The organism is Pelagicoccus sp. SDUM812003 (assembly GCF_031127815.1).
Taxonomy (GTDB): domain Bacteria; phylum Verrucomicrobiota; class Verrucomicrobiia; order Opitutales; family Opitutaceae; genus Pelagicoccus.
In genome coordinates, this window is the sequence record NZ_JARXHY010000011.1 from 56762 (window position 1) to 113038 (window position 56277).

52 protein-coding genes (2 of these 52 only partly in view) are annotated in these 56277 nt (G+C 59.3%); 28 read left to right on the forward strand and 24 right to left on the reverse strand.

Annotation, left to right across the window (positions count from 1 at the left end):
• The 7 genes from QEH54_RS15060 to QEH54_RS15090 form a co-directional block, all read left to right on the forward strand.
• On the forward strand, positions 1–650 hold the 3' portion of the coding sequence (locus QEH54_RS15060) for a response regulator transcription factor (protein ID WP_309019528.1). Its footprint begins 40 nt before the window's first position; the window shows 650 of its 690 coding nt (coding positions 41–690); its start codon lies off the left edge, out of view; its stop codon occupies positions 648–650.
• 90 nt (positions 651–740) lie between these two features.
• Positions 741–1907, forward strand: coding sequence for a response regulator (locus tag QEH54_RS15065; RefSeq protein WP_309019529.1), 1167 nt, complete (start codon positions 741–743; stop codon positions 1905–1907).
• Positions 1888–2157 carry a hypothetical protein gene (locus QEH54_RS15070; protein WP_309019530.1) on the forward strand — a complete coding sequence of 90 codons (270 nt, stop codon included), beginning with the start codon at positions 1888–1890 and terminating at the stop codon, positions 2155–2157. Before QEH54_RS15065 ends, QEH54_RS15070 begins: the two co-directional genes overlap by 20 nt.
• Positions 2154–2696: a GAF domain-containing protein gene (locus QEH54_RS15075; protein WP_309019531.1), complete on the forward strand. Its 543-nt coding sequence runs from the start codon at positions 2154–2156 to the stop codon at positions 2694–2696. Before QEH54_RS15070 ends, QEH54_RS15075 begins: the two co-directional genes overlap by 4 nt.
• Before the next feature lie 179 nt (positions 2697–2875).
• Entirely contained in the window at positions 2876–7147 is a 4272-nt protein-coding gene (locus QEH54_RS15080) for a PAS domain S-box protein (protein WP_309019532.1), read from the forward strand.
• 206 nt (positions 7148–7353) lie between these two features.
• On the forward strand, positions 7354–9225 hold the full coding sequence (locus QEH54_RS15085; protein WP_309019533.1) for a glycoside hydrolase family 15 protein: 1872 nt from the start codon (positions 7354–7356) through the stop codon (positions 9223–9225).
• A 225-nt stretch (positions 9226–9450) separates the two neighbouring features.
• On the forward strand, positions 9451–11292 hold the full coding sequence (locus QEH54_RS15090; RefSeq protein WP_309019534.1) for a transketolase: 1842 nt from the start codon (positions 9451–9453) through the stop codon (positions 11290–11292).
• A gap of 197 nt (positions 11293–11489) precedes the next feature.
• Here QEH54_RS15090 and QEH54_RS15095 read toward each other — a convergent pair whose 3' ends face one another.
• Positions 11490–12266: a hypothetical protein gene (locus QEH54_RS15095; protein ID WP_309019535.1), complete on the reverse strand. Its 777-nt coding sequence runs from the start codon at positions 12264–12266 to the stop codon at positions 11490–11492.
• 330 nt (positions 12267–12596) lie between these two features.
• Here QEH54_RS15095 and QEH54_RS15100 point away from each other — a divergent pair, with 330 nt between their 5' ends.
• From QEH54_RS15100 to QEH54_RS15135, 8 genes are all read left to right on the forward strand, one after another.
• Positions 12597–12842, forward strand: coding sequence for a hypothetical protein (locus QEH54_RS15100; protein ID WP_309019536.1), 246 nt, complete (start codon positions 12597–12599; stop codon positions 12840–12842).
• Positions 12843–12868: 26 nt separating this feature from the next.
• The gene (locus tag QEH54_RS15105; RefSeq protein WP_309019537.1) at positions 12869–13471 is read left to right on the forward strand and encodes a superoxide dismutase family protein; all 603 of its coding nucleotides are present in this window, start codon (positions 12869–12871) and stop codon (positions 13469–13471) included.
• A gap of 481 nt (positions 13472–13952) precedes the next feature.
• Positions 13953–15128 carry a hypothetical protein gene (locus QEH54_RS15110; protein WP_309019538.1) on the forward strand — a complete coding sequence of 392 codons (1176 nt, stop codon included), beginning with the start codon at positions 13953–13955 and terminating at the stop codon, positions 15126–15128.
• A gap of 44 nt (positions 15129–15172) precedes the next feature.
• Positions 15173–15901, forward strand: a complete 729-nt coding sequence (locus QEH54_RS15115) for a class I SAM-dependent methyltransferase (RefSeq protein WP_309019539.1) — start codon at positions 15173–15175, stop codon at positions 15899–15901.
• A complete protein-coding gene (locus QEH54_RS15120; RefSeq protein WP_309019540.1) occupies positions 15898–16932 on the forward strand; it encodes an FAD-dependent monooxygenase in 1035 nt (344 codons plus the stop codon). Before QEH54_RS15115 ends, QEH54_RS15120 begins: the two co-directional genes overlap by 4 nt.
• 30 nt (positions 16933–16962) lie before the next feature.
• Positions 16963–18015, forward strand: coding sequence for a stilbene synthase (locus tag QEH54_RS15125; protein ID WP_309019541.1), 1053 nt, complete (start codon positions 16963–16965; stop codon positions 18013–18015).
• Between the two features lie 149 nt (positions 18016–18164).
• On the forward strand, positions 18165–18590 hold the full coding sequence (locus QEH54_RS15130) for a DUF302 domain-containing protein (protein ID WP_309019542.1): 426 nt from the start codon (positions 18165–18167) through the stop codon (positions 18588–18590).
• A gap of 57 nt (positions 18591–18647) precedes the next feature.
• Entirely contained in the window at positions 18648–19565 is a 918-nt protein-coding gene (locus QEH54_RS15135) for a CHAD domain-containing protein (protein ID WP_309019543.1), read from the forward strand.
• A 50-nt stretch (positions 19566–19615) separates the two neighbouring features.
• Here the strand turns inward: QEH54_RS15135 and QEH54_RS15140 are convergent, their stop codons facing one another.
• Positions 19616–20116 (reverse strand): hypothetical protein, encoded by a 501-nt coding sequence (locus QEH54_RS15140; RefSeq protein WP_309019544.1) that lies wholly within the window; start codon positions 20114–20116, stop codon positions 19616–19618.
• Positions 20117–20189: 73 nt separating this feature from the next.
• On the opposite strand from QEH54_RS15140, the gene QEH54_RS15145 reads away from it, so the two are divergent.
• Genes QEH54_RS15145 through QEH54_RS15155 form a run of 3 tightly spaced genes read left to right on the forward strand, consistent with a single transcriptional unit; the run spans position 20190 to position 21439 of the window.
• A complete protein-coding gene (locus tag QEH54_RS15145; protein ID WP_309019545.1) occupies positions 20190–20819 on the forward strand; it encodes a TetR/AcrR family transcriptional regulator in 630 nt (209 codons plus the stop codon).
• 8 nt (positions 20820–20827) lie between these two features.
• Entirely contained in the window at positions 20828–21082 is a 255-nt protein-coding gene (locus QEH54_RS15150; protein WP_309019546.1) for a zinc ribbon domain-containing protein, read from the forward strand.
• A 24-nt stretch (positions 21083–21106) separates the two neighbouring features.
• Positions 21107–21439 (forward strand): hypothetical protein, encoded by a 333-nt coding sequence (locus tag QEH54_RS15155; protein WP_309019547.1) that lies wholly within the window; start codon positions 21107–21109, stop codon positions 21437–21439.
• 140 nt (positions 21440–21579) lie between these two features.
• On the opposite strand, the gene QEH54_RS15160 is transcribed toward QEH54_RS15155, so the two are convergent.
• Both QEH54_RS15160 and QEH54_RS15165 read right to left on the reverse strand, forming a co-directional pair.
• Positions 21580–21807, reverse strand: a complete 228-nt coding sequence (locus QEH54_RS15160; protein ID WP_309019548.1) for a hypothetical protein — start codon at positions 21805–21807, stop codon at positions 21580–21582.
• Between the two features lie 106 nt (positions 21808–21913).
• A complete protein-coding gene (locus QEH54_RS15165; RefSeq protein WP_309019549.1) occupies positions 21914–22768 on the reverse strand; it encodes a transglutaminase family protein in 855 nt (284 codons plus the stop codon).
• Positions 22769–23508: 740 nt separating this feature from the next.
• Here QEH54_RS15165 and QEH54_RS15170 point away from each other — a divergent pair.
• On the forward strand, positions 23509–23910 hold the full coding sequence (locus QEH54_RS15170) for a hypothetical protein (protein ID WP_309019550.1): 402 nt from the start codon (positions 23509–23511) through the stop codon (positions 23908–23910).
• 138 nt (positions 23911–24048) lie between these two features.
• Positions 24049–26004, forward strand: coding sequence for a rhamnogalacturonan lyase (locus tag QEH54_RS15175; RefSeq protein ID WP_309019551.1), 1956 nt, complete (start codon positions 24049–24051; stop codon positions 26002–26004).
• A 110-nt stretch (positions 26005–26114) separates the two neighbouring features.
• Here QEH54_RS15175 and QEH54_RS15180 read toward each other — a convergent pair whose 3' ends face one another.
• From QEH54_RS15180 to QEH54_RS15210, 7 genes are all read right to left on the reverse strand, one after another.
• On the reverse strand, positions 26115–28316 hold the full coding sequence (locus QEH54_RS15180; protein ID WP_309019552.1) for a molybdopterin cofactor-binding domain-containing protein: 2202 nt from the start codon (positions 28314–28316) through the stop codon (positions 26115–26117).
• A 59-nt stretch (positions 28317–28375) separates the two neighbouring features.
• Positions 28376–28834 (reverse strand): 2Fe-2S iron-sulfur cluster-binding protein, encoded by a 459-nt coding sequence (locus tag QEH54_RS15185; protein WP_309019553.1) that lies wholly within the window; start codon positions 28832–28834, stop codon positions 28376–28378.
• 243 nt (positions 28835–29077) lie between these two features.
• Positions 29078–29725 (reverse strand): energy transducer TonB, encoded by a 648-nt coding sequence (locus QEH54_RS15190; RefSeq protein WP_309019554.1) that lies wholly within the window; start codon positions 29723–29725, stop codon positions 29078–29080.
• Positions 29726–29885: 160 nt separating this feature from the next.
• Positions 29886–30539: an energy transducer TonB gene (locus QEH54_RS15195; protein WP_309019555.1), complete on the reverse strand. Its 654-nt coding sequence runs from the start codon at positions 30537–30539 to the stop codon at positions 29886–29888.
• 43 nt (positions 30540–30582) lie between these two features.
• Complete coding sequence (locus QEH54_RS15200) at positions 30583–31179, reverse strand: MotA/TolQ/ExbB proton channel family protein (protein WP_309019556.1); 597 nt, start codon at positions 31177–31179, stop codon at positions 30583–30585.
• A gap of 362 nt (positions 31180–31541) precedes the next feature.
• Positions 31542–32255, reverse strand: coding sequence for a lipid-binding SYLF domain-containing protein (locus QEH54_RS15205; protein ID WP_309019557.1), 714 nt, complete (start codon positions 32253–32255; stop codon positions 31542–31544).
• 187 nt (positions 32256–32442) lie between these two features.
• Entirely contained in the window at positions 32443–33141 is a 699-nt protein-coding gene (locus QEH54_RS15210; protein ID WP_309019558.1) for a response regulator transcription factor, read from the reverse strand.
• A 605-nt stretch (positions 33142–33746) separates the two neighbouring features.
• Between QEH54_RS15210 and QEH54_RS15215 the strand changes: the two genes are divergently transcribed.
• Together QEH54_RS15215 and QEH54_RS15220 are read left to right on the forward strand one after the other, a co-directional pair.
• Positions 33747–34628, forward strand: a complete 882-nt coding sequence (locus tag QEH54_RS15215; RefSeq protein ID WP_309019559.1) for a response regulator — start codon at positions 33747–33749, stop codon at positions 34626–34628.
• 119 nt (positions 34629–34747) lie between these two features.
• Positions 34748–34981, forward strand: coding sequence for an SWIB/MDM2 domain-containing protein (locus QEH54_RS15220; RefSeq protein ID WP_309019560.1), 234 nt, complete (start codon positions 34748–34750; stop codon positions 34979–34981).
• A gap of 179 nt (positions 34982–35160) precedes the next feature.
• Here QEH54_RS15220 and QEH54_RS15225 read toward each other — a convergent pair whose 3' ends face one another.
• Entirely contained in the window at positions 35161–36015 is an 855-nt protein-coding gene (locus QEH54_RS15225) for an endonuclease/exonuclease/phosphatase family protein (protein ID WP_309019561.1), read from the reverse strand.
• A gap of 170 nt (positions 36016–36185) precedes the next feature.
• Here QEH54_RS15225 and QEH54_RS15230 point away from each other — a divergent pair, with 170 nt between their 5' ends.
• Positions 36186–38648, forward strand: coding sequence for a DEAD/DEAH box helicase (locus tag QEH54_RS15230; RefSeq protein ID WP_309019562.1), 2463 nt, complete (start codon positions 36186–36188; stop codon positions 38646–38648).
• Between the two features lie 28 nt (positions 38649–38676).
• Here QEH54_RS15230 and QEH54_RS15235 read toward each other — a convergent pair whose 3' ends face one another.
• The 7 genes from QEH54_RS15235 to argS all read right to left on the reverse strand — a co-directional run bounded on the left by QEH54_RS15235 (position 38677) and on the right by argS (position 46418).
• A complete protein-coding gene (locus tag QEH54_RS15235) occupies positions 38677–39123 on the reverse strand; it encodes a metallophosphoesterase family protein (RefSeq protein ID WP_309019563.1) in 447 nt (148 codons plus the stop codon).
• On the reverse strand, positions 39110–40069 hold the full coding sequence (locus QEH54_RS15240; RefSeq protein WP_309019564.1) for a CPBP family intramembrane glutamic endopeptidase: 960 nt from the start codon (positions 40067–40069) through the stop codon (positions 39110–39112). The genes QEH54_RS15235 and QEH54_RS15240 overlap by 14 nt, the downstream gene beginning before the upstream one ends.
• An 18-nt stretch (positions 40070–40087) precedes the next feature.
• On the reverse strand, positions 40088–40336 hold the full coding sequence (locus tag QEH54_RS15245; RefSeq protein ID WP_309019565.1) for a hypothetical protein: 249 nt from the start codon (positions 40334–40336) through the stop codon (positions 40088–40090).
• An 8-nt stretch (positions 40337–40344) separates the two neighbouring features.
• On the reverse strand, positions 40345–42003 hold the full coding sequence (locus QEH54_RS15250; RefSeq protein ID WP_309019566.1) for a SurA N-terminal domain-containing protein: 1659 nt from the start codon (positions 42001–42003) through the stop codon (positions 40345–40347).
• 135 nt (positions 42004–42138) lie between these two features.
• On the reverse strand, positions 42139–43602 hold the full coding sequence (locus QEH54_RS15255; protein ID WP_309019567.1) for a YhjD/YihY/BrkB family envelope integrity protein: 1464 nt from the start codon (positions 43600–43602) through the stop codon (positions 42139–42141).
• Between the two features lie 31 nt (positions 43603–43633).
• A complete protein-coding gene (locus QEH54_RS15260) occupies positions 43634–44560 on the reverse strand; it encodes a hypothetical protein (protein ID WP_309019568.1) in 927 nt (308 codons plus the stop codon).
• A gap of 76 nt (positions 44561–44636) precedes the next feature.
• Complete coding sequence (argS, locus tag QEH54_RS15265) at positions 44637–46418, reverse strand: arginine--tRNA ligase (RefSeq protein ID WP_309019569.1); 1782 nt, start codon at positions 46416–46418, stop codon at positions 44637–44639.
• A gap of 332 nt (positions 46419–46750) precedes the next feature.
• Here argS and QEH54_RS15270 point away from each other — a divergent pair, with 332 nt between their 5' ends.
• The gene (locus tag QEH54_RS15270) at positions 46751–48091 is read left to right on the forward strand and encodes a thymidine phosphorylase (RefSeq protein ID WP_309019570.1); all 1341 of its coding nucleotides are present in this window, start codon (positions 46751–46753) and stop codon (positions 48089–48091) included.
• An 11-nt stretch (positions 48092–48102) separates the two neighbouring features.
• On the opposite strand, the gene QEH54_RS15275 is transcribed toward QEH54_RS15270, so the two are convergent.
• Positions 48103–48372 (reverse strand): hypothetical protein, encoded by a 270-nt coding sequence (locus QEH54_RS15275; RefSeq protein ID WP_309019571.1) that lies wholly within the window; start codon positions 48370–48372, stop codon positions 48103–48105.
• On the opposite strand from QEH54_RS15275, the gene QEH54_RS15280 reads away from it, so the two are divergent.
• The 3 genes from QEH54_RS15280 (at position 48371) to lpxA (ending at position 51577) form a co-directional block, all read left to right on the forward strand.
• A complete protein-coding gene (locus QEH54_RS15280; protein WP_309019572.1) occupies positions 48371–49258 on the forward strand; it encodes an alpha/beta hydrolase-fold protein in 888 nt (295 codons plus the stop codon). The genes QEH54_RS15275 and QEH54_RS15280 overlap by 2 nt on opposite strands.
• Positions 49259–49423: 165 nt before the next feature.
• Complete coding sequence (locus QEH54_RS15285; RefSeq protein WP_309019573.1) at positions 49424–50758, forward strand: bifunctional UDP-3-O-[3-hydroxymyristoyl] N-acetylglucosamine deacetylase/3-hydroxyacyl-ACP dehydratase; 1335 nt, start codon at positions 49424–49426, stop codon at positions 50756–50758.
• Between the two features lie 27 nt (positions 50759–50785).
• Positions 50786–51577, forward strand: a complete 792-nt coding sequence (gene lpxA / locus QEH54_RS15290) for an acyl-ACP--UDP-N-acetylglucosamine O-acyltransferase (protein WP_309019574.1) — start codon at positions 50786–50788, stop codon at positions 51575–51577.
• A 19-nt stretch (positions 51578–51596) separates the two neighbouring features.
• Here the strand turns inward: lpxA and QEH54_RS15295 are convergent, their stop codons facing one another.
• The 3 genes from QEH54_RS15295 to hisI form a co-directional block, all read right to left on the reverse strand.
• Complete coding sequence (locus QEH54_RS15295) at positions 51597–52310, reverse strand: energy transducer TonB (RefSeq protein WP_309019575.1); 714 nt, start codon at positions 52308–52310, stop codon at positions 51597–51599.
• A 91-nt stretch (positions 52311–52401) separates the two neighbouring features.
• Positions 52402–53295, reverse strand: a complete 894-nt coding sequence (locus tag QEH54_RS15300) for a DUF72 domain-containing protein (RefSeq protein WP_309019576.1) — start codon at positions 53293–53295, stop codon at positions 52402–52404.
• Between the two features lie 75 nt (positions 53296–53370).
• Positions 53371–53808 carry a phosphoribosyl-AMP cyclohydrolase gene (gene hisI / locus QEH54_RS15305; RefSeq protein ID WP_309019577.1) on the reverse strand — a complete coding sequence of 146 codons (438 nt, stop codon included), beginning with the start codon at positions 53806–53808 and terminating at the stop codon, positions 53371–53373.
• A 355-nt stretch (positions 53809–54163) separates the two neighbouring features.
• Here hisI and QEH54_RS15310 point away from each other — a divergent pair, with 355 nt between their 5' ends.
• Positions 54164–55780, forward strand: a complete 1617-nt coding sequence (locus QEH54_RS15310; RefSeq protein WP_309019578.1) for a methyl-accepting chemotaxis protein — start codon at positions 54164–54166, stop codon at positions 55778–55780.
• A 33-nt stretch (positions 55781–55813) separates the two neighbouring features.
• On the opposite strand, the gene QEH54_RS15315 is transcribed toward QEH54_RS15310, so the two are convergent.
• Positions 55814–56277 carry the 3' portion of an HAD-IA family hydrolase gene (locus QEH54_RS15315; RefSeq protein WP_309019579.1) on the reverse strand. The gene runs 238 nt beyond the window's last position, so 464 of the gene's 702 nt are visible here — the last part of the coding sequence; its start codon lies beyond the right edge, outside the window — the gene reads right to left on this strand; it ends in the stop codon at positions 55814–55816.

The window sequence follows — 56277 nt, forward strand, 5'->3', positions numbered from 1 at the left end:
CACGTCGCGGCATTCAGTCGCTGCTCGAGCAGCAGGGGGGCGTCGAACTATTGGGAGCCTCGGGCAGTGTGCGTAAGGCGAATCAGGAGATATTGCGGCTGCGGCCGGACTTGCTGATTTCTGAGATGACCCTGCCCGACGGCAGCGCCATTGATCTGATTCGTTCCTTAGTCGCCCGCGTGTCGCAGGTACGGATTTTAGTTTGCTCGGCCAACGACGAGACCATTTTCGCGGAGCGGGCCATCAAGGCGGGGGCCCACGGCTACGTGATGAAGACGGAGGCGGAGTCGGTTATCCTGAAGCGCGTGCAGCAGGTGCTGGATGGGGGCTTGGGCCTAAACGACAAGCTCGCCAGCCGCATGCTGCGTCGCATGAGCGGAGCGAGCCGCTACGATTTGCCCGTTTTCGGGGCCAGCTTGACTATGGAAAATTTGAGCGGCCGGGAGATGGAAGTATTCGAGATGCTGGGGCGTGGCTTGGCGTCGAAGGAAATTGCGGGGCTGCTGGGAATCAGTCCTCGCACGGTGGACACGCACCGGGCCCGGATCCGCGAAAAGCTCGGTTTCGCTTCCACGCCTGACCTGTTGCGGGCGGCGTATTCCTGGAACGAGAGTGGACGCTTGGCAGGCGCGGAAGGAAGCGGCTGGTAGCGCGGTAGTCAGCGCGTTTCGACGACTTGTGAACGGCTCCGGGGAGGGGTCGCGTGGGCGCGCCATCGAAAGAAAGAAGAGAGACGTTTTATGCGAGAGGAATCCATTTTGATTGTCGAGGACGACCCGGATCTGAGGTCCAGCTTGGTGCAGGCCCTAGAGGATCGCGGTTATCGTACCGCTGCGGCGAGCTCGTTGAGCGAAGCGTTGCAATTCGCCAGCCAGCGCCAGCCTTCGCTCATAGTGAGCGATGTGCATCTGAAGGAAGGCGATGGCCGAGACTTGCTTCAGCTGCTTAGTCGGGAGAATTGCCTGGGCGGGTGTCAGTTCGTTTTCATGACCGGGGATATTGATGGACTGCCGCAGCGCTCGGGCATGAATCTGGGCGCGGACGACTACTTGGCGAAGCCCTTCGCCATCGAGGAGTTCTTCGATTGTGTCGAGGCCCGCTTGCACAAGCGCGGCACCAAGCGCGAGTCGGACGATCGGCTGTTGGCGATGATGCGCGATTCCGTTTCGCTGACCGTGCCGCACGAGTTCCTCACTCCGCTCAACGGGGTGATCGGGCTGTCGGAATTTCTAATGCAGTCCGACGAGGATTTGTCTCTGGAGAGCGTTCGCGAACTCGCCGGCGACATCAACCAGTGCGGCACCGAGCTTCTAAGAACGCTGCGAAACTACTTGGCCATCTTGGACGTGATTCACCACCCGTCATCGGTTTCGCAGGAACTGCCCTTGACGACCTCGGAGGACATCAACCAGTCCCTGATGAAAGTCGGCCAAGCGGTCGCGGGCTCCAAACGGCGATCGGAGGACATCAGCTGGAAGCAGCTCATGCCGCCGGCGAAGTGCGCTCGATTGAATCTGGAGCGGTTCGAAGCGGTCGCCCACGAGCTGCTGGACAACGCTTTCAAGTTCTCTCGCCCCGGAGCCAAAGTTCGCTTGAGCGCGGGGCTATCCGGCGAGCGTCTTCTGCTGACAGTGGAGGACCGCGGTTGTGGAATGTCAGCCGAGCAGGTGCGCTCCGTCGGGGCTTTTCGTCAATTCGATCGGCGTCGCTACATGCAGCAGGGTCTGGGGCTGGGGCTTACGTTGGCTCAAAAGCTCCTGCACCAGGATGGGGGCGACTTGCGACTGGAGAGTCAGGTCGGACAGGGAACCCTCGCCATTGCCCATTGGCCCCAGTCGGTCTCGGTCCACGAGCAGGAATCTCAAGCGTGGATGGAGGCGCCGGCGCATGGCCACGGAAAAGACTGAAAACCTGTTCTGCATCCAGGCGCCAACAGGGGTGGAGACGCTCGGCATGCTCCGGAAGTTTCTCGGGTATCGGGCGGAGGCGCTTTGGCTGGAGGCCTGCGAAGCGTGCGGCGTGAAAGCCGAAGCCTCGAGCGTGACCGAACTCGAACAAATAGCTCACTTTCTATCTAAGCAAGGATCGTTGGCGGCGGTCGTCGGCAACGGCGCGCTGATTCGTATCCGCGTCTATCGCAGCACTTTAGCTCAATGAATTTCGATAAGCAAAACACCTTGTCAGAACGCAGCAAAGCGATTCTTCACAACCCGAGCCGTCTGGAGTTAATCGCCCGCTTAGGGCTATTCTCCGACGAAGCTCGAAGCGCGCTGAAACGCTACACGAGGTCGGCGGCCCGGCGCATGAACCTGCCGGTGAGCCTGATCTCGCTGGTGCTACACGATTCGCAGTACTTTGCCGCGAGCTACGGGCTCGATCCGGACTTGTTCGATGGGGCCAGCGGCACGCCGATCGAGTGGTCGTTTTGCCGTTTCGCGGTGGAAGAACGCCGCGCATTCGTGGTGTGCGATGCCATGAACGACTCGCGAGTAAAGGGAAATCCGCTGGTGCTCAGCGGCATGATTGGCTGCTACGCCGGCGCTCCTCTGATCAGCTCGTTCGGTCTCGTATTGGGAACGCTTTGCGTCATCGGAACCGAGCCGCGGCTCTTCCAGGAAGGGGAGATCGATCGTCTGCGGGGCCTTGCGGATGTGGCCATGCAGGAGATCGAGTTGTCGAACTTCGGCGAAAACTAGCGAAAGCGCAGCCTAGGTATTCTGGGATTTTTAGCGCCCGGCCCTTGGGCCCGCGGCAATCTTGCGCTTAGTTGCAAGCGTTCCGGCGACCAAGGCGCTGTCGGGAGGTCGGGATTGAAAACGCCACCGCGGTCGTCGACGCCTCCTCCGCTGCGGGGGCGAAGCGGACACGATTGACTATGGACGGTATCGGGGCGGATAACATGTTGCAGGAGCGGATGAGCGAAGAGCTGTCGGACTTGCTCGCCCTTTGTCGAAGCGCTACCGGCGCCGATGCGGTTTGGCTGGCGGAGATCGATGAAAGCGGCAGCGCCTTTCGAGTGGTCGCCTCCACCGGTGTCAAAGAGCTGCCAGGGGAGTGGGTGGACTGGGCGAGGCCGCTTCTGGAAGGCCTCGGTTCCTCGATCGAGTCGGTTTGCCAATGTCCGGTGAGCGAGGTGCTCAGCGCCGAATCCGGTATGACCGCGCCCCAGCCTCTCTGGCGGCGCTTGGCGGCCGTGCGGCTAGTCGAAGCGACGACCTCCGCAAGAGCGGCGCTCTTGCTGGGCTTCTCCGCGGCGGACCCTCTCAGTCCAGGACAACGCGAGGAAGCGAAACGCTCGGGGCGCTTGCTCGCTCGTCTTGGCCGACTAGAGTCCGTGAAGAGCGAGCGGGACGACATCGCTCGTCAGCGCGACTTGTTGAAGGAGCGATTCGCCGACGCGGAACGCATCGCGAACTTTGGCCACTGGGTGTTGGGCTTGGACGATGGTCGGCTGAGCTGGTCCGACGAAGTGTACCGGATTTTCGGCGTGGAGCCGCAGTCCTTCGGCCAGACCTTCGAATCGTTTTTATCCTTTGTTCATCCAGAAGACCGGCCTGCATTGCTCGAGGCTCAAGACCGCGCGTTGCGGGAAGAAAGCCTGATGGTGCATGAGCACCGAGTGGTGAGGCCCGATGGCTCGATTCGACATGTGCTGGAGCGTGGCGAGCTCATACCCGCGAACGACATGCAAGGAAGGCGCTTCGCAGGCGTCGTTCTGGACATCACCCGTCGCAAGAAAGCGGAATTGGCGGCAAATCGAGAAGAAGCGCGCCACCGAGCCCTTTTCGAGCATCTGCCGGACCTGGCCTTCGTGGTGACGGATGGATGTATCGAAAAAATAAACACAGCGGGGCTCGGTCTACTCGGAGTCGATCAGGCGGAGCAGATCGTGGGGCGATCTCCGCTGGTGTTCGTGCATCCGGAAGAGGTGGAAGCCGTATCGGAGCGTTTTGCGAAACTGGTGGAGGAGGCGCCTACCATCGCCCCGCATCGGACCGTTCGGGTGGTTTTGCCGAAGGGGGATGTGTGTTGTTTCGAGATTTGCTCGTCCTCTTTTCATACGCCTGAAGGCAGCGTTTCCATCCAGGTCGTTTGTCGAGATGTGACGCGCCGCATCGAGCTGGAGCGAAAGGAAGAGGAACGCTCGCGCATGATGGCGATCGCGAGCCGCCTCGCTCGAATGGGAGCTTGGCGAGTCGACCTGGAGGAACGGCGGGTTGTCTGGTCTGATGAAGTGGCCAAGATCCATGGGCGCGAACCTGGATACGTTCCCAGCTTGGTCGAGGCGTTCAGCTACTATGCTCCAGAGGATCGGCAGCGTATCGCGGACGCGTTCGATCGTTGCGCCCAGGAAGGGCAGTCGTTTGACGAGGAATCGAGCATCTTCGACGCCAGCGGAAATCAAGTGAGGGTTCGAGCCATAGGCCTGCCGCAAAGAGATGAGACGGGACGAGTGGTGGGCGTTCAAGGGGCGTTTCAAGACATCACTCAACAGAAGCGAATCGAAGCTGAACTCCGGGAACGCGATCGCGAGCTGAAGCGCGTCGTGGAGCGCTTGACCACCACGCTGGAGAGCATAACTGATGCGTTTTTCACGGTGGATACGGAATGGAAGTTCACCTATCTCAACGGTGAAGCGGAACGGCTCTTGCAAAGCCAGCGTTCGAGCCTCTTGGGACAAAGCATCTGGGAGGCGTTCGCTGCAGCCCGAGGGACCGCGTTCGAGGAAGAATATCGTCATGCTGTGAGGGAACGCGCAAGCGTGAGTTTCGAAGCCTACTATCCACCGTTGCGATCGTGGTTTGAGGTCAATGCCTATCCCTCTGCGGAGGGACTGGCGGTATACTTCCGCGACGTAACCCAACGCCGAAAGGCTGAAGAGCATATGCGGTTCTTGGAGACCTGCGTCGAGCGGATGAACGACATCGTCCTGGTGACCGAGGCCCGGCCGATCGACGAGCCGGGGCCGCGCATCACCTTCGCCAACCCTGCCTTCGAAAGGCTGACTGGCTACTCTCGGGAGGAAGTGATCGGAAAGACGCCTCGCATCCTGCAGGGGCCCTTGACGGATCGCGAGGAGTTGGACCGAATCCGCGACGCCATGCGGCGCGACCAGCACGTGCGCTCCACGGTGGTGAACTACGACAGGAAAGGAAAGGCCTACTGGCTGGAAATGGACATCGTTCCCTTGAAAGACGCCACGGGTGAGGTGACGCGCTTTCTGGCGGTCGAGCGCGACGTGACGGAGAGCAGAGAACGGCAAAATGCTCTGCAGGAGCGCGAGCAGGCTCTGAGCGCGTTGATGAATGGGCTGCCTGGTCTGGTCTTCCTTTGCGCCCCGGATGGTTCTTTGGTCCGGTGGAATCGCGAGCTGGAGCGCGCTCTGGGATACGCAGCGGAGGAATTGCAGGGCGCCAAGGCGCTGGACCTGTCTGCTCCGGAGGATCGGGAACGGATGCAGGAACGCATGCAACAGGTCTTCCGAGACGGGTTTGCGGAAGCAACCCTCCGCCTGCGAGCTAAGGACGGGACGCAGATCACGTTTTTCTTCCGAGCGACGCGCGTCTCGGTGGAGGGCCAGGCGCGCTTGCTTGGCGTGGCCATGGACGTCACCGAGCATCGTCGGGCCGAAGAACGCATTCGCTGGCAGGCAGCCTTGCTGGACCAGACCCAGGACGCGATTTTCGCTCTGTCGGGCGAGGGGGAGGTGTTTTATTGGAATCGATCGGCGGAGCGCCTCTATGGCTGGAGCGAAGCGGAAGCGGTAGGGAAGCTGAGGGTCGAGGACCTGTTCGCCGAAGCAGGTCGAGCGAAGCAGCTGATGGGCCTAGTCAAGAGCGACGGCTCCTGGTACGGCGAGGCGATCCAGCTGGATCGCAACAAGCGCAGCTTGACCGTGGCCACCAGCTGGACCTTGCTCTCTCAAGGTGTCGATCGATGCGAGGCGACGGATGTCCTTGTCGTGAATACGGACATATCCGAACGGAAGCGATTGGAAGAGCAGTATTTGCGAGTTCAGCGAATGGAGGCGATCGGCACGCTGGCCGGAGGGATCGCCCATGATTTGAATAACATCCTTTCTCCTATCCTGCTTTCGATCGACATGTTGAAAGCCCGCTCCACCGATGAGCGCGACCTGCGCACGCTCTCTACCATCGAATCCGCTGGCAAGCGCGGCGCGGCAATCGTTAAGCAGGTGCTATCCTACGCCCGAGGCTTCGGCGGCGAGCAGGTCGCGCTGGTGCCGAAGCACATGGTCAACGAGCTCTTCAGCCTGCTCAAGGAAACCTTTCCACGCTCCATCGAATTCTCGCTTCAGCTCGGCGCCGACATAGGGTTGATAAAAGGGGATCCGACGCAGGTGCAGCAGGCCTTGATGAACCTTTGCGTCAATGCTCGCGATGCCATGCCCGAGGGTGGATCGCTGTCGATCTCACTAGAGAAAAGGACGCTTGATCGAGACTGTGAAATCGGGGGCTTGAGAGCGGGCGCGGGCGCGTACGTGGCCTTTATCGTTTCCGACACGGGACAAGGCATGACGCCGGAGGTGCTGGAGCGGATCTTCGATCCGTTTTATTCGACCAAGGGCGAGGGCAAGGGGACCGGCTTAGGCTTGTCTACGGTTCAACAAATCATGAAGGCGCATAGCGGCTACGTGCAGGTCGAGTCGACCCCCAGCGGAGGGAGTTCCTTCATACTAGGGTTTCCAGCGTTGGAGGAGAAAGAAGCGCCGATCGTCCCCGGCGAGGATTCGGAACTCCCGCGGGGCAAGGGCGAGACGCTTCTAGTGGTCGATGACGAGGAATCGGTGCGCTTGATCGCGCAAGAGATGTTGGAGGATTTCGGATACAAGGTCCTTTTGGCGGAAAACGGCGCCAAGGCCCTGACGCTCTTCCATCGAAATCGAGGGCGTATCGATGCTCTGGTGACAGACATGATGATGCCTGTGATGGATGGCGCCGCTTTGATCCGCGGAGCCCGACTTGTCGAACCGAGGTTGCCCATCATCGTGACCACTGGCTTCACGGACCAAGCGAGCAAAGTGAAAGACGCCGAGGCCAAGGGAGCGCTTGTTTTGGCTAAGCCTTACACTGCGAAAACGATTTTGCGGGGGCTGCGGGATGTGTTGGATCGAGTTCCTAGCTAGGACAGGGGAGGCGGTGCAGTTCTCAATCGTTGTCGTGCAAACTGCATTAGCAAGAGCGTGAGGGTTTTCATTTAGCGTCCTCTCCACGCTCATGTCGGCCCATGCGGCCGGTTGGCATAGGAAATGTAACGTAGCGATCGAGCAGGGGTCGCCGCATGCGGTCGGTCCTGAGCCAAATCGATACACGCAAGCACCCCTTACGATTTATGAGGAGCAAAGGAGAAGAACCCTCGTCGAGCAGATGCGAGCAGGAGGAAAACCGGAAATACCCGCCGCTGGGCGACTATGGCGTGATCGGGGACTTGAAAACGGTCGCCTTGGTGGGACCTGGAGCCCGCATCGACATGCTTTGCTTCCCTGAGTTCGACTCGCCATCCGTTTTCGCCGCTCACGTCGATGATGCAAAGGGAGGCCATTTCGATCTAACGCCGGAACTGGAGGACGCGAACGAGATCCAGCAGTATTTTCCGGATACGAACATTCTTCTGTCGCGATTCCTGTCTGAAGAGGGCATTGCCGAGGTGTCTGACTTCATGAACCTTCAGGTGGGCCGGTCTCGCCAGGCCTTGGTTCGCAGGGCGAAGGCGGTGAATCGAAAAACCCGTTTCCGGCTCCGCTGCGCGCCCCGTTTCAACTACGCTCGTAGTGGCCACGAAACTACGAAGGTCGAGGGAGGCGTACTGCTGAAGTCCGACGACGACCTGAGCTTGAGGTTGCGATCGAACGTACCCTTGGAGATCGAAGGCTGCGACTGCGTGGCGGAGTTCACGCTCGAAGCTGGTGAATCGGCCCTCTTCATTCTCGAGGACGTCGCTCAGGACGATGACTTCGAGCCATTGGACTTCTCCTCCAAGGCCTTCAAGGCTACCTCCGACTATTGGCGAGCCTGGTGTTCTCAGTGCACCTACACCGGCCATTGGCGCGACGCGGTCCTGCGCTCGGCTCTGGCCTTGAAGCTCTTGGTTTCCGAAAAGCACGGCTCCATCGTGGCGGCCCCGACGTTTGGGTTCCCGAGCGAAGTCGGTGGCGAGCGGAACTGGGATTACCGATATGTTTGGCTGCGCGACGCATCCTTCACCGTCTACGCTTTCTTGCGGGTCGGGTTTACCGAGGAGGCTCACCGTTTCATGCAATGGCTGCAGCGACGAATCGAGGAGCTGGCGGACGGAAGAGATCTGCAGACCATCTATCGATTGGATGGGTCCCGCGTCGAAGGCGAATTTCAATTGGAGCACTTGGAAGGCTACCGGAAGTCCAAGCCCATACGGGTGGGTTCGACCAATCACGATCAGCTGCAGCTGGATATCTACGGCGAGATCATGGACGCGGTCTACCTTTTCGAAAAGCATGGCAAATCCATCTCCAACGCCTTTTGGAAAAGCGTGGTGTCCATGATCGATCATGTATCCGAAAATTGGAGAGAGCCTGACGCGAGCATTTGGGAGGTCAGAGGGGGAGAAAGGGAGTTTCTCTATTCGCGCGTGATGTGCTGGGTGGCGGTCGACCGTGCCATACGGCTCTCCAATCGCAGAAGCTTGCCGGCTCCGATCGAGCGATGGAGGGCCCTGCGCGACGAGATCTACAACAGCGTTTTCGAGGAGTTTTGGAACGAGGAGCTTGAGGCGTTCGTGCAGTTCAAGGGGGCCGAGGTGGTCGACGCCGCGGTCCTGATCATGCCACTGGTGCGCTTCATCAGTCCGACCGATCCTCAGTGGCTGAAGACCTTGGAGGCCATAGAGAGGGAGCTGGCGGAGGACTCGCTGGTGTATCGCTATCGGGTGAACGAGGCGTTTCCCGAAAAGCTAGAGGGTAAGGATAGCACCTTCACGATTTGCTCCTTCTGGCTGATCGAATGCGTCGCTCGAGCGGGGGATTTGCAGAAGGCGAGGTACCTGTTCGAGAAGATGCAAACCTATGGGAATTCTCTGGGATTGTATGCCGAGCAGATCAATGTCCGTGGCGAGTTGCTGGGAAACATCCCCCAGGCCTTCTCTCATCTCGCCTTGATCAGCGCTGCATACGACTTGGATCGCCGTCTTAAGAAGGAGGCTCCGGAAGTGACGGGAGCCTCGGACTAGGGCAGGCTCTGTTCCGATCGCGCGCGGCCGTGGGGCCAGCCGTGTTTTGAAAATTGCAGCGGAAGGGCCTGGTTTCGCTGCAATGCGCAGACCGCGCGTACAGGTTCGCCGCCGCCTGACGCCGTCTGGCGGTGATTCGTCGCCTCGAACTTCGTTGGCGCGGGATTCGCAGATCGGGAGAGGAACGATTGAAGTAGAACTGCGAAGAAACGAAGGGAAAAATCGATGAGCACGATAGTTAAGGAATCAAATGTAAGGGATCTGGAAATACTAGCCAACCGGCTGCGGCGCGATTCGCTACGCTCCACCAACGAGGCGGGTTCGGGGCATCCGACATCCTGTTTTTCCTGCGCCGAGATCATGTCGACCCTCTTTTTCGACGAGATGGAGGTGAATGCGGACAATGCGAAAAGCCTCGCCAACGATCATTTCATTTTGTCCAAGGGACACGCGGCGCCGATCTACTGGGCTGTGCTGAAGGAAGCCGGCGTCTCCACGGATGAGGAGCTCTTGGAGCTGCGCGAGTTCGACAGCCAACAGGAAGGGCACCCCACGCCGCGAAGCGAGTGGGTAGACGTCGCGACCGGTTCGCTCGGACAGGGGCTCTCGGCTGGCGTCGGCATGGCTCTTCTAGACAAGCGCGAAGGACGAAGCAACCGAACTTACGTCCTCTGCGGCGACGGAGAGGTCGCTGAAGGCTCGATCTGGGAGGCTGCGTCTCTGGCCTCCGCGATGGGCTTGAGCAACTTGGCGACGATCGTCGATGTAAACGGATACGGGCAAACCGGCGAAACGCTGTACCATCACGATCTCGAGGTGTACCGTTCCCGTTTCGAGGCCTTCGGCTGGAACGCGATCATTGTGGACGGACACGACGTGGAAGCCCTGTTGGATGCGTATCAGCAGTTTGATTACGAGCAGGAGCGGCCCACCGCGATCATCGCGAAAACGGTCAAGGGAAAAGGAGTCGAATCGCTGGAGGGCAGCGAGGGAGCTCATGGCAAAGCGGCTCCAAATTTCGAAGAGGCTTTGAACGCGATCCCGGATGAGGAGACGGAAGGAAAGGTCCGATTCAAGCCTTCCGATCGAGCGGTCACGCGAAGAGAGCCAAACGCGGAATCGAGCCTCGAGTATCCAAGTGACAAGTACGAGGGAGAGGAGTCAGTGTCTCTGCGCAAGGCGTTTGGAAGCGCCTTGGAAAGCCTCGGAGAATTGCGCGATGACGTCTGGGCTTTCGACGGGGATGTGATGAACTCGACCTATTCGCAGAACTTCCAGAAGCGCTTTCCGGAGCGTTTTGTGGAGAGCTATATCGCTGAGCAGAACATGGTCGGAATGGCGACAGGATTCAGCGCTCTCGGCACGGTGCCGTTTCTTTCGACCTTCGCCGCGTTCCTGAGCCGTGCCCATGACCAGATCCGAATGGCGGCGGTATCTCGCTCGAATCTGAAGTTCGCAGGCACCCATGTCGGCGTCGCGACTGGAGAGGACGGCCCTTCGCAGATGGGCTTGGAGGACATCGCCATGTTTCGCTGCCTCCCGGGAAGCCTGGTGCTGCAGCCTTCGGACGCGCGCAGCGTATACGGATGCATGAACCTCATGATGGAGCATCGCGGCATCAGCTACCTTCGCGTCGCCAGACCGAGCGTGGAGAATCTGAGATCGAAAGGGAACTGGGAATATCGTATTGGCGGAAGCCATACGCTGCTTTCCTCGGAAGAGGACGAAGTGGCGATCGTGGCCTCTGGCGTAACGGTTCACTACGCCTTGGACGCGGCCGAGCAACTGGCCAAGAAAGGCGTCAACGCTCGAGTGATCGATTGCTACAGTCTGAAACCGATCGATGGCGATACCTTGCGCAAAACCGCTGAGGAGATTGGGAAGATCCTGATCGTTGAGGACCACTACAAGGAAGGCGGCCTCGGCGAAGCGGTTTGCCACGAGCTGCGAAACCTAACCTGCTCGACGACGCATCTTTACGTCGACGACGTTCCAAGGTCGGGTTCCCAGAGTCGCTTGAGCGAAGCCTTCGGCATAGACGCAAAGGCGATCGTTCGAGCCGCGTAATCGCTTTTTTGGTGGCGAAATCAGCCTTTGGAGCTCCCCTCGCTTTCTGTCCCGCTGACTTCGCTCCTGGCTAAACCAAGAGAGCGGAGAAACGCGTCCGAGAGCGTACGCTTGCGCCGGCGATGAAGATGGATCCAACGATTGGATACCGGGATTTGTCGCTGGCGTTTCGAAGCGTGAAAGACCGGCGACAGGTCTTAGCGTGGAGTTGGAGCGACGAGCGCGGCGCTTTCGGATGGGGCGTATTCAAGTTTCACCGAGCGGGAGCTTACGCTGGTCAACAGCCCGCTGGATCGATCGAAGGCGAGGGCGATGGTGTAGCGTTTTTTCGCCTCCTCCTCATCGTCCACGTCCTTGCTGTAGCGAAAGCGAAGAACGTTTTGTCCATCGACATCCTCGCTGGTGAAGGGAACGCCGAGGGCCGCTCGCACCCTTTCGGGGGTGATGAGCGCGATCTCGCTGCCCGCATCGTCATAGGTGGCCGAGACGGCTCGTTTGAGTTTGAGAACTTTCGAATCGCCCAGGGCTTTGAGCGAGGAGATGATGAAACCGGGCGGGAAGCCTTCCAGGTAGCGTGATGGCAGGGTAACTGTCGAGAGCAGTTCGTCTTCAAACAGAAGCTTGAAGCGGAGGTCGTAGTTTCCGCTTTCGCTCTGTTTGCTCTTGTAGCGCTTGCGCATTTGCACGACCCATTCGGTCCGCGGTCCTTCTGTAGAACGCTCGCTCGGCAGGATGCCGATGGTCCGTAGATCGTCCTCGCGCAGGGTGGGTTTTCTGAAGCTTAGCTGGAGCCCGGAAGCGGTTTCCTCCACTTTGATCGATCGGTCGAAGTCTGAGAGCTGGGACTTCACGTCAAGCAATCGCAGGTAGACGCAGCCCTGCAGCAGCAGGACGGCACCGAGCACGATAAACGTTCGGTAGTAGGATCGCAGGGCGTGCGGCGGGGATTTGGCGTTGGTTGGATCGGTAGGCATAGCGATTCTGAGTCAATATGCATGGACTCGGGAAACGTGTCATTCGTTTCGCCCCAGGGCCGATTTCACTGATATTTTCCAAGCGTTCGCTTTTGGCGTCGCGGAAGCGATCTGAACCGGGGCGTGATCGCTGCTTCCTGCAGCGTGCGCGAGAGGTGGGGCTGCAATGCGCAACAAGTCGATGCTGGCGCTTGGGCGCCCAGGCAACTTCTAGCGAAAAGAGGCGAGGGTTCGTTTGGGAAGGCGCGTGCTTGCCCTAGCAAAGACCGATTCGCGAGCTGTCTTGGCGCTATGGATGCAGAGGGAAAGGGAGAAACGAAAGGAAATGTCATGAGCACAAGCAAGACAGGCGAAAGCATTCGCGACAAGGAACGGCGCGACTCGTCGAGACGAGAAGGCCCGTCCGCCGGGAAAACGAACGCTCCCATGAAAAAGGCGAGCGGCTCCAAGGGGGTCTCCGGAAGCTCCTACGAACGTCCGGTAGATGTGATGCCCGCCGAACAAAGCGAGTCGCCTCACGCTCCCGTCAAGACTGGAAAAGCGGGCGAGCGCGGTGATTTTCCCAGAAAAGACTAACCCTAAACAAACATAGAAAAGAGAAAATGACTTTTAAGAACTGTATGGAGAAAATTGGATACGCGGCGACGCCACGAATCGGTCTCGCCGGATTGCTAGGTGCTTTATGCCTCGGCATGGTGGCCTGCTCGCCCTCGACGAATGACAACGCGGATGCAGGCGATTCGTCGTCAACCGAGCAAGGCCGTATCGCAATCGCTGAGTTGAGCCCGGCATCGGGAAGCGATGTGAGCGGTACCGTGACTTTCGTGGAAGAAAGCGACGGCATTCGCGTCATCGCTGACGTGCAGGGCATTTCGCCAGGGCCGCACGGTTTTCATATTCACGAAAACGGTGATTGTTCGGCCGCGGACGCAACTTCGGCTGGCGGACATTTCAATCCCACTGGGGCCCCGCACTCCGGGCCGGACGCCGCCAAGAGGCATGTGGGAGACTTGGGGAACCTGGACGTCGCCCAAAATGAAACGGCGAGCTACGAGCGGGTGGATACGCACCTCAGCTTCGACGGAGCGACCTCGATCATCGGAAAGGCGGTGATCATTCACGCCGCACGCGACGATCTGGAAACACAGCCCACCGGAGCCGCCGGGGAGCGCATCGCTTGTGGCGTGATTCGATACGACTCCTAGGTCGGCGATACGCGTCTTATGCAAATTTGGAGGAATGGATTGGGCCGCGGCCTTTTTGACCGGCCGCGTGATCCAATCGCAAGGGAATGACAGGGAACTGAGCGGGCAGCCTTCGGAAGATGGTTGCCCGCTCTCATTTTCGGCTTGGTTCAACAAGGAAGGCTTGAACAGGCAAAATGCCTACCGAACCATGCAGAATGAAATGACTCCGTAGCGGAGGCCGAGCTCTTGGGCTGGGACACGCCTTGGGAATTGAAACGGTCGGGGTAGGGGCTCCCGCTGGGCGGAGAGACGTCGCCGGTGAGAGCAGCGACCATCGAGCAGCTGTTTTCAGCCGTTTGGCATGCTTTCTGAAGTGATAGGGAAAAGAACTAAAGGGACCTACCTCGCCTCAGGCGGGTTCGGGACTCACGAACGTAAAAACAAGATACTCCAGAAAGGATGGGTTGATCGGCTGCCCCACAGCACAGCCCGAACACATATGAACACCACGACACCAGCGCAAAACAGCTTGCTAATCGACTATTTGAAGAAACACGAAGGGATGGAAGGAGCTCACCTCACGTGCACGCTTGCTTGCGAGGGCGGGGGAAAGAACTACTCGACGCATCGCAAGCGTTTCCTGAATCTTCTGAAGGATTTGGAAAAGGATAAAGCCGTTCTGGAAGCGTATCCGGAATCCTTGCAAACGGTGGTGGAGCTCTGCCGTTCGCTCGCTACCGACGGGGAACGCTGGAGCGGCGACTACGAAGGCGTCTGTATCCATGTTTCGGAACAGGGTGAGAATCTGATCAACTTGCGTCGCCCTCCGATCGAGTTTACCCGCGTGGAAGACCGCTTTTACTACCGACCGGCAGCGGGCGCGCTTGCCGCTCGACGCGAGATGCTGGCGCTCAGCTTGAGTTTCAAGCAGCCAGAGCTCTATATCTTCGATGGCGAGTCGGCGGAGGTCTTTGGCGAGATCGACCTGCCGGAAAGCGTGTACGCGTTTTCTGAGGAGGGAGCGCTCGATGCCAGCCAGCACGCTCACATCCGGCGGTCCCGAGACACCGGTACGCCGCAGACCGTGAACCAAGGCTTCTCCCCGACGCAGTCTCCTCGTGAGCTGAACGAACCGATTTTCCTGCGGGAGCTGAGCCACGCTCTTCGCGACCTCAAGGAGTCGCAGGAGCTTCCGTTGCTCGTGGTTGGAGACGAGAACATTGTAGGCGAATTCGTGAAAGTCTACGATCACCCCTTTGGGGAAATCGATACGGAGATGGGCATGCAATCGCACCCCAAGGCGTCGGACATTGCCCGGATTTGCTCGGATCTCTGCGCCGAGAAGCAGCGTCAGGAAATGCTCGAGATCAAGAAGGAGCTCAAGCAGGCGGAGGCGGGTCGCATGGAATCGTTTAGCGATAACGTGAAGGAAATCTACGAAGCGGCGGAGCAAGGCCGGGTGGCCAGCTGCGCGGTGGCATCGGATGAGAACGCCTGGTGCCGATTCGACGAAAAGAAAGGGTTCCAATCGGCCGATCCGGAGAAGGATTCGGACGCGGTGGAAGCCTTGGATTGGATCTTCGTCAAGACGTGGCTCAATGGCGGCAAGGCGATCGCTATTCCCAGCAAGGATATTCCAGGAGTGAAGAAGGTGGCGGCGCTCTACCGCTGGTAGGGGCCGTCGATCGTTGGCGGTAGATTAGATCTTGTAATCGAAGGATGAATACGAAGTGGGGCTTGTTCGGACGCGCAGGGGCGCCTGCATCCGAACGTCGCGCTCGGGATGAGGATATGCAGCGCCTCGTGGAGCCTGAGTTGCTGGACTCGCTTCCTTTTGACGACGCGGAAGCGCTGCGGATTCGTCGCGAGCTGGGCACCATCAACGCCTTGATGGGAAACCACCGCTGGCTGGCGAGGCAGGCACGAAAACGTTTGCCGCGCCCGTCGCGTGGACTTGAGCTCGGAGCGGGGGCGGGGCGATTGATGCGACGCTTCCGATCTGGCCGCATGCCGTGCGCCCTCGACGGGCTGGACCTCTGTCCCGCCCCGACCGACATGGAACCAGGCCAGAGGTGGTTCCAGCGGGATCTGCTCCGTTTCGTCGGCTACGCCGCTTACGACGCGGTTTTTGGCTGCCTCATCTTTCATCAGTTTAGCGACGACGAGCTCGCGATGTTGGGCGCTCGGATGAGCGAATCGGTCGACTTCATTTTCGCTTGCGAACCCGCTCGCCGCCGCCGCCACCTCTGGCAGCTGCGCATGGTTTCCCGACTGGGAAGAATGGGGCAGATCACTCGGTCCGATGGCATCACCAGCGTGAGAGCGGGATTTCTCGGCGAAGAGCTGCCTCGGTCGCTCGGTCTGCGCTGCGATACCTGGCGGTGGGATTGTTCGGTAGGCTGGCGCGGCCAGTATCGCATGGCGGCATGGAAGATCCATCTGTCATGATAAGTCAGATACGAGAAATCAGGATCGTTGGCGGCGGCCTCGCCGGCCTCGCTTTGGGCATCGGACTGCGTCGAGAAGGCGTGCCGACCACTGTGGTCGAAGCTGGGGATTATCCTCGCCACAAGGTGTGCGGAGAGTTCGTCTCCGGACTATCGCGCGAAACCATTGATAGTTTGGGCATAACGGAAGTTTTCGAGGACGCGCTGCCTCTTCGCGAAACGCTCTGGCGGCAACGGGAGGAAGCGTTTCGCACGGATAGGCTGCCTCAGCCAGCGTGGGGGATTTCTCGATACAGGCTGGATCAACGATTGGCGGATCGGTTTCGTCAGCTCGGCGGTGAACTACTAACGAAGACTCGCGACTCGAGTGCGGAAGCGAAGGAGGGAGTCGTGAGAGCTTGCGGAAGGTCGAGACGAAAGTCGGAGTGGATCGGCTTGAAGGCTCACGTTTACGATCTGGCTCTGTCCAGCGATTTGGAGATGAGGCTCGGCCGCCAGGCGTACGTGGGGGCTTCGGAAGTGGAAGACGGCAAGGTGAACGTGTGCGGACTCTTTCGCAAACGTTTGCTGGAACGGTCCAGCCGGTCCTCGATTTTGATCGATTATCTGGCCGCATCCGGATTGGAAGCCTTTGCGGATCGCTTGAGCGGAGTGGCGTTCGACCACGACAGCCTCTGTTCCGTCGCGGGGCTGGAGTTTGGGCGTTCGCCCTATTTGTCCGTTCGGGAGCTGAGGGTTGGAGATGCGTTCGCCATGCCGCCGCCGTTCACAGGAGATGGCATGGCGATGGCATTTCAAGGCGCCCTCCTTGCGCGAGAGCCCCTTGTCAGCTATGCTCGAGGAATGCAGTCTTGGAAGTCGACCTGTCGCCACGTTTCGTCGCGTTTGCGCAGCCAGTTTCGAGCTCGCTTGGGAGCGGCTTGGGCTCTGCATCCGTTTCTGTTTCGGGCGGGGGGCCAATCGCTCTTTCGCTGCGTCTCGCAGTTAAACCTTCTCCCGTTTCGCCCGCTTTTCCAGCTGCTGCATGCCTGAAGCGCGCCCACCTCCTCAACCCCCTTCGCCATGTATCTCAGATCCCTTGCCAACCGCGTCCCTCCTCACAGCTTCAGTCAGTCGGAGCTTTGGGAAATGTATCGAGATTCCCATACACGCAAGCGGCTGAAGCCGAGATCGGTTTGGATCGTCGACAAGGTGCTCAATGGAGAGAACGGAGTGAAAAAGCGGCATTTCGCCCTGCCGGAGCTGGACGCATTGCAGGAGATGGATGCGGAAGCCCTGAATCGGGCCTTCGAGCGGGAAGCTCCTAAACTAGCCACCGAGGCCTTGAACGATGCTTTGGAAAAGGCGGATCTCTCGCCGGAATCGCTCGATGTCTTGATCGTCTGCACCTGCACCGGCTACCTGTGTCCAGGAGTAGCCAGCCACGTCGCGGAGCAGGCGGGCTTGCGCAGCGATGCGTATTTGGTGGACATCGTGGGGCAGGGTTGCGGGGCGGTGGTGCCAAGCTTGCGAAACGCGGCCGGCTTGATCGCGGGGGATCCCAGCCTGAACGCCGCGGTGGTCGCGGTCGAAATCTGTTCGGCAGCTTTCTATGTCGATGACGATCCGGGGGTCCTCGTCAGCGCCTGTCTATTTGGCGATGGAGCGTCAGCCTCGATCTGGAGCGGCCGGAAGGAAGGATCCGCTGGTTGGCGAGCGTTCGATTTCGACACGCTGCATTTGCCCGAGGATCGGCAGGCCCTTCGTTTCGAAAACAAAGGCGGAAAGCTCGCTAATCGTCTGCTACCCAGCGTGCCGCAAAAGGCGGCGGAGTCGGTGGGGGCTTTGCTGGAGAAATCGCAGCGGCGCTGGCCGGATCGAGCCATCGCCCAGCTCGTCACTCACACAGGCGGCCGTGATGTGCTCATCGCGATCGAGCAACGGCTCCCGCAGTACGCGCTAGCTCCGAGCAAGGCGGCCTTGCGGGAGTTTGGCAACATGAGCAGCCCATCGGTCATGTTTGCCTTGGAGATGTATTTGAAAAGTGGAGACTGCAGTCGTCACGATGGCGACTTGTGGCTGAGCTCCTTCGGAGCGGGGTTTGCCGCTCACAGCTTTCGTCTGCAACGCGTGTGAGCGAAGAGCGCCGAGCCGTCTGGGAAACGCTGGTTGCAAGTCGCGTTGGCGAATAGGGCAAACCGCTGCAAATCGCCCTCTGACAAGGGAAGGACGAAGCCTCGTCGAGGCGTCGAGCCCTTTGGCCCGAATTTTGCGAAGGTGAGAGCATGAGCAATCAACTAGTGGAACAGAGTTTGATCAAAAGCAGGAGCTACCAGAGCTTCGAAGAGGTCTGCGCAAAGGTCGAGGCGGTATGCGCTCAGCATGGATTTTCGCTATTGTCCGCATTCGACCTAGCCGAAACGTTTCATTCCAAAGGTGTTGAGTTCGATGGGCAGTGTCGAATTTTCGAGTTTTGCAATCCAGCCATCGCCGCCGCGGTTATGGAGGACAATCGTGACGCTTCGGCTTTGCTTCCCTGCCGCATGTCGGTTTACACCCAGCCTGGACGCGATGAGGTGTTCATCTCAAGCGTAGCGCCAACTTCGCTCATCGAGTTGATCAACTCCCCGTTTGCTGTGGAAGCGGTGGAGGAAGTGGAATCAACGGTTCGGGCCATGGTCATGCAATTGGCCAGCGGTCCGGAAGCCTGACGAGCGTGTGGCGAGGTACGGACTGCCGAAGGTCGGACCATTTTCAGGTCGTCGAGCATGGCGTTTCGCATAAAACGAAAGGAAAGCCCGGGCCAGGGGCTCAAACGAATCCTGCGCGAGCAGATCGGCAAGGCGGAGGCGGAACTTTCGGCGGCGAAAGGAGAGGATCCGCACCAGGCCATTCATCAGGCTCGAAAGCGCTGCAAGAAGATTCGAGCCCTTTATCGACTTGTCCGCCCGGAGCTGGAGAAGGTGTACCAACGAGAGAATCGTCGCTTTCGAGACAACGCGCGTCGCCTCGCCACCGTGCGCGATGCGGAAGCCATGACCGAAGCTTACGACCGGACCATGGCCTATTTCGAGGATGGTATCGAAGATCGAGCTCAGTACGCCGGTATCCGTTTTCACCTTACAAATCGACGCAACGCATTGGCGAGCTCGGAGCTCGATCTCGAAGAGAGAGTCGAGCGTTTTCGACGCGATTTGGAGCGAGGTAGGGAGGTCGCCGGCTCCTGGAAGCTGGATTCGAAGGAGTTCGATGGGATCGAGCTGGGTTTTCGCAAAACCTACAAGCGAGGACGAAAGGCGATGAAAGCGGCGATTGCCCGGCCGAGTCCGAAGCGGTTTCACGAATGGCGAAAGCGGGTCAAGTACCACCGATTCCACCTGCGAGCCTTGCGCGGTATATGGCGCCATCCGATGGGTGCCTTCGAAGATGAAATGGACGAGCTCGGCGAGCTGCTAGGCGACGCCCATGATCTGCACGTTCTAGATCGCTACCTAGAGGAAAATCGCGATCAATTCAGCGACAAGGTGGATCTGGATGGATTTCTCTCCTATTCCGAACGGCTTCGCCATGAGCTGGAGCACGAAGCGGTCACCCTCGGGCGACGCGCTTACGCGTCGAAGCCGAAGCGACAAATCAAGTGGTATCGAAAACGTTGGGACATCTGGCGCGGCATCGGCGACGATTGAGCGCTTTCATCGATAGCGTAACCAGAATAGGGATACGAAAAGCGGGCTCGTTAGTCGCTGGTCAAACGTTTGAGATAGGCGAGCGTGTCTGCGGCGGGCTCGCCACCTTTCTCGGCATGCGCGATGAGGGGAATGCCGTGCGGGCCCGGAGTTTTCAGAAACTCGGGATTCGATCGCAAGGCTGCGCCAACGAAGTCGGTCATGCCTAGCATAGCCGCAGCGAAGAGGTCGATTCGGGCTCCCTTTTCCAGAAGATAGAGGGCGATATCGCGGTGTCCCATGTGGGCTGCTCCGCCAAGGGCGGTTTCGTAGTCGCCTCCGCCCCAATCCCAGGTGGCGTTTATGAGCTCCGGGTGCTCGGAAAGCAGCGCTCGGGTCTCCTGCAGGCTCTTGTGCGCCGCCACGACGAAAGGCTTGATGAGCTCGAGAGGCAACGCTGGCGGACGCTTAGGAGGTGACGTATCCGCGTTTTGAGCGGCGAGGGGGAAGGCTGTTGCGGCGCTCAAAGCGATGGTGGTGGCGAGGAATTGGCGGCGATTTCGATGAGTCATAGGACGGGTGGTTCGGTTTTAGCTGGACGAGATGGATTGGCCCGATCGCCCTTGCAGGCTTGACAGGCAAACGATGAACGTACACTCAGTGAGTGTATACTCATTGGAGATGGAGGGAAAGCGGGAGATTCAGAAAAGGAGGACGCGTGAACGAATCGTAGAGCATGCGTTGCGGGCTTTCGTGGATAACGGTATAGAGACCACGAACACGGCGCGCATCGCGACTGCAGCGGGTTTGTCTCACGGGGCGATTTTCGTTCATTTCAAGACCCGGCAGGAAGTGGTGATGAGTGTGGTGGAGGCTTTTGGCGCCGAGTTGAGCGAGCGGATCGAAGCGTGTGTGGGGCGGCGTCAGCGGCTTCGTTCGATCCTGCTCGCGTTTGTGGAGGCGTTGAAGCCTTACGAGCGGTTTTACACGGAGCTTTTGCAGATATCGTCCAAGCTGCCGAAGGGCGTTCAGGGGTCGTTGTTGATGCTGCAGAACGGGTTTTCTTATTTCCTGCTTCCGGCGGTCGAGCGGGAAGTCGGAAAAGGGCGTTTCGAGCGTCTGAAAGAGGCGGGGGTCGTCAACAGCTGGTTCGCCCTGTTGCACTACTACCTGATGAATCGTGATTGGTATGTCGAGCAAGGCGGGGTTTTGGAGGAATTGGGTCCTCGAATCATCGACGAATACCTCGCTCTGATCGATGTGGAAGGGACGTAGGGCTGGAGATGAGCGAACGGTGTCAGAGCTGTGGCTCTTGCGGAATGGCCATGCGGTTGGTCGAGGATTTTGGCGGCGCCCATCGGGGAAATCGCTATTGCGTCCACTGTTCCGACCGGGAGGGAAACCTGGCGGTCACCTATGAGCGGGTCGTCTCCTATTTCGCGGAGGATTTCGAAAAGCGTCGTGGGTTGAATCCGACACGAGCTCGGGAGCTGGCGGAAGCCTGCGTTTCGGCCCTGCCTGCTTGGTCCTCTCGATAGACCATCAACTGTATACAAATAACAATGACACTGGAAAAATTGAAAACGATCCGTCCGGCCCTTTTGGCGTTGGCGATCTTGGGGTTTCTGGGGATCAACGTTCCCTTTTTGTATTTCGCTCTCTTTCGGCCGGATGTTTACGCGGAGTCGATGGGGAATGGAATCGCTTTGGTCTTTATGGGCGAGGCGTTTCTGCTGATGTTATTTTTCGCCTATCTTATCGCGCGATTTGGTTGGAGAAAGCCGGGCTGGGTTTTCTTTGTAGTGATGTCGCTTTTAGGAAGCATGGCCTTCAGCATCCCGTTCCAGCTCTATCTGATGTCGCGTCCTATGCCAAGGGAAGGGGCTGAAGATTGATACGCTCGTGCGGCGCGTGGCCGCACAGCGCAGGACACGATAGTGAAATCATTGATCTCTCAATCCTGGGGGATGCTCGACGTTTCCTGACGACTGGCGAACAAGTCGAATCCTCTGATATGGCGAGGGCCACGGTTCCTCTATTCGGTTTCTCGTTTCTTCGGTTCGTAGAAGCGTCGCGTTTGGTCGAAGGCGGCTTCCTTTCGCCGGTTTCCGAGATGGACATGATGCTGTAGGAGGGTGGGGCGGAGCAGGCGGGTGTCGTCGAGCGAGCGAATGTGCATGGCGTCGAAGTTGAGGAACTGACGAGTCGCAGCGACGGTAGAATCGTGGTCGAAAACCCTGCGGTACTGGACGGAGCAATCCAAGGCCGAGAGAATCGGGTTTCCGTCTGTCGCAATCGATTGGGTAGCGTCATTTCCCGTTGAGGGAGCTCTGCTGCTGGTCGAGGGCTTGGTTGGTGAGCAGAGGGGCTTAGCGGCTTCGCACTCGTACGTCGTTGCGCAATTTCGCGAAAGCGGGGGTGCGGCTCTGGAAGGATCCTTGAATGGGGTTGACGCTTTCGGCGACCACGGCGTGGGCCACGGGCACGTATGCGTTTTGGCAGAAGATGCCGTTGGTGGGGTCGATCCCGCGCCAGCCTGCTCCGGGAAGGAAGATTTCAGCCCAGGCATGCATGTCGCCGGAGGCGTTTCCGTCAACGAGCGGATCGTGCAGGTAGCCACTGACAAAGCGGGCCGCGATGCCAAGGGTGCGGGCGCAGTCGATAAGAGCCACAGCGTAGTCTCGGCAGGATCCGCCGCCTTGCTGGAGCGTTTGGATGCTGGTCTGGATGCCAGCTTCGTCCCGACGCTTGTAGGAAAGGTTCTGATACAGCGCCTGGTTCAAGGCGAAGATCCAGGAGACGGTATCGCTTGGCTGCGAGGGAAAGTTCTCTTGAATCCAGCGTTTCACCACGGACTGCGTCTCCTCGTCTGGTGGCTCGAGGTAGATGCCTAGGTTGAAACGGTGCAGCGGCTCGTACTCGAAAGGGAATGCCCTTGCGTAGTCGCGCACTAGAAAGTCGAAGGGCGGCAGATCGGTGGTAGTGACGGTGCAGTCGGAGCGAATTTCCAAAAGGTCTGACTGAAGAAAGAACTGGGCGCTGGCCGGCAGGTTGTCGAAGTCGTCTCGCATCCACTGGATCGTCGCTTCTGGCGAGAAGGTGAAGCTGAAGCTATCGACCGTGAGAAGCGGGTTTTCCCTTGGTCTCATGTAGAGCAGATGGGGGTTGAACTGAACGGTTCGATCGTATTCGTAGCGCGTGTGGTGGGAAATCTGGATTCGCATCGGAAAGTGTTTTAGGTCTGCAGGAAGGCTCAAGGGGCCAGGGGACCCTAATTCTTGGTTGAATTCTTCTTTTTCGGGGTCGCTCCAGCCAATCTGCTCCAAATCGCAGGATGAAGCGAGCACCATCGTCGGTCGATGGCGGCGAAGCGCAGAGGTCGAAGGAATCGGGCCGCAGCGCTTGTAATGTATTGATAAAGTGGATGCGCTGGAAGGGCTCGCCTTCCGTGCTGGCAAGTTCGAGACCAGTTTCCTGGGGCGAGTCGAGTCGGTAGCTGACAGCCTTATCCATCGTGCGAGCTCCACGCTGCTTTCGATGAGCAATCTGATCGGGAAAACGCGTTTGTAGGGCTCAAGATGCGCGTAGTCGCCGAATCCATCGATCTCCGTTTCGGTGATCACGATCGGCGAATTTACGACTCTCAGGTCGTTGATGTCAGGATACCGCACACCTGAGCGAGCACCCATTCGGTGACTTCCTCTCGCTTTTGCTCTGTCAGGAGGCGGTCGATCCTGCTCGGCTGCTGCGATCTCCAGGGGCGCAACTGAAGATGGAACTTCGCGCTTCGATCCTGCAGCGTGGAAGCGGTCCTGCCGTCCGATGCGTCCCGCGTATTCGAAGACGCAATACGTAACGGTACGGTCGGGAAGCTTTTGTCGTTTTCTTTGGCACTCTCGCCTTGTGTTTGCCACGCGCTCGAATAAAGTCTTTGCACCTCAAACAATTAGCGTTTTTTCGAACTATGAAAAGTGGAGATCCCGCACCTATCGATGACCTCTCTCTGGTCATTGCGACCAAGCAAAGCTCGCCGTCTCGCACCCTCGAGATCGTGTCCGAATCGGCCCGTTGGCTCAAAGCCGCTTTGAAGGGAGCGGGAGTGACGTTCAACTACTCGTCCTGCAAGGACGACGATCACTACGGCTTCGCTGCGGTGACGATTATCCGCAACTATCATGGACAGCCGGCGAGTCTGGATCTCAAGATCGCCGAGATCCGCGGGTGCCCGTACGTCTTCGCCGAGGTGCGTTCGCTGGGCAAGCTCGACGGCACCATGTTTCCATTCTTCGGCAACCTCCAATCGGACGACGAGCGAGATCTGCTGCTGCACTACATCGCGGACTTCGTGATAAGCGCGGACGATTGAGCGACGCCTCGCAGACTGCAGTCCATTCTCGCGTGGCGAGTTGACTGTCAGAAGTCTTTCGGGGCGTTGGGGTGAAATCGTTTGGTTAGGAACAGACGTCGTCAGGGGAGCAATCCCTTCCTCCAACCCCGATATCCCATGTCCCGAAAACTGATTTCGTTCTCTCTCGTTCTCTGTCTCAGCTCGATGGTTACCCTAGTCGCCGCCCCTAGGATGGAGCGGCTCGACAGGGGATTGGTCGCTGTGCAACAGGCTGATGGGAGCGTATTCGTGACTTGGCGATTGCTAGGCGACGAGGACGCGGCAACCGCTTTCAACCTCTACCGTGAAACCGCGGCCGCTAAGGTCTCGACGGATTGGGGCGACTACGCTTCGCTCCCGGAGCTGGAAACGGGCGTGACTCGCCTAAACGAGGAACCGCTGGCCGGACCGACTTGGTTTGTCGATCACGGCGCGGAGCTGTTTCGAGAAACGAGCTACTTCGTACGGCCAGTGCTCGGGGGAAAGGAGGGCGAGGCCAGCAAGCGGTTTGCCATCAAGCCAGGCAGCCTGCCGCTTCCCTACCACCGCGTTCCCATTCAGACGCCGGCTGGCTACACGCCGAACGACGCCTCGATTGGCGATCTGGACGGCGATGGAGACTACGAGATCGTGCTCAAGCAAGAAGGACGCGCCCATGACAATTCGCGACGCGGCGTCACCGATCCCGTTTTCCTGCAAGCCTATTCGCTGGAGGGGCAGTTGCTATGGCAGATCGATCTCGGTATCAACATCCGGGCGGGCGCTCACTACACTCAGTTCATGGTGTATGACTTTGATGGAGACGGAAAGGCGGAGGTGGCCTGCAAGACCGCGGACGGCTCGCGAGATGCGTTGGGGACGGTGATCGGCGATGCCGATGCGGATTGGCGAAATGACGCGGGCTACATTATCCGCGGTCCGGAATTCCTGACGATTTTCGAGGGAGAAACGGGCCGCGCCCTGAGCACGGCGCCTTACGAGCCTTCGCGACATCCCACGGTGGATGATCCCAGTCCTGAGCAAATGGAGGCGGTATGGGGAGATGGATACGGGAATCGAATGGATCGGTTTCTTGCTGGCGTGGCTTACCTCGATGGCGAAACCCCGAGTTTGATCATGTGTCGCGGCTACTACACGCGTACCGTAGTCGTGGCGTGGGATTGGAAAAACGGCGAGCTCACCAAGCGCTGGCTCTTCGATAGCGACGCTACTGCCGAGAATCGTCCTTATCGCGGGCAGGGGGACCACAGTCTCTCCATCGCTGATGTCGATGCGGACGGAAAGCAGGAGATCATCTATGGCTCGATGGTTTTGGACCACGATGGCGCTGGGCTTTATTCGACCGGGTGGGGACATGGAGATGCCCTGCATGTGACCGACCACGTGCCTAGCAATCCCGGTCTGGAGGTGTTCAATATTCAAGAGCGCTTCGACCAGCAAGGAATGAACATGAGAGACGCCGCGACGGGCGAAGCCATTTTTACGGTGCCTTCGGTGAAGCCGGCGGAGTACGGGGGCGATCGCGGCGAGGGGCCGGGCCGCGGTATCGCCGTCAACATGGACCCGCGTTTTCCCGGCTCCGAAAGCTGGGCCGCTGGAGCGGGCATGTCGAAGGTGTTCAGCGCGGTAGGCGATTGGATCTACGACAAGCCGGCCGGCATCCCGACGAATTTCGCGGTGTGGTGGGATGGAGATTTGCAGCGCGAGCTGCTCGATCGGAATTTCATATTGAAGTTCAATCCCCAGACCGAGCAGTTGGATCGCTTGCTCACAGCCCATGGAAGCGAATCGAACAACGGTACCAAGGCTACGCCAACTCTGAGTGGAGATATCTGGGGAGATTGGCGCGAGGAAGTGATCTGGCGTTCTCGCGACAATAGCGAGCTGCGCATCTACACCAGCGCCGTTCCAACTCGTCACCGCATGCCGACGCTGTTGCACGACGCCCAGTATCGAGTGGCTCTCGCTTGGCAAAACGTGGCCTACAACCAACCGCCGCACCCCAGCTTCTACCTCGGAGATGAAGCGCCGCTCCCGGAGCGGAATCGCGTCGAAGTGGTGGCGGAAAAGTGAGCGAAAGCAGCATCGCCAGAGATGGCGCTAGCGAAGCAGGCCTGGAGAGAAGCTCGATCTTCTTCGAGTCGTAAGCGGCCAGCAGGGTAGGTGTGGCGGGCGCTCGCGCCTCAGCTCCAGCTCAGATCGTTCTTGATCAGGGGAAGGCTGCGCACGCGCTTGCCGCAGGCGGCGTAGATGGCGTTGGTGATCGCTGGCGTGGTGGGCGGGAATGCCGGTTCGCCGAGGCCAGTTGGCGGATTGTCCGATTGGATGAACACCGCGTCCAGCTTGGGAGCGTCGGAAATGCGCAGCATCGGGTAGGTGTCGAAGTTGCCCTGCCGCACGCGACCGTTCTCCACTGTGATCTCTTGTCTCCAAGCTGAGTTCAAGGCGTCCAGCATCGATCCGTGCACCTGGTTTTCCGCGCCCGACAGATTGACGATGGGGCCCACGTCGACCGCTGCGGTGAGCTTCTCAACCTTCAGGGAACCGTTTTGGCTCACGGAAACGTCGGCCACGACCGCAACGTATCCTTGGTGGCTGAAGTGAAAGGCGATGCCTTGACCGCGGCCTTTCGCGAGCGATTTGCCCCAGCCGGCCTTTTCGGCCGCTTGGCGAAGCACGCCTTTCATGCGAGCGGTGTCGTAGTCGGGCGAGCGGGGATTGTCCGCGGGCACCTTGCGGTCCGGTCCCAGCAGATTGAGTCGAAACGCGAGCGGATCGACCTTCGCGGCGACCGCAAGCTCGTCCATGAAGCTTTGGATGACGAACGCCAGGGCGCAGCTTCCAGGAGCCCGCCACCAGCCCATGGGCACGTTGCTGGAGAGGATGCTTTGCTGCTGTAGGTAGTGCTCGACGAAGCGAGCAGGGAGCTCGTCGCTGGAGATGCCCGCTCCATGTCCGGATTGCTCCGTGGAGTTGTGGCCAAGGGTCACGAAATGGTTTTTCCATGCGGCGAGCTTGCCGTCGGAGTCCACCGCGCCCTTGAGAGAGTGCCAGCCCGCGGCCCGATAGTAGTCCTGCTGCATGTCCTGCTCGCGCGTCCAGGTGAGCTTGATGGGTACGCCCTCGTTTCGTTTGGCGATGTAGGCCGCTTCGGCGACGAAGTCGCTCATGAGTCGACGCCCGAAACCGCCGCCAATGCGGGTGATTTCCAGGTGAATGTTCTCCTTGGGGATTTCGAGTGAGGAAGCCACCTGATCGACCGCTGAACCAGGGTTCTGGGTGGGACTCCAGATGGTGAGCTTGCCATCTTGGTACAGCGCGGTGGTGTTTTGCGGTTCCAGGGTGGCGTGGCTCAGGTAGGGGTATTTGTATTGCGCTTCCACCACGGTGGGAGCTTGGGAAAAAACGGCTTCCACGTCGCCGTCCTCGCGAATGACCGGGCCTTCGCTGGCGAAGCGCTCCTGGGCGTTTTGGTCGTAGAGCAGGGAGTTCTGCTCTGAGACGGAGCCTTCGTTCCAGAGAACTTGCAGGCTTTCCATCGCTTTTTGGGCAGACCAGCTATCGGAGGCCACGATGGCGATCCCGGGCGCGATGCCCGCTTGATCGGTGACCAGGTACGCGTCCACGACTCCCTTCATGCGCTTGATGGTTTCCAGATTGGCGCTGCGCGGGGAGCCGCCGAAAGCCGGGCATTTCAGGTAGCAGGCGTGGCGCATGCCTTCGGCCTGCTGATCGATGCCGAACAGTGGCTCGCCGGTGACCAGTTTCCGGTTGTCTACTCCGGTGATGCGTTTGCCGAGGAGTTTGAAGGTTTTGGGATCTTTCAGCGATACCTCTTCTAGGGCGGGAGCCTCCATGGTCGCGGCGGTTGCCACCAGATCCTTGTAGGCGAGCGTCTTCTTCGACTTGAGATGCTTCACCACGCCTTGGTCGGCCTGGCACTCGTCGCTGGACACTCCCCAGGTCTGGGCCGCGGCGTTTTCGAGCATGGCGCGGCCCACGGCTCCCACTTGGCGAAAGTAGTGGTAGTGGCCCGGAGTGGCTCCGCTGCCTCCTGCTCCCTGCCAGCCGAAGAGGCCGGGCACGTACGGGGCTGCTTCGACGGTGACGCTTTCCCAGGGCGCCTCCAGCTCCTCGGCGACGATCATGGGCAGGGAGGTTTTGATGCCCTGTCCGATTTCCGGGTTTTTGGAGATGATGGTGATCGCACCTTTGCTATCGATGCGGATGAAGAAGTTTGGCTCGAAGCTGCTTGGGAGGTCGGTCTTGGAGAAGGCTCTGCTGGGGATGAGAGCGCTGAGCAGCAATCCGCCACCTGCAAGGGCGCTGGCTTTGATGAAGTCTCGGCGATCGAAGGTAGGGCGGGGAAGGGTCGATTGACTCATGACGTATGGCTGGGGGAAAGGGGTTCTCGTTTCGAAGCGGATAAGGACCGACGAGCGATTCAGCTCGTGGCCGCGGTGTGGATGGCTTTGCGGATCCGAGTGTAGGTGGCGCAGCGGCAGAGGTTTCCCGACATGGCGGAATCGATTTCCTCGTCGCTCGGTTTGGGGTTGCGCGTCAGGAGCGCGGTGGCGCTCATGATTTGGCCCGATTGGCAGTAGCCGCATTGGGGAACGTCTTCTTCGATCCATGCTTCCTGCACCGCCGTGAGCTTCCCGTCTTTCGCCAGGCCTTCAATGGTGGTGATCTGCCCAGTCGAGGCGGCCGCTACCGGCAGCTGGCAGGAACGCATGGCGGCGCCGTTGAAATGGATGGTGCAGGCACCGCAAATGCCTTTTCCGCAACCGTATTTGGTGCCGAGCAATCCGAGGTGATCGCGAAGGATCCAAAGGAGGGGGGTGTCGGGGTCGGCGTCCACGCTGCGCTGCTGGCCGTTTACGGAAAGGCTGAATTGACTCATATGGAGAGGGTGTTGGAAGTCTGAGGTGCTCGTACTATGGGGAGGAGAAGCGTGTTCCCGTTCGCGAAGCATCGCAACGGTTTTCACGTTCTCCCGTACGAGCGGAAAACGAGGAGAGGCGGGCTTTGAATCCAGTCTAATTCAAAAAAAACGCGTGGCGTCGTCCCGGCCGAGAGGACGAAAAAGCGGACCATCCAGAAAGATGGTCCGCCGAGCGATGATCAGTGCTATCGTTGCCAGGCCTCAGGGCTTGAACAGGATGGGCAGCTTGACGAGCGTGTTGACGTCCTGCCCGTCCTTGCGTCCGGGCTTCCATTTGGAGTGTTCGACCGCATCCAAGGCCGGCTGGTTGAAATGCCAGCTGGTTGATGTGACCACTCGGGCGTTTCTCACGCGTCCATCCGCCGCGATGACGAATTCCACCACGACTTTGCCCGGCTCGTGTTTCATCGAGTACGGGTAGAGCGGTTTCACCGCGACCAGCACGCTTGGGGATTGATCCAGCTCGTCGGGCAGGAAGGTCTCCATGGTTTTGGAGATGTCCTCGGAGGTGGTAGGTCCCCAGCCGGTGTCGATCGTGGCGTTGCCATTGCCCACCTGATTGATCAAGCCTTCGAGATGCCTGATGTCGATCGGCGGCAAGGGCCGTTCAATCTCAGGGATCTCCTTATCCGCTTTTTGCGGGATAGGCGGGGCGGGAGGTTCGGGCGGCTTAGGCGGGGCGACTTCAGAGACGGTGACCGGCACCAGAGTCTCTGGTCCATCTAGCATGTCCGGAATGACATGCAGCAGCGGGAGGAGGGCGAAGGTAGCTAGGACACAGGCCCCTCCTAGAGAGACCGCTGCGAGTTCGTTTCTGTGTCCTCGGCTTGCTGGGTAGGTTGCGTTCATAACACACCAAAAGAACGCTTCGTTCTTTATTCCTACAATTGTAGGAATAGTCGCTCGTTTTGCAAGCTGCTTCGTCTGATTTTGGCATGAAAAAGGCGACCGCGGATGCGGTCGCCTTTGGTTTTCAAATAGCTAGGCGTGGGCCTGTTCGTTTTTCGCCCTACGGGGTGAACACGATCGGAATGCGCACCTTGCACGCCACCGGTTTTCCCTCCTTGGAGGCCGGGTTCCAAGTGGAGCGGGCCACGCAGTCGATCGCCGGCTGCTCGAACTCGCGGTGCGTGGAGCGAATGGCTCGGATGCGGTGGGGCTTTCCTTGCTGGTCGAGAACGAATTCCACCGTCACCTGTCCTTTGGTCTTGGACTGCTGCAACGAGTAGGGATACTGAGGCTTGTTCATGACCAGGGCGCTTGGCTTCTTGTCGACGTCCGCCAAGCTGAAGATGGTCATGCCTTCGAGGGCGTCGATGCCAGTGTCGAAATCGCCGAAGCCGAAATCGCCCACCGCGTCGCCGCTGCCTGGATTGAGGGCCATTTCCAACTGGGAAAGGGTCATTGGAGGGGGCGGTTCTTCCATCTCCGGCTCTTCCACGTCCTTCTCGTCTTCCGGCGGGGGCGGTTGCTCTTCCGGCGGGGGAGGAGGCGGAGCGATGGAGGAGTCTTCCGTGGTCACGGTCACGCTATCGCTGGCGTACTTGCCAAGGTAGTGCATGAAAGGGAGGAAAGCGAACACGATCAGGGTCATGATCACTGCCATGATGCCATTGACGGCGGCGTTGCCCTTCTGATCGGATGGTACGTAATTTGTGCTCATTTCAGCTATCGGTGTCGTTTCGGTGAGATTTCTAGTCGGTGGATTAGTTCACCTGGCTGCGGAAGTGCTGGAGCGAAATGCTCTCCAAACGAACGAGGAAGCTTTCGTAGTCGATGACCTTCTGCTTGAGGAAGTAGACGAAAATGTAGCCCGGGATGGCTAGGCAAAGGCCCATCTGGGTGGTGATGAGGGCGACCTGAATACCGCCTGCCACGATGCTGGTGGTGCTTTCGGAGCCGCCGAGAGCGATGCCGTAGAAGGTGGTCAACATACCGAGCACCGTACCGAGCAGACCCAGTAGCGGAGCGGTGTTGATCATGATCTGGAGAAACGTGATGTTGTGCTGCAAGCGAGGGATTTCGGCGGTGCGGATCTCTTCGAAGCGGCTCTGAATGTCGCTGAGCGAACCTACGCCGTCCTGCGAGTAGCGGATGATCTCTCCCACGGTGCCCTTCGCCTTGCTGGAGTCCTTGACCCAGGCCTCGCAGGTTTCGATGGAGGTCTTCTTGTGGTTGCCTCTCATGAAGAATAGGAGGAGGCGGGCTCCCACGTAAAATGCCACCAGCCCCAGGAGGAAGAGGGGGATCATGATCCAGCCACCGGAGAAGATGATCGAAATGGCTTCGTTAAGGGTTTGCATGAATGAATTTTCCATCGAGGTATATGCTATGATTGCAAATCGCTCGTAGCGCGCCTCCCGCCGGTTCGCGTCTGTGGGGTCGTTCTTTGGGGAAGGGGGGTGCTAAGATCCGATTTGGATGTTGGTTGAAATAGCGCTTGCCCGAGCGAGTCAAGCGTATCCCTGTGGAGCGAAGGGGCTCTCGCCACCCCGTTCTCAGACGGATTCGCAGACCTCGGAAAAGCCGCCCGGCCGTGTCCGACCGGAGCTCTATTAAGCTATCTCCTACATTTGTACGTCAATCTCGTTTTTGCGCTAAAAGCGCTAAGGGCGCGATTTTGGGACAAGCCCGAATTGGAGAGGAGCGCAGCGCCAAAAGCGGTCTAATCCAGGTCGGTCGGCCGGCCGTTCTCGATGCGCTTGAGCAGAACCGAGAGTTTGCTCAGGTGCTCGGGGCTCTCGATCTGCGGGTTTTTCACGATATCCGGTACGGAAAGCCGCTCGCCGTAGGTGAGCTGATTGGACTTGCGATCGGGCAGCAGAAAACCGCCTTCGAAGGTGGCGCCGGCGTAAAGGCCTTCGGTGTCGGTGTAGGCGAGCAGATCGATCCCCTCTCCGATGCGAGCCTCGAAGGTCGAACCGGTGGGGCCGCGCGTCACGGTGGCGTCCACCCCGATCTGGAACTTCGCTTTCTCCAGCATGCGCAGGCTCTCGGTGTTCATGATGAGCAGCACCACGTTGAGGGTCTGCACGCCAAGCTGAAGTCCGCCGCTGATCTCCCCGGTCTTGATCCAGGCCGGCGCGCTCCACTGGTCGTCCTGATCTTTGATCATGGCGATGCCGAACCCGCCTTTGGCTCCGAAGATCACCCCTGCCTCGTACTGGCGCAGGATGATGATGCCGCGAGCCTTGCTCATGATGTTGGCAGGGATCTTGGAATCCTCCTCGATTTGCAGCATTTCGAGGGACTTGACGATGCGGGCGGAGCGCCTGAGGAGCTTCGCCTGATCCTTCTCCACGTCGCCGGCGCTCGCGAGAGGAAGCGTCGCGAGAGCGATGAGTGTGAGAAGAAACGCTTTGAATGGCTTGCGTGACATGGAGCGAGAGAGCGGTGCAGGGATCGTAGCAGGATCCCGCATCTTCACGCGCGTTCAAGCTTTCATTGCGCGACGACGAACCACCGCGGAGCCGTAAGCGGCGGCGCCGATGGCGTTTCGCACGGCTCCTTCGTGTCCGTTCGGGACGGGTTGGACCATCCGTTCGGGAGGGGCGATTCGGTGGCTCCTAGGGCGAGATGGTGAAACCGGCCGGCGTGGCTTGCCCGGGGATCTCGATGATTCCCAGCTCGAAGGCGCAGCGCGTCAGCTCCACGGCGCTCCGGGCGTCCAGTTTCTTCATCAAGTTGGCCCGATGGGCTTCAATGGTTTTCACGCTCACTTGCAGCATTTCGGCGATCTGCTTGGTGCTGAAGCCTTCGGCCACCGCTTGCAGCACTTCGCGCTCGCGGTTGGAGAGTCGGCTTTTCTTCTTGGCGATGGAACTGCCTCCTAGATGCGATTCGCGCAGCAGGCTGGCGCACAGAGGGCAAAGGTAGCCGCTCCCGCTTTTGACTTCCCTCAACCCCTCCTTGAGTTTGGCAGCAGGCGAGTTTTTCGAGACGATGGCATGGCAGCCTAGCTCGAGAAGCTCTCGGATGGAATCGGGGGTGAAGTTCGAGGAGATGGCGACGAATTGGGTGTCAGGATGCTTTGGACCGAATTGTCGGAGGATTTCGATTCCGTTCAGTCCGGGAAGGAAGAGTTCGAAGATGACGATATCCGGTGTTTCCTCTTCGCAGAGTTTAAGTCCGGATCTGCCATCGGAAGCCTCCCCAACGACCATTATGCCCGGAACGCTCAAGGCCATGGATGCTACGAGATCGCGCAGCATGGTCTGGTCCTCGATCACGACCAAGCGATTGGTTTGGTTGCTTAGCTGGCTCATACGATGTTTCGAGTTGGTGTTTAGTATGCATTGTTCGGCTCAGGCGAGTTGGATAGTCGCAATGATAGCACGGATGGATTTCTAGTGAAAAATGCGCAGGTAAGAGTCTGGTTGTCGGATCTGGATACACTGAGTCCCCGACAGACCTTACGCCTAAGGGAATTAGGCTGAATAAGGAGGGTTGTCAAAGTGGATTAACAGGTTTTTTAAATTCGAATGGCGTCAGAGTTTTGCTAAAATTCGCGGAGTAGTTCGCTATTATGAACTTACTCGGTTGATTAGGGAATTTTATGGAAATGAGAGAGGGGAAACAAATGCGAGATCGCGGCGCGGCGCCGGTGCCGAAAGGGGCGAGTTTTTACATACTTTCCGCATCCCTTAAGGTACTAGCACGTTCTGAGCCAGATGCCGACAGCTCCCGGTATCCCTGGATTAAGGAGGATCTGGCAGATCTTTTATGCCGTCAGGGCTACAAACTTGAGCAGGTAGGTGAGTTCCTGTGCCAGCTCGAGGGCTTGTCCGGCGAGAGATCGGGACGCGACACGCTAGGGTTTCCCCGGGGGGAAACGATTTTCGAGGCTCGAGAGCTCTTTCGGGAACCGCGTTTGATCGGGCTTTTCGCTCAGGATCGCTCCGCGGGCGAGGCCTCGGTGGATCGAGCTGGGCTCTGGGAATGGGCCCGCGAGCAAGCGACGGCGCTTGGTTTGACCGCTCGGCGCGACGGAGGACTTTCCCTGCTAAAGACCCTGGTGGTGGATGCCAAGGAGGCCGCGGCGGAGTACAGCTCGATCATGCTGCGAAAGCTCGGCTGCAAGGTGCGGCTGGCGAGCTCTGCGGGCGAAGCGCTGGCCCTGGCGAAAGGAGTGGCTTTCGATCTGGTGATGGTGGACAACGCGATTCCGGGCTTGGGAGCCCTGGACATGAGCGATTTGCTGGCTCGTCGGGCCCGTGAGCATTGGGGATACGAGCCGTTGGTGGTTCTCCTGACCGAGCACGAGCGCGAGTTGGATGGCTTGGGAAGTCGGCTTGTTCTCGAGAAGCCGGTCGCCTTGAACGAGCTGCGCCAGATCGCCTATCGCGCCAGCGAGGCGAGGGAAGGCCGACAGGTGGAGGGGGCCTTTCTGCACGAGCTTCCGGTGATCGAGCTGGGGGCTTGGCAGGACGAGGGGCCGCTGCTCACGCGACTGGCCCGCGCTTTGGTGGCTCAGGGGAAGGAGTTCGCGGGAAAGTGCTCGAAAGCGTCTTCGACGGAGGAGGAAGGCCTGGACCTCGAATTGGAGGTGCGCTCCTTGAAGAACGGTGCGGACATTCTGCAGGCCCGCAGGCTGTCGGCGGTCTGCCAGGGGTTGCTCGATCAGCTCGAGGAAGGAACCGACAAGCCCCTTGCGGTGTTTCTCGAGCCTTTGCTAGGGGAAATCGAGCGGTTTCGCAGCTACGCGATAGGTAGAGGGCTCTTGCGAGACGAGGAAACGGGGCGTTCGGGGTAGCGATTATCGCTTTTTCGCCTGCTCGCCGCTTAATTTGGGTTGATTTGGGGTCTGCCAGTCGTATCCAAGAACTCCTTATGGCAAAATCTTCTTCTTCCACCAAGGCCAATGCGGCTTTCATGAAACCTGTAACTCCCGACGCAGCCCTTTCCGCTGTCGTTGGAGCTGACCCACTGCCGCGCACGGAATTGACCAAGAAACTTTGGGACTACATCAAGGCGAACGACCTTCAGAATCCCGAGAACAAGCGCGAGATCATCGCGGACGCGAAGCTCAAGGAAGTTTTCGACGGCAAGGAAAAAGTCTCCATGTTCGAGATGACCAAGCTGGTCTCCAACCACCTCGTAAAGTAGTTTTCGAGATCCCTTTTCAAACGAAAAGCCCGGGGCGAGCGCTCCGGGCTTTTTTGTAAGAGTCGACTGAGTTGAGGGTCGGCGTCTGTGGGGTCTTTCGACAGGTTTAGGGTTCCTTGCGCCGGGCGCTAGGGGACAAAGCGTGTTGGTGTTGTTTGGGGTCGGACGTGGTGGGGACTCTACCTCGTAATGCGGGATACGTCAAGGGACGCGCGGTTTTCTTCGGAGCCTTCCAGCTCGCTCTTCCAGTCTTTTGGAAAGCTCAGCGTGGAAAGCACGGGCAGGTGATCGGACGCGAAGCAGCGCAGCACCTCGGTGCGCTCGGCATGATAGGGCTGGGCGAGCAGGATGAAATCGAGTCCCCGGGAGGGGAAGTGGGTCGGAAAGGTGCGTTCGCTGCGCGGGACGTAGTCGTAGTTTTCCGCGTCCGCTGAGCGGTTTATCAGCTGGTGGACCGCGTCCTGCAGCGAGCGGGAGCTGGTGTTGAAGTCGCCGCAGATCAGCGGTGGCAGATGATAGGGATCGGCGAGGCTACGCTGGTGGATGGAGCTGAGCAGCTGGTCGATTTGGCGAAGGCGGGAGCGGCGGGAGCGGAAGTCGAGATGCAGGTTGATGACGTCGATCTGGGTGTTCTCGATCTTGAAGCAGGCTTCGAGGAAGCCCTTCTCCCCCAGACGCTTGGATCCGAAAGGGACCACCTTCCAAAACAGGGGCGGGTGCTTGGAAAGAAAGGCGTTTCCGTAGGCCAGAGGCTTGGCGCCTTCGCGGCGATTGTGGATGCCATGGATCGAGTAGGGGTAGTCCGTGGCGGATTGCAGGTAGTCGAGTAGATTGATGTGTCGGTTCCAATGCGAGGAAGCGTCGATCTCCTGCAGGGCCACGATATCGGGCTGATGCTTGCGGATGATGCTGGCGATGCGGTCGAGATTGCGGAAGAGCCCCTTCGCCCGGTTGAAGCCTTGGTACAAGGAAAGTCCGCGGCCGTGGGCGATGTTGAAAGTCATCAAGCTGAAGCTTTTCTGTTTCTCCTCCATAATTCGTCTGAACGTTCCAACAGCATAGCTGATTCCGCGCGAGAGGAAAGGGATGCCTCATCTTTACCCATCGAAAAATCTGGAGCTCGCCAGCCCGGCGCCCTTGGATGGCAGCGAAGTCGACGCCTCTCTGGCGGAGACCAACGCCCAATCCTACGCCAGTCGCCTTTGTGAATTCCTTCGGAGATCTCGATATACATCTTAAGATTCCGGACCTTTGGCAGCAGCAGGCATTGCGCTTGCTCAAGGAGGGCGGCGATGTGGTGGTGAGCGCCCCCACCGGCGCCGGAAAAACCTATCTGGTGGAGCTGATCGCGGAATCGCATCGCCACGGCCAGATCGTGTTGGCGGTGCCCACCAGAGCCTTGGCCAACGACAAGCTCAGGGAGTTTCGGGCCAAAGGCTGGCGCGTGGGCATCGTGACCGGCGACGTGACCATCGATCCGGAGGCTCCGGTAGTGGTGGCGACCCTCGAGACGCAGAAGCCCCGGTTTTTGAAGGGGGAAGGTCCGCAGCTCTTCGTGATCGACGAGTATCAGATGATCGGGGACTCGGTGCGCGGGGTCAATTTCGAGTTGTGCGTCGCTCTGGCGCCTGTCCGCACGCAGCTGCTGATGCTCAGCGGTAGCGTCTCCAATGCGCAGGATATCGTTTCCTGGCTCGATCGCCTCGGTCGCAAAGCCTCTCTGGTCCAGCTCGACAAACGTCCCATTCCCTTGGAGGAGATCCATATCGACGCCCTGTCCGCCTCCCCGCCCCGCTCGGTGACCGGGTTCTGGCCGCGCTTGATCGCCAAGGCCTTGATGGCGGATTTGGGACCGGTCCTGGTTTTCGCTCCGCAGCGAAAGAGCGCCGAGGGGCTGGCGCGTCAGTTGGCAGGAGCGCTGCCCATCGAAAAGCCGCTTCACCTCAGCCCGGAGCAAAAGCGGCTAGCGGGCGGCACGCTGGAAAAACTGCTCTCGAAACGCGTCGCCTTTCACCACAGCGGCTTGAGCTATCAGCAGCGAGCGGGCCTAGTGGAGCCGCTGGCTAAAGCAGGACAGTTGCGTATCGTGGTCGCCACCACCGGGCTGGCGGCTGGAGTGAACTTTTCCATGCGATCGGTGCTGGTGACGGAAAGCCAGTTCACCCTCGGTCATGCCCAGCAGCTGATCAGCCCGGACGAGCTGCTTCAGATGTACGGACGAGCGGGGCGCCGCGGACTGGATACCGTCGGATATGCGTTGACGGCTCCCGATCGTCCGCGCCTCCGAGATGGAAAGCCGCGCCCGGTTCGACGCCCGAAGCTATTGGACTGGCCAAGCTTGATCGGCATCCTGGACGCTGCGTGCCGAAAGGGGGAGTCGCCTCTAGAAGCTGCTGTGGACGCGTGCGGGCGCTTGTTCAACGAGTCCGCCCTGTCCGTCGGCGTTGAGCATTGTATCCAGGTTCCTGATATGCCCTGCGGTTTGATGGTCGATGCGGAAAGGGCGCGCTACGCCCAGCCGGAGAGCGTGGAAATCCTCAACTCCCAAGGGGCATGGGAGCCGAGGCAGGCGCCGCAAACGCTTCCGTTGTCGGATTGCTACGCGAAAGGAGAATCTGGCTGGCGGCCAGCTCTCGCCGATCGAGCTTTCGTGGAGTCCTTAGGAGAGGGGAAGGTGGTCAGGCTTTCCGAGGAAGGAGAGCGGGAGCTGTGGGGCAAGCGCTTGTCCATCGGATTTCTCGATCGAAAACGAAAGGACGTGGTTTCGCTGGCGGGCTGGGTCCGCGAAGCGTTCGCCAAAGCTGGTAGGGATCTGGCTAAGCGGCAGGATTTTGAGACGCTTGGGACGCTCGAGTGGGAGGCTGCGGTTGGATGCGGAAAACTCGTGGCCTTGCGTCGCGAAGGCTTTCGTGTCGCTGGTCTGTTCGATTTGAGCGAGAAGGAGGCGCAGGCGGATGTGGACGTTTTCGGCAAGGCCTTGGTCCAGGTGGAGACGCGAAAGGCTTACCCGGTCGAGTGTCAGAACTGTCCCCAGCACGCCGTCTGCGAGCAGGATCTCAGTCGAGCCCGTTCGGCCGCTCTGTGCTGGAGGCAGCTCAGTCTGATCGAACCCAATGGCGTTCCCACGCTGAGGGGGCAGATTTTCAGTCTGTTTCAAGGAGGTGAGGGCTTGGCTGTCGCTGCCGCCTTGGAGGATCATAGCTATTCGGTCGACGCCATCGCGCACGATATCGCCAATCTGAGAGCAGGGTATCGGTTTGACGACTACAGCCAATACAGTCACCGGCTCGCTAGAGCTTGTCGGGTAGCGTATTCAGATCGCAGCTACGAAGGATATTTGAAGCATGGATTGCCCCCGCAATATGGGGAAGGGGCCGCGGAGGTGATTGCGGAATGGATGCAATCCGGTGGAAAAGGGCGTCAGACGCTGAGCGAGAACCTGCGCCTCGGTGACGTGCAGCGAGCGCGCCAGGAGTGGCTGAGCCTGCTTCGCCACATCGTGAACGCGCCGCCGCTGCAGTGGGAGCGCTGGCTCGAACTGCAGTCGAGCGCCTCATCCATCTTGGAAACGGACGATCAGCGGCTATTGATCGACGACCTGCCGCCCCTTGAGCCTTTGCAGACGTCGAAGGTGAACCATCAGTTGAGGTTTCCGAGAAAGTGGTAGGTCCGTCGAGCGCGAGGCGCCAAGGGCCCTAGAGCGTTTCGATGGTCCAGGTCCATTGGCCCGCTTCGGGGAATCGAAGCCAGCCGAAACTGCTTTTCGATCCTCCGCGTGGACTGGTGATCGCTCCAGGATTGAGTAGGAGCGTATCCCCCGAGCGTTCGCGTAGCGGCTGATGCAGGTGCCCGTATAAGATGGCGGATACGCCGGAGACGCCCTCGCTGGGTGGCAGGTGCTGCAGGCGAAATCGGTGGCCGCCTCGCTCGAATTCGAGGCGCTGCGGCCATTGGCCGAAGGGATCGCAGTTCCCGCAGACGATGGCGAGATCCGCCGGCAGGTACTGCAATGGCTCGATGGTCGAGGGGTGGGTGACGTCCCCTAGGTGCCAGATTTCATCGGCCTTCGCCAGGCGTTTTACGAGGCGGTCCGGGAGGCTGCCATGGGTATCGGAGATGACTGCGATCTCAGGGAGTTTCACGACTGAGACCTTCCTTGCGTTTGAGCAGAAGAGCGAAGCCTGCGATGAACACGACGAGCACCATGCTGACCCAGTAGCCATCCGCTACGCGCGTGGTGCCGCTGAAGGAGCTCGCCTGATCGGTGGTGACGAAGGCGGAGCCGAACAGCTTGATGGTGAAGACCCAGCCGGCGTGAATGGCGATGCTGGCCCACAGGTTTCGACCCAGCAGGAACACCTGATGCAGAGCCACGCCCACCAGGAAGATCGCCAAGAGGTACTTCAAGTCGAATTCGGTGAAGACTGCGACGGCGGTGCCAAACGCGATCTGGGCCGCCTGCGCCGCTCCTATTTCGCTCGGGGCGAGGTGTCCCAATGCGAACTCAGGGGTTTTGAAGTGCAGAAGAGCGAAGAAGAAGGATGAGCAAAGAAGCGCTGGCAGCGGTTTCATCGCTGTATAGAACATTCTGAATACAAGCCCGCGAAAGACGATTTCCTCCAGCGTTCCGATGAGCAGGGCGGCGAGGATGGCGTCGTCGGCCTTTTTCAGAAGAAGGCCTGCGCTCCACTCCGGATTGATGGCGAATGCTCCGGTGGCGGTGTTGAAACCATAGATGATGAAGATCATGGCGATGCCGCTGACGAACCAGAGGCCGAAGGTGGCAGCGAACGGCTTTGCGAACCCGATCGCTCGGAAGCTGGTTATGCGACATTTGACGAAGAGGTAGGGCAGCAGAAACAGGACGCTTACCCAACGGGCTCTGTCGAAGAATTTCGGATACGGCTTGCTGGCGAGGTAGCTGCTCGCGTCGGGGTCGACGAAATGGGTGATCTTGAAGGCGATCAAGCTGAGCACGGCTCCGGATATGAGGGAGCCGAAAAAGAGCAGGGCTAGCAGCCAGATCCCTTTGAGCGAATACTGATCCTCTCCCAAGTCGTAGAGGATGTGCCTGCGGTCGCGTGTCATCTGCTGCGGAAAGCGGCCCTATTGGCTCTCGTACTCGCCCTCGCCGATTTTTTTCAGGACCTTGAAGCCGGCGGCCTTCGAGTCGCTGACCGACGGTTTGCGAAGGATCTTCATCTGCGGAGCGGTCAAGCTCGGTCCCCGGTCGATTTCCTGCCCGCATTTGGGGCACTCGATGGGGTCGGGCTCGTTGGCGGATAGCGAAATCTCAAGCTCGCCGCGGCAGAGCTTGCAGCGTCCGGATTTTGGCCTGAAGCGCTGCAGTGGCATGGGAAAAACTAGTTCGCTTCCGGGCGAGCGAAGCCGGCTCGGATCTGCTCGGCCGTCATCAGCGTTTGGATGTATTGCTGAGCGGACATGCGGGCGTAGGCATTGTTGAGCGAGGAGGCGACCTGCTCGTACTGCTCGTCGCTGCGGTCGATTTCGGGAACCTCCTTCTCGAGCACGTAAACGTAAGCGCCTTGGTTGTTTTGTCCGAGGCGCACGAAGTCGGATACCTCGGATTCTTCCATGTCGACGAGGGTGGAAAGCAGACGACGATCCATATCTTCGGCGGGTTCGGAGAGGGAGAAATCGGTGTAGGAAGTCACTTCCAGGCCGGCTTCCTCCGCCGCGGCCCCGAAGGCCTCCTCTCCAGTCGCGGCCGCTTCGAGCGTCTGCTGCAGCTCGACGGCGTAGTCCGCCCGAGCCTTGCGCAGAGCTTCGCGCTGCACGTCGGAGGCGACGCGTTCGCGGATGGTTTCCAGCTTCGGAGTGACGGAGGCGATCTCGTCCTTGTAGAAGATGACGATGGCCCGATTTCCGTTGAGGATCGGTTCGGAGTAGTAGCGATCCGGAGTCAGGTCGAACGCTTGCTCGACGATGTCGCGGCCCCAGGTGGTGCCGATCGGGGTTTCGTTTTCCGCGAAAGGCGGCGTGTTTTTCATTTCGAGGTCGAGTTCGTCAATGACCAGGTCGAAGCCTTCCGAGCCGAGCGAGAGCTCGTTGTCGATGATGTCCAGGACCAGGTCATGGGCTCGTTCCAGAGCCAACTCGCGGGCCTTTTCCATGCGGTAGTCCTGGCGGACGGCTAGGCGAGCCTCTTCGAAGGTCACCGGCTCAGGCTGAGCGGCCTCTTCCTCGCCTTCGGCAGGTTCTGCGGGGGCAGGTTGATAGCGATCGTAGTTGTCCTCGAAATAGGTGATCAGCTCGTCTTCGGTGGGCTGCACTCCGTCGACGAAGCGGCTGGCGTCGATTTCCACATAGTCCACGGAGCGTCGGACAGGGGTTTGGTAGGTGAAGCTGTACTGCTCGTAGTGCTCCTTGATCTGCTCCTCGGTGACTTCGATCTCCGGTTGGTAGGCGTTCAGGTCGAGCTTGGCCACCATGACGTCCCACTTGGCGAGTCGTTGGCTTAGAGCGTTGAGCACTTCGGATTCCTGCGCGAAGCCAGCTCCGGAGAGGACCGAGTAGACCTTTTCGATGCGGTAGTCCTCCTCAAGGATGCGACGCAGGTCGGCTTCGGTGGCGCGGCCTCCCAGCTTGAGGTTGTCTACGATCATGGTGTAGGCCTGCGGATCGAAGGCGCCGTTGCGGCCTTGGAAGATGGGGCGCGACTTCAGGAAGGCCTCCAGCTGCTTGTCGGTGGGACCCGGGATGTTGTGCTCGTTGGCGATGTGCAGAGCGGTAGCCCGTTCGAAGGGCAGGTTGGCGCTGGGGCGCATGTTTCCAGAGAGGGTGGCGCTCAGGTTGGCGTCCGTCTGGAATGCTTGGCGCTTCGCTTCGGTGTTGAGCTCCGTGTCGAAGAAACGCAGTTCCGCGAGGCGGGAGTCTCTGCTGCCTCCCATGGGCCCCTGATTGCCGATCGTGAATACGAAGGCGACGACCAGGACGACGAGGAGTACGATGAAAACGATGCGGAAATGCTTTTGAGCGTTTATTTGGAGCCAGGAGATCATAGGGAGCTAGCAATTAAAAGAGGGCTAAACTAGGCTTGGGCCCTTGCCTGTCAATGGACAAAACCAGCCCTGCGCGAGGGGGGACTCAGAGGGGAGAATCGGCAAGATCGCCGCCTTGGGGCGAGAGGAACGCGATCACTGCTGATCGCTCGATTCAGGAGCCTTGACGGGCACGACCTCGAAGCGTTCGACCAGCGTGTCGAAGGTGTCCTCTTCGAAGGCTTCCTTGCGGGCTTTGTTCAGCGCGAGGTGATAGTGCCTGACCACGGGATCGTAGTTGTCGAAATGGCTCTCGTCCGGAGCGTCGCCGTAGGACTCGAAACTGCGCTTGAAGTCGATAAGCGAAATCTTGTCGAGCGGCTTGGCAGGCTGGTAGCTGTAGGCGTGATAGGCCCCTTTTTCCGGAGGCGGAAGGGCCGAGGCGAAGCCCAGCTTGCAAAGCCGGTGCATGGCCGAGCTGGCCAGCTGTCGCGGCAAGCTGTGCATGCTCGCCAGTTCGCTGGAGGAGAGCGGGGCGTCGCAGGCTTTGAACTGGCGGCAGATCTGCGTGAACAGCAGCAGGCAAAGGCTTTCCTGGGAGGCGTGACTGAGCTCGTCCCAGGCGATTTTTCCGCTCTTGAAGCGGGCGTTTTGCACGGCGAAGGAAACGCGCCCGCCGAGCAGGAGGAACATCCAGAAGATGTAGAGTCCGATGATGAGGATCAGCGGAAGGGCCAGCGAGCCGTAGAGGGTGCGCTGCATGGCGATTCGCTCGACGTAGAGAAACGCCAAGGTGTTGTTGCCAATGAAGCTGATGACGGTGAAAACGGCTCCCACCGATGCCGCCTTCCACTCCACATGGGTATTGGGAATGAAGCGGTAGAAGAAGGTGAGCACCACGGTGATCACCACGAAGCTTGCGATTTTCGCCCCGTAGGCCGACACCCAATGGCTGAAGAAGGTGCTCCCGGGAATGCTGTCCGTGAAGGTGCTCAGCTTTTCGTTGAGAAACATGATCTCCGAGACGGTGAGGGCGATGCCAGCGAAGACGAGCACTGCTCCGAGGGTGATGATCGTCCAGTAGAGCACGATGCGGGTAGTCATGGTGCGCCCCCGAGCGACGCCCCAGATATCGTTGAAGGCGTCTTCGATAGTGATGAAAAGCTGGATGACGATCAGCACCAGTATCAGGGATCCGCCCACGCCTACCGTGCCGGATTGGCTGGCGGTTATGAATTGGGAGATCATATCCGAAAGCCCGTTGTCGGTCCCGCTTTCTTGGGCGGTGTCCTGGGCGAGCGAGACCTGGGGGGCGATGAAGGAAATGGCGTTTTCGATGGCGTGCTGAGCCATGTCCGGCTGGGTCTTGTCCAGCACGAAACCCGATACCAGAACCATCAAAGCGATCAAGGGACCGAGGCCGAGAAGAGTGCTGAAGCTCAGGGCGGCGGCCCGGATGATGATTCGGTTCTCCTTGAGACCTGCCCAGGTGATGGCCACCACGCGCATCGTGGCATAGAGCCAGCGCTTGCGTTTCGAGTAGCTGAGATCATGCCGCTTCCACATCTCCTTCTTGAGTAGGAGACTTTTGGATACGAGTTTCTGAAGTCGTGGGTTCAAGGGACTTGCGGGCCGAAGGCTCCCTTGGGAATCAGTTTAGGAAGAACTCGTAAACGTACCCCAGCAATCCGATCGCGCCGACCACCGTGCACACGATCAGGTAGCGTATCTTGACGATGGCGCTCATGAGGTAGATCGCCGCCATCAGAAGTAGATTGGAAATCAGCAGAACGGTGTCGCCGCTGGAGTAGAAGAGCATCGTTAGCAAACCGGCCCCGACGGCGGCCCTGAATCGAAGAAGTGGATACGCCTCGGTGACCTGAAGCAGCAGAAAAACAACCATCAGCAAGTCGAAGGCGGCTACCACAAGGTATGGGCTTTTCGCCATGCGAAGCACGTCGGCGCTCATCACCAGCTCGCGCTCGATGAACCCCATGGCCAGAATGGAGCCGATGAATAAAACCGTCAGGAAACGCAGCCCGAAGAAGGCTACCGCGGCTCGTTTTTCGCGCGGGGAGCGGCCGCTCGGATCGTCGGCTCGACCCTCCGCCAGAGCCAGCATCTTGGTGACTTCCAGCTTTTCGGGTTTCTCTTCCTCTTCCTTCTTCAGCTTCTTCTTTTCCTTGTCCTTCGCCTTTTTCTTTGGCTGGGACTTGGCCTTCTGGGCGGGTTCCGTTTCGCCGTCTTCAGCTTCCGACTGCTCGTCGCTTGGCGCGGTGGCGTCCGCCTCTTGATCCGCTGCCGCTTCCTCCTCGGCCTTTCTGGCGGCTTCTTCTTCCTCTAGACGGCGCCGCTCCTCCACTTCCTGGGTGCGAAGCGAGAGTTTTCGCTTTTTGGGAAAGAGTGTATCCATCATCTCCTGATTGGAGGAGATGAGCAGCCAGTTTTCGGTCTCGATGTCGTAGTAGTAGGCGGACGCGTCCAGTTTGCCCGCCTCGATCAGCGAAGCGATTTGGTCGATGTCGAACGGACCGCTGGAGTCTTCGTCGCCTTCGCGACGGATGTAATATTCTCTCATTGGCTAGGGAAGGGTAGCCAATGAGACACTGGTAAGCCCCTGAATGTCAAGGCGCCTGCGCGTCCTTGCGGTCCTATTACATTCGTTCCAAGGTAGGAATGCCTAGGAGACCTAAGCCGGTTTCCAGAACATCTAAGGTTCTTTGGCAGAGCATGAGGCGTCGGCACTTTATTCCTTCGTCTTCGACGATGACTTTGTTGGCGTTGTAGAAGGAGCTGTAGGCTCCGGCCAGCTCGAAGAGGTAGGTGCAAAGCAGGTGCGGGCGCAGGGCCTCCACGGTTTGCTGCAGCACGCCGACGAACCCGAGGATCTTGCGGGCGAGGGCCAGCTCCTCCGGGGTTTCCAATTCGCTGGCCCGAGCTGAGAGGTCCTGCAGCTGATCGGCGTCGATATTGCGGAAGATGCTCTTGATGCGGGTGGCGGCGTAGAGCAGGTAGGGTGCGGTGTTGCCTTCGAAGCTGAGCAGTTTGTCCCAAGCGAAAACGTAGTCGCTGGTGCGGTTTTGCGAGAGCTCGGCGTAGCGGATGGAGCTGGTGCCGATGGTTTTGGCGCAGGCCACGATTTCCTCCTCGCTCAGCGGAGTCTGGCCTTTTTCGATCTTTTCCGCGTTCTTCTCGCGCATCAGCTTGGCGGCTCGTTCGATGGCCTCCTCGATGAGATCCTTGAGCAAAACGGGCTCGCCGGATCGGGAGGCCATGGCCTTGCCGTTTTCGCCCATGATGGTGCCGTGAAAGACGTGGGTGAACTTTGGGAAAGTGCGACCGGTTTTCTCGAACCATTTCCTGGAAGTCAGCTCGAGCTGCTCGAAATGGTCCTTCTGGCGAAAATCGGTTTCGATTATGATGCTGGAGGCTTTGAAATGCTCCGCCCGGTAGAGCATGGTGGCGAGATCGGTGGTGGCGTAGTTGGAGGCCCCGTCCGATTTGCGGTACATGAACGGCTGGGTGGCGAAGCGCTTGTGCTCCGGATGGAAGACCACCCAAGCTCCTTCGCTCTCCTCGCCGAGGCCGCATTGTTCGAGCTCCTCGTAGACCTGCCCCACCATATTGCGGTAGAAGCTCTCGCCGAGGTAGTGGTCGAAGCGAATGTCGAAGAGTTCGTAGACGCGCTTGATGCCGTCGATGCTGTGTCGGTTGACCTGCTCCCAAAGGGCCATGCTTTCCGGATCCTCGCGCTGCAGCCTCACCAGCTCCTCGCGCGATTCCTTGAGCACGGATTCGTCCTCCGAGGCCAGCTGGCTGCCGAGCTTGTAGAGCCGCTCCAGCTCGCCGAGCGGATTGGCTTTGAGGTTTTCTTCGTCGAGAAAGCGCTTGTAGGCGTAGAAGAGGCGACCGTAGGCGGTGCCCCAGTCGCCGATGTGGTTGTCGCGAATCACGGTGGCCCCACAGAATTCCAGCAGCTTGCAGATGGACTCGCCGATGATCAGCGAGCGCAGGTGCCCGATGTGCATCTGCTTGGCGGTATTGGGCGAGCTGAAGTCGACCACCACGGTTTCCTTCTCCTGCAGGTGGGCGGAGGCCTGTTTCAGCTGTTCGGAACCGGAAAAGGCGACCAGCCAGTTCTGCAGGAAGCCCGGGGTGAGCTTGAAGTTGATGAAGCCCGGACCGGCGATGCTGATTTCCGCGTTGGCGGCGAGCTCCGGCGCGTCGGCCAGCTGGTCGACGATGGTTTGGGCGATTTGTCGAGGATTGCTCTTCTGCCGCTTGGCGTAGGGCAGGGCGCCATTGGCTTGCACGTCTCCGAAGCGCGGGTCCGCGGGGCGGATTTCAGGAGAGAAGGAGTCATCGAGTCCAGCGGCTTTGGCGGCCTCTAGGACGAGGGATTCGATCTTCTTGGCGACATCAAACCAGTCTTGCATAGGGTCGCTTAGAAAACTCCCCGCGAGGGCGCGAGCAAGCTCCGAATGGCGCATCGCCATTTAGCCGATTTCGAGAAATGCCCGTAGGAACCCCTAAAAGCGTGCGGGAGAAGCCCTTGAAAACGCCTTCAGGTTAGGGGCTTGACACGTGTGGCATAATACGCACTTCAAAATTGCCGCTTGGGCGGAAGGATTGAAAGGGCCACCAGCCTCGGATGTCTTTTCTCCTATGCGTGGCAATGGTGTGGGTGACGCTTTCCAGCGACGATCAATCGCGGGTGTGATCCCTCCGTGTCACGGGCGGCTCGAAATACGTGTCCCGTAAAATCGAAATGGTTAGAAAAACCTTAAGCAGCCGTCGTTTTATTAAGCCGAGCTACGCGTACCTCATCGAGAAAAAGCGCGAAGGTCAAGAGTTCACCAAGGAGGAAATCCGATATATCATCGACTCTATCTTAGATGGAGAGATGCCGGACTTCCAAATGGCCGCTCTCGCTATGGCTATTTACTTCCAGGGCATGTCCGCCCAGGAGACGGCGATCCTTACCGAGGAAATGATGCTATCAGGCGAGGTGATCGACCTGTCGCATATTGCCAAGCCGAAGATCGACAAGTACTCGACCGGCGGCGTGGGGGACAAGACGTCTCTCGTATTGGTGCCGTTGGCGGTGGCCTCCGGCATAGTGCTGCCCATGATGGGCGGAATCGATCAGGATTTCGCGATCAGCTCGCTCGACAAGCTCAGCTCCGTGCCCGGCTTCAAGGCCGAAATGAGCATCGACGCATTCATCGAGCAACTCGAGACCATTGGCGGAGCCATGGTGCGCCAGAGCCCGGAGCTCGCCCCGGCCGACGCCAAGCTCTATGATCTTCGCAAGAAGACCGCCACCATCCCGAGCTTGCCGCTCATCACCGGCAGCGTGCTTTCCAAGAAGCTGGCCGAAGGGGCGGAAGGTCTGGTGATCGACGTGAAGTGGGGCAACGGTTCCTTCATTCGCGACCTCGAGCAAGCCAAGCAGCTGGCTCGCAGCATGACCCGTGTCGGCCGCTCCATGAAGCGTCGCTGCGTGGCCCTGGTGACCGACATGAACCAGCCGCTCGGCGACACCGTCGGCACCGCTCTGGAGCTCAAGGAAGCCATCAAGCTTCTCAAGGGTGAAGGACCGGAAGACTTGCAGGAGCTGGTGCTCAAGCTGGGCATGGAAATTGTTCGCCTCGCGGGCGTGGCGGGTTCGACTCTCTCCGCCAAGCAGACTGTGCAACGCCACATCGAGGACGGCACCGCATTGGAGAAACTGAAGGAAATCATCGCCGCTCAGGGTGGCGACACCTCCTACATCGACGATCCGGAGAAATTCCCCGTCGCCCAGCATATCCGCAAGCTGCCCGCACCCAAGCGCGGCTACGTGCACACCATCAACGCGGCCCAAATCGCCAAGGGCGTGCACCTGCTCGGCGCCGGACCGGACGAGGATGGCAACATCGACTACGCGGTCGGCGTTTCCGAAATCAAGAAGGTCGGCACGCAGGTCAAGCAGGGCGAGCCGCTCATGATGATCCACTACAACGACGAAGCGAAGCTCGAGCAGGCTCTCGAATACTTCAAGGCCGCCTATCGCCTCGCTCCGAAGCGTCCGACTCCGCCCCCACTCATCGTGGAACGTGTCGCGTAGCGAGAGGATTTTCAGTCAAAACCCCTGTTTATCTTTGCAAAGCCAGCCGCGTCCCGCGGTTGGCTTTTTTCATTCACCGTCGCACGACCGGCGGCGCTCCGCCACGGCTGGATCACGGCCGCCCCTTGCCTTGAGGCCGTCTCACCGTGCTCAACCCGTTTTTGCAACGTTGCAAAAATAAGTTGCGCCAGCGCTTCATGACGCTCCGGCTCGGGAATTTTTTGAAGGAGGACGTTGGTCTGAAGCGTTTTACTCGCTGAACCCCTTGTACCTCGTTTCATGAAAACGCTTACCCTATTGTTCGCCTCGCTGCTTGCTGCCGTGGTCTCGGCCCAGGATCATTTCGATGTGCCCAAACGCACTCAGTTCATTGAGTTGAGCTCGGAGATTACGGGCATGGACTACGAGATCATGATCCTGCTTCCGACAAGTTATGAAGCTTCGCCGGATGCGTCATACCCCGTTTTGTACCTGACTGACGCCCAGTGGGACATGACGCTTGTTAATAGTATCGTCGGAAAGCTTAACTACGACAAGTCGCTGGTCGAGCTGGTGCTTGTTGGGATTTCCTACCAAGGGGCGGATGCCGATTACGACGACCTGCGCATGCAGGATTTGAGTCCCAGCCAGGTCGGTCAGTTTCACTCGAAATCTGGCGGCGCGGGGCGATTTTTGGCTTTTCTCGAGGAAACGCTCATCCCCACCGTGGAGGCGCGCTATCGGATCGATCCGGAAAAACGAGCGTTGGGCGGGGTCTCGATGGGTGGCTTGTTCACGCTCTACGCCATGTATGAGAAACCGGAGCTTTTTGATCGTTTCATTTCCATCAGTCCGGCCACGGTGTGGGATGATGGCTACATATTCCGCAAGGACGAAGCCTTCGCTCAGTCTGGCGCTCCCTTGCCGGTTCGGCTTTTTCTGTCCTATGGCGGCGGCGAGTACTCGGCCTACAGCGAGCCCATCGCGAAGTTTCAAACCGTCTTGATGCAGCGGGCTTATGAGGATTTCGCTCTCTTGAACTGGACCATGGAAGGCGAGCGGCATGGCGGGGTGGCAGCGGAGGGTTGGACGCGTGGTCTGCGCTGGGCGTTTCGCGACATCACCCCGTACCGTCCGGGACCCATGGAGGAGCTGCTTGCGGGCTCGGCGGCCGGGCAGGACGAATAGGGCGACGAGGGCCTCTACGATTTCGATCCTCGCTGGATTTCCGGATGTTGGTTTCGGGAAAGCGCTTCCGATCTCTCGCCGGAAAACGAGACCTTGGGGCGCGACGCGGCGAGCGGCCTGTAATTTCTTGAATTCTGCGGAGCTTGCTGCCACTAAGCCAAGCCCATGAAGCAACGCTCCCTCCTGCGCGAAGTATCGATCAAAGGCTCCTCCCTCCACACGGGCGACAAGGTTCAGCTCACCCTAAAACCCGCCCCTGCGAATTCCGGCATCAGCATCAGACGCGTGGACCTGCACGACAAGCCGGTCATCAAGCCGCACATCTCTCAGGTGACGGATCTGGTTCGCGCCACCACGCTGACTTCCGGCCATGCCAAGGTGCACACTGTGGAGCACATTTTGGCGGCCTTGCACGGCATGGGCATCGACAATGTGGAAGTCGAGATGGACGCCAGCGAACCGCCAATCCTCGACGGTTCTTCCAAGGGCTATGTGAACATGATCCTCGAGGGAGAGATCGTGGAGCAGGACGCGGATCGCCAGTATTTCGAGCTCGACCAGCCCATATCCGTCTCCAAAGGAAACTCCTCTTTGATCGCCTTGCCCTACGACGGGTTTAAGATCTCCTGCACCTCCGCCGACGATCGCGGCATCCATACCCAGCACCTCTCCATCGAGATCGATCCGGACGTCTTTGCCACTCAGATCGCCGCGGCCCGCACCTTCACCGTTTACGAGGACATCGAGGAGTTGCTCAAGCTGGGCAAGATAAAGGGGGGCAGCCTGGAAAACGCCATCGTGCTCAAGGACGACAAGATCATGTCCAAGGAGCCGCTGCGCTTCGAGGACGAGCTGGTGCGCCACAAGATTCTCGATGTCATCGGCGACGTGCTGCTGCTTGGCAAGCCGCTTAAGGCTCACATCGTAGCGGTTCGCCCGGGTCACGCCATCAATGCGGAGCTCACCGCCAAGCTCGCTCAGCGCATGGAGGACTTGGCCAAAGGGGAGAAGAAGCCCGCCGAAAAGCCGAAGGCCGCTAGGATCGAGGAGGAAACGCAGCTCGACATCCGCCGCGTGATCGAAACCCTGCCGCACCGCTATCCATTTCTGATGATCGACCGGGTGACGGAGTTTCGCGGCGAAGACGAGCTGACCGCCATCAAGAACGTCACCATAAACGAACCGTTTTTCCAAGGCCACTATCCTGGCCAGCCCATCATGCCCGGCGTGCTGCAGATCGAAGCCATGGCTCAAGCCGCGGGCATCCTGATGCTGCGCAAGATCAACCAGGAGGGGAAGACCGCGGTGTTCATGAGCGTGGACAAAGTGAAGTGGCGTCAGAAGGTCGTACCCGGCGATCAACTACGCATCGACATCAAGCTGCTCAAGGTGATGCGCGGAAAGATCGGCACCGCGGCGGCGACATGCTACGTCGGGGACAAGGTGGCCTCCTCGGGTGAACTGAAGTTCATGATCCTTGACGAGGGCGAGGACGTTTAGCGTATCCAAACAATTGATAAAAGCCCCATGAGCGCGAATATCCACCCCACCGCCGTCGTCGATCCTCTCGCAAAAATCGCTGAGGATGTGGAAATCGGCCCGTATGCCGTCGTCGGTCCCGAGGTCACCATCGGACCGGGCACCAAGATCTGGCATCACGCCACCATCTGGGGCCTCACGGAGATCGGCGCCAAGTGCGAGATCTACCCGTACTGCAGCATAGGCATGCAGACCCAGGACCTGAAGTTCAAAGGCGGCAAGCCGGGCGTTAGGATCGGAGATCGCAACGTGTTTCGCGAATACGTCTCCATCAACGCCGCCACCAACGATGGCGATTTCACGGTGATCGGAAACGACAACTACATTCTCGCTTACGGCCATGTCGGCCACTGCTGCAAGATCGGCAACCACCTCATCGCCAGCAACGGCATCGCCTTCGCCGGTCATGTGCATGTGGGCGATCATGTGACCATCGGTGGAGGCGGCACTGCGATCCACCAGTTCTGCCAGATCGGAGACTACTCCTTCATCGGAGGCTGTTCGAAGGTGGAGCAGGATATCCCACCCTATATGCTAGGAGATGGAAACCCGGCCAAGATTCGCATGTTCAACAAGGTAGGGCTGGAGCGAAACGGTTTCACTCCGGAACGCATGTCGGTGGTTAAGTTTCTCTTCAAAACCTTTTATCGAGAGGGCCTGAATCGTCAGCAAGCCATCGAGAAGGCTCGTAGTAGCGAATTTTCGGATACGGCGGACCTGCAAGCCTACGTGGCGTTCGTGGAAGCTTCGGAGCGCGGAGTGACCGGCGGCAGCAAGTAAGCTGGCGCGGACCGTGCCGCTATGGCTGAGGCGTCTCGACCACCGGCACCACGATGGTCTTGTGAAGCGACACCGCGGTCGCTTCGCCGTCCTTGATGGGGGGCTCGAATCTCCATTTGCGAAAGCGTTGCAGAGCCAACTGCTCGCCTTCGTCCTGAGGATCCGAGAGGAGTCGAGGCAGCCTCACGAATCCTTCCTCGTCCACGATGAATTCCACGTCGATGCTGACGCGATCCTTTCGTTTCTTGTCGACATATATCGGATACACTTCGCGCAATGCGAGCGGCGACTCCAAGCTTTCCGGGTCGGCCAGCAGCTCTTTCACTTCATCGGGATCGAACTTCTTGCTGGCGGCGGACATGATGTTGAGCTCGACCGCGCGATCGGGCAGGAAAGTCCACTCCACGGAAAAGACGCTGCCCACCGGCATGCCGTTTTCGATCTTCGGTTCGAAGGACCAGTCTCTCAGCGCATCGATCAAGGCCGGCCCAAACCAACGCCCGTTGTGCGCCACGGTGACGAAATCGCTCGGTTGTCCGAGGTCGTCGACCCAGAACAGCACCTTGGCGTAGCCTTGGCTGATGCCCTGGTTCAGGGCCCCCGCGGGGTAGATCGGCTCGAAACGGCGAGTGACGCGCGCCGGATGATCCTCGTCGTTGGCGCTGGCGAGCGCGGAGAAGACGCTCGCCGTGGCGAGCAGCAGAAGTAAGATGGGAGTCGCTGGCTTTTTCATGGGGCAGGAATGGAATCTTTGTCAAAATGCACAGTAGTGCAATTCTAAAGGTTCGCTTCCGGCATTTGCGAAGGGGCGCCGGGCGCGGAATCTAGAAAAGGTCGAGCTGTTCCTGGTCGGGCGCCGACTTGGCGCGGTCGCTTTCGAAGTCGGGCAGCTGCGGCAGCAGAGGGTTCACTTTCGCTAGCTGCTGGTGGAGTCTGCGGGCGACGAACGGCGCATAGGCATCGTCTGCGGCATGGGCGAAGATGTAGGGTCGTTTGCCCTCAAGTATCCACTTATTGATAACGGGCGCCCATTCCTTTATCCAGACGTGGTTCTTGTCGGAATCGTTTCGTCCGATGAAGCGCAGCATAGGGTGCTGGCTGATGGCGACGCGGCGGATGGGCATCTGCGGCTTGCGCTCCATGGCGGACTGCTCCTCGTGGTCGTCGGCTTCCTGCGAGAAGAGTGGGCGACTGTCGAAGATGACCTTGTCCATTCCGAGCGTCTCCAGCAGATCGTCCAGGCGCTTTTCGTTGTCGCCTTGATCGTACCAGCTGATGTGCCGAGGCTCGACCGCGAAGGCGTAGTCCTTGGGCAGCGCTTTCAGGTACTTGGTGAGCGTATCCAGATTGTTGATATTGAAAGATGGCGGGAGCTGGAGGAAGGAAAGACCGAGCTTGTCGCCGTCGGCCAGGGTTTCGAGCACCTTGAAGAAGGCTTTGCTTTCCTCTTTTGCGGAGTGCAGGCGGCGTTCGTGGGAGATCGCCTTGGGAAATTTCGGGGCGAATCGGAAGGAGGGGGCGGATTCGGCCATCCAGCGCTCCAGGGTGGCCGCTGGGGGCAGGGCATAGAACAAGGTGTTTCCCTCCACCGTGTTGAAAAGTCGCGAGTACTTGCGCAGCAGGTCGGCTGGGGCAGTCCCGTCGGGGAACACGGTCCCGATCCAGTCGCGATTGGACCATGCTGGACAGCCGAGGTAGTAGGGAAGTTTTGCAGGCATGGGAAACGGGCGTTGTCTGGATATAAAAAAAGAGAGGGGAAGCGCTTGGCTTCGACCCTCTCGTGAGTGGTTTCGCTACTTCTTGTAGACTTCGGCTGGATCGAAGAGCGGCTCGCCTCCGTCGTAGATCAGTTCCACGCCATCGAGCTTGCGATAGAAGCAGGACTTGTAGCCGGTGTGGCAGGCGGCCCCTTTTTCGCCGATGTCGACCTTGATAAGAATCACGTCCTGATCGCAGTCGGTGCGCAGCTCCTTGACCCATTGGATCTGGCCTGAGGACTCGCCCTTCACCCAGAGCTTTCCGCGGGAGCGGCTGAAGTAGGTGGCCTTGTTGGTTTCGATGGTATGTCGCAGGGCTTCTTCATTCATCCAGGCGAACATGATCACCTCGTTTGTATGGACCTCGGTGGTGATGCAGGGAATGAGGCCGTTCGCGTCGAACTTCGGCTGAAGCTTTAGGCCTTTTTCAATCTCCTCCTTCGAGGTGCGTTCGTGAATGCATGTTTGTGACATAACGGGGTCGAATCAACCGAAGGCCCTTGGAGATGTAAAGTCGGGAAATCGAAGCCATCGGTCCGACTGATAGCCCGAGGACTCGCCCGGCTCCGTAGGGTGAGCGAAGGCGGCCAGCGAGGAAAGCTCCCTAGAAGCTGGCTGCAGTCATCACTGTGGCTCCTAGGGGTGAACAGTCTTTCTTATGATGGTGTAAGCGGCCCGCTAAATCTGGCGAATCGATTCACGAATCCGGGCTCCGCGCCGTAAAAAGCCGCTCCTGCCGGACGCCGTTTCCACCGATGGTGAGGAGTTTCGCCCAGTCATGGGCGGGGCTTCCCGAGGCAGGCCAGAACAAACGACCCACATGGCTTCTATGAAATATCTAGGAATTGACCGTCTCTCCATCCGGTCTCGACTGAACGTGCTGCTCGCCGCCGTCATTGTGCTCTTCGGGGCTATGGTCGGCCTTTCGATGCATGTCACCAGCGACTCCAAGTTGATCGCTGCCGATATCCTCGCGGAAAATCTGCTGGAGCAGCAGAAGAGCAAGCTGCAGGTAGCGACGCATGCCTTGGCCACGGTTTTGGCCAAGCGCATCGAGGGTATCGAAAACGAGGCGGACCGGATGGAAGCTCTGCGAATCGCCATCGACGATATCCGTTTCGAGGAGGACGCCTCCGGATACTTCTTCATCTACAAGGGCACCGTGAACGTGGCCTTGCCGCCCAAAAAATCGCTGGTCGGCACCGATCTCGGAGATTCCACCGATCCCAATGGAGTGCTGTTCGTGCGAGAGCTTCGCGATCAGGCCCAAGCGGGCGGAGGCTTCGTCTCCTATCATTTCGACAAGCCAGGAAAGGGCATCACGCCCAAGCTTTCCTATTCGGAGATGATCGAAGGCACCGATCTTTGGATTGGTACCGGGGTCTACATCGACAACATCGCGGCCCAGACCGAGTACTTGAACGTGACCTTGGCCGAGGGGATCAAGGGGGATCAGATCCTGTTTTTCGGCATCTCCGGGGGCCTGTTTCTCTTTTTGATTCTGCCGGTTTCAGTCATGATCGCCAGCAGCGTGGCGAAGCCGCTGGAAGTGGCCATGGCTCGTCTCCAGAAGCGAGCTCAGAGCATCCTGTCGTCTTCCCAAGAAATCTCCAACGCTTCCGACACGCTGGCCTCCGGGGCCTCGGAACAGGCTGCTTCCATCGAGGAAACCAGCGCCTCCATCTGCGAGATCGCTAGCCTGTCGGAACGCAACGCCGACTGCGCCGACAGCGCCATGTCGGTCATGGACGAGGCCAATCGGTCGATCGCTCAAGTCAGCGGCGACATTCGCAAGCTGCACGAGTCGATGGCGCGGATCTCCGATTCGAGCGCTCAAATGAGGGCCATCATCAAGACCATCGATGAAATCGCGTTCCAGACCAACATCCTCGCTTTGAACGCCGCGGTCGAAGCGGCGCGGGCCGGGGAGGCGGGATCGGGCTTTTCGGTGGTAGCGGAGGAAGTGCGCTCGCTAGCAGGGCGCTCCGCTGCCGCGGCCAGAGACACTGCGAATCTGATCGAGAACTCGGTTTCCACCATCGATCAGGGAAATGGCATCATGATTTCCGCCAAGGAAAGCTTCGCCGCCATGCAAAGCAAGGCCCAGGAGGTCGGAGGCTACCTCACTCAGATCGTCGGCTTTTCCAAGGAGCAGTCGTCCGGAGTGCAGCAGATCAACGTGGCCAGCGGCCAGATGAACGAAACGGTGCAGGCCAATGCCGCTCACGCTCAGGAGTGCGCCGCTTCGGCTGCCCAGCTCGAGCGTTCGTTTCGCGATTTCAACGAAGTCATCGCTCTGATCGAAAACGCGATCCGAGGGGCGAGCGAATCGTCAGGCCGGGAAGCGCCAAGCCGCTCGCAGGCATCTTCCGAAAGCTCGAGTTGGATCGACGGCTCTCTCCCCAGGAAAAACGCCGCTGGCGCTCGCGAGTTCGCGCGTTTCTAGGAGGGATCGTCCTATTCGGTCGCGTGGCTTCGCCTATCGAGGCGGCAGCAGGTCCAATAGCTCCGGCAGGCTTCGGATGCTCGGATAGTCCGCTTGGTGTCGCTCCTCGTCGATGATGCGGATGGCCTGCCAGCCCGCCTCCCGGGCGCCTTCCATATCGTGCTGCAGGCTGTCGCCGACGTGCAGGATTTGAGCTGGTCCGAGGGCGAGTCCGCGTTGGGCGTGGGCGAAGATTTCCGCTTCCGGCTTTTCGTAGCCGATCTCGCTGGAAATGTAAAGGGCGTCGAAGAGGGGCTCGAACCCCGTTTCCGCCACCACGCGGCGAACGCGGGCGTCCCAGTTGGTGAGCAGCGCCGTGCGATAGCCGCGTCGGCGCAGTTCGCTCAGCGTTTCGCGGGCCTTGTCCGCCGGTCGCCAACGGTGGCCGTGGGAAAAGGTTTCCCAGAGATCCTCGAATAGAGTCGAGAAATCGCCGGGTTGCGGCCTTAGCTGGGAAA

Bases quoted from the DNA above. Each gene is read 5' to 3' on its own strand.
- QEH54_RS15065 (WP_309019529.1), top strand. From the start codon at position 741: ATGCGAGAGGAATCCATTTTGATTGTCGAGGACGACCCGGATCTGAGG.
- QEH54_RS15070 (WP_309019530.1), top strand. From the start codon at position 1,888: ATGGCCACGGAAAAGACTGAAAACCTGTTCTGCATCCAGGCGCCAACA.
- QEH54_RS15075 (WP_309019531.1), top strand. From the start codon at position 2,154: ATGAATTTCGATAAGCAAAACACCTTGTCAGAACGCAGCAAAGCGATT.
- QEH54_RS15080 (WP_309019532.1), top strand. From the start codon at position 2,876: ATGGACGGTATCGGGGCGGATAACATGTTGCAGGAGCGGATGAGCGAA.
- QEH54_RS15085 (WP_309019533.1), top strand. From the start codon at position 7,354: ATGAGGAGCAAAGGAGAAGAACCCTCGTCGAGCAGATGCGAGCAGGAG.
- QEH54_RS15090 (WP_309019534.1), top strand. From the start codon at position 9,451: ATGAGCACGATAGTTAAGGAATCAAATGTAAGGGATCTGGAAATACTA.
- QEH54_RS15095 (WP_309019535.1), bottom strand. From the start codon at position 12,266: ATGCCTACCGATCCAACCAACGCCAAATCCCCGCCGCACGCCCTGCGA.
- QEH54_RS15100 (WP_309019536.1), top strand. From the start codon at position 12,597: ATGAGCACAAGCAAGACAGGCGAAAGCATTCGCGACAAGGAACGGCGC.
- QEH54_RS15105 (WP_309019537.1), top strand. From the start codon at position 12,869: ATGACTTTTAAGAACTGTATGGAGAAAATTGGATACGCGGCGACGCCA.
- QEH54_RS15110 (WP_309019538.1), top strand. From the start codon at position 13,953: ATGAACACCACGACACCAGCGCAAAACAGCTTGCTAATCGACTATTTG.
- QEH54_RS15115 (WP_309019539.1), top strand. From the start codon at position 15,173: ATGAATACGAAGTGGGGCTTGTTCGGACGCGCAGGGGCGCCTGCATCC.
- QEH54_RS15120 (WP_309019540.1), top strand. From the start codon at position 15,898: ATGATAAGTCAGATACGAGAAATCAGGATCGTTGGCGGCGGCCTCGCC.
- QEH54_RS15125 (WP_309019541.1), top strand. From the start codon at position 16,963: ATGTATCTCAGATCCCTTGCCAACCGCGTCCCTCCTCACAGCTTCAGT.
- QEH54_RS15130 (WP_309019542.1), top strand. From the start codon at position 18,165: ATGAGCAATCAACTAGTGGAACAGAGTTTGATCAAAAGCAGGAGCTAC.
- QEH54_RS15135 (WP_309019543.1), top strand. From the start codon at position 18,648: ATGGCGTTTCGCATAAAACGAAAGGAAAGCCCGGGCCAGGGGCTCAAA.
- QEH54_RS15140 (WP_309019544.1), bottom strand. From the start codon at position 20,116: ATGACTCATCGAAATCGCCGCCAATTCCTCGCCACCACCATCGCTTTG.
- QEH54_RS15145 (WP_309019545.1), top strand. From the start codon at position 20,190: ATGAACGTACACTCAGTGAGTGTATACTCATTGGAGATGGAGGGAAAG.
- QEH54_RS15150 (WP_309019546.1), top strand. From the start codon at position 20,828: ATGAGCGAACGGTGTCAGAGCTGTGGCTCTTGCGGAATGGCCATGCGG.
- QEH54_RS15155 (WP_309019547.1), top strand. From the start codon at position 21,107: ATGACACTGGAAAAATTGAAAACGATCCGTCCGGCCCTTTTGGCGTTG.
- QEH54_RS15165 (WP_309019549.1), bottom strand. From the start codon at position 22,768: ATGCGAATCCAGATTTCCCACCACACGCGCTACGAATACGATCGAACC.
- QEH54_RS15170 (WP_309019550.1), top strand. From the start codon at position 23,509: ATGAAAAGTGGAGATCCCGCACCTATCGATGACCTCTCTCTGGTCATT.
- QEH54_RS15175 (WP_309019551.1), top strand. From the start codon at position 24,049: ATGTCCCGAAAACTGATTTCGTTCTCTCTCGTTCTCTGTCTCAGCTCG.
- QEH54_RS15180 (WP_309019552.1), bottom strand. From the start codon at position 28,316: ATGAGTCAATCGACCCTTCCCCGCCCTACCTTCGATCGCCGAGACTTC.
- QEH54_RS15185 (WP_309019553.1), bottom strand. From the start codon at position 28,834: ATGAGTCAATTCAGCCTTTCCGTAAACGGCCAGCAGCGCAGCGTGGAC.
- QEH54_RS15190 (WP_309019554.1), bottom strand. From the start codon at position 29,725: ATGAACGCAACCTACCCAGCAAGCCGAGGACACAGAAACGAACTCGCA.
- QEH54_RS15195 (WP_309019555.1), bottom strand. From the start codon at position 30,539: ATGAGCACAAATTACGTACCATCCGATCAGAAGGGCAACGCCGCCGTC.
- QEH54_RS15200 (WP_309019556.1), bottom strand. From the start codon at position 31,179: ATGCAAACCCTTAACGAAGCCATTTCGATCATCTTCTCCGGTGGCTGG.
- QEH54_RS15205 (WP_309019557.1), bottom strand. From the start codon at position 32,255: ATGTCACGCAAGCCATTCAAAGCGTTTCTTCTCACACTCATCGCTCTC.
- QEH54_RS15210 (WP_309019558.1), bottom strand. From the start codon at position 33,141: ATGAGCCAGCTAAGCAACCAAACCAATCGCTTGGTCGTGATCGAGGAC.
- QEH54_RS15220 (WP_309019560.1), top strand. From the start codon at position 34,748: ATGAAACCTGTAACTCCCGACGCAGCCCTTTCCGCTGTCGTTGGAGCT.
- QEH54_RS15225 (WP_309019561.1), bottom strand. From the start codon at position 36,015: ATGGAGGAGAAACAGAAAAGCTTCAGCTTGATGACTTTCAACATCGCC.
- QEH54_RS15240 (WP_309019564.1), bottom strand. From the start codon at position 40,069: ATGACACGCGACCGCAGGCACATCCTCTACGACTTGGGAGAGGATCAG.
- QEH54_RS15245 (WP_309019565.1), bottom strand. From the start codon at position 40,336: ATGCCACTGCAGCGCTTCAGGCCAAAATCCGGACGCTGCAAGCTCTGC.
- QEH54_RS15250 (WP_309019566.1), bottom strand. From the start codon at position 42,003: ATGATCTCCTGGCTCCAAATAAACGCTCAAAAGCATTTCCGCATCGTT.
- QEH54_RS15260 (WP_309019568.1), bottom strand. From the start codon at position 44,560: ATGAGAGAATATTACATCCGTCGCGAAGGCGACGAAGACTCCAGCGGT.
- argS (WP_309019569.1), bottom strand. From the start codon at position 46,418: ATGCAAGACTGGTTTGATGTCGCCAAGAAGATCGAATCCCTCGTCCTA.
- QEH54_RS15270 (WP_309019570.1), top strand. From the start codon at position 46,751: ATGGTTAGAAAAACCTTAAGCAGCCGTCGTTTTATTAAGCCGAGCTAC.
- QEH54_RS15280 (WP_309019572.1), top strand. From the start codon at position 48,371: ATGAAAACGCTTACCCTATTGTTCGCCTCGCTGCTTGCTGCCGTGGTC.
- QEH54_RS15275 (WP_309019571.1), bottom strand. From the start codon at position 48,372: ATGAAACGAGGTACAAGGGGTTCAGCGAGTAAAACGCTTCAGACCAAC.
- QEH54_RS15285 (WP_309019573.1), top strand. From the start codon at position 49,424: ATGAAGCAACGCTCCCTCCTGCGCGAAGTATCGATCAAAGGCTCCTCC.
- lpxA (WP_309019574.1), top strand. From the start codon at position 50,786: ATGAGCGCGAATATCCACCCCACCGCCGTCGTCGATCCTCTCGCAAAA.
- QEH54_RS15295 (WP_309019575.1), bottom strand. From the start codon at position 52,310: ATGAAAAAGCCAGCGACTCCCATCTTACTTCTGCTGCTCGCCACGGCG.
- QEH54_RS15300 (WP_309019576.1), bottom strand. From the start codon at position 53,295: ATGCCTGCAAAACTTCCCTACTACCTCGGCTGTCCAGCATGGTCCAAT.
- hisI (WP_309019577.1), bottom strand. From the start codon at position 53,808: ATGTCACAAACATGCATTCACGAACGCACCTCGAAGGAGGAGATTGAA.
- QEH54_RS15310 (WP_309019578.1), top strand. From the start codon at position 54,164: ATGAAATATCTAGGAATTGACCGTCTCTCCATCCGGTCTCGACTGAAC.